The following is a 57,671-nucleotide window of genomic DNA, read 5'->3' as shown; positions in this document are numbered from 1 at the left end:
GATTGCTCCATTGCTTTTGCACTACCTGCTTTTAGAGTTGCAAAACCTTGTTTCAAGATATTAAGGCCTTGGCGGAATTGTTCAGCAGGAATGGTTAATGGATATAAGAAACGAATTACATTACCGTATTTACCACAAGTAAGAAGTAACAACCCGTTTTCCATTGCATAGTTTTGTACAACTTTTGCTTGTTCAGCTGTTTCAAGCTCTACTGCAACCATTGAACCTAAAGCACGAATATCAGTTACTACGTCGCCTGTTGCTTGTTGAATATCTTTAAGGGTAGCTACTAACTCTCCACCTAATTCATTTGCACGGTCGCATAGGTTTTCTTCTTCAATCGCATCAATCACAGCATGCGCAGCAGCAACCGCAATCGGGCTACCTGCGTAAGTACCACCTAGTCCACCTGGGTTAGGAGCGTCCATCACTTCTGCACGGCCAACAACACCTGAAATTGGGAAACCGCCGCCCAAACTTTTCGCCATCGTAATGAGATCTGCTTTAGTCTCGTAATAGTTCATTGCGAACAATTTACCAGTACGAGCAAAACCTGATTGCACTTCGTCAGCTACAAGTAAAATACCGTGCTTGTCGCAAATTGAACGTAAACGTTTTAAGAATTCAGCAGGCACCACATTGAAACCACCTTCACCCTGTACTGGCTCAAGTACGATTGCTGCAACATCATGTGGTGCAATATCTTCACTGAAAATATCTTCAATGCTTTCAATCGCCGCGTCTACTGAAATACCTTTAGCAGGTACAGGATAACGCGCATGGAACACACCCGCTGGCATTACACCGAAATCACGTTTGTAAGGTGCAGTTTTACCTGTCATTGCCATCGTCATGAATGAACGACCGTGGAAACCGTTACCGAAAGTGATAATGCCGTGACGACCTGTGTAGCAACGAGCAATCTTCACCGCATTTTCAACTGCTTCTGCACCTGTAGTGAAAAAAGCAGACTTTGCAGGACCAGCAATTGGCGCGCGTTCATTAATACGCTCAGCTAAAGCTACATAGCTTTCATATGGTGTTACTTGATAGGCAGTATGCGTAAATTTAGTAAGTTGTTCAGTCACCGCTGCAATCACTTTAGGGTGGCGATGGCCTGTATTTAAAACCGCGATACCACCAGCAAAGTCGATAAATTGGTTGCCTTCCTTGTCCCAAAGCGTAGCATTTTCAGCTTTTTCCGCATACCACTGGCACATCACGCCTACACCACGTGGAGTTGCTTGCTGTTTACGTGCGTTAAGTGCAGAATGTTGATTATCCATTTGATTCCCTCATATTTTCATCATCAGTTGCAGCTTTGGTTTCTTGCATCCTGTGCTTAATTTTCAGGGTGCTTTACAACGACTGCCTATGCATGTAATTTCGCTCGTCTGATGCCAACTGACGAGAGCCACTTTTTAACTGTAGGAGAGAGCCAATTGCGTAGTTTACTTGGAGATCATTTGCTGCAACGACTCCAACAGGACACTGAAGGGAAACTACATCAACGCCTTTTCCGTTGCCTGCGTGGTGCCATTATTGATGGAGTCATCCAGCCCAAGACTCGTCTACCTGCCTCACGCGACTTAGCCAGTGAAATTCATGTTTCAAGAAATACAGTGCTTAGTGCCTATGAACAGCTACAAGCTGAAGGCTACTTAGAAGCCCGTACGGGACACGGCACATGGGTTGCCGAAAAATTACCAGAGAGTTTTTTAAATACACAAAATAAGAAAAAAGTAGTTTCTAGCCCTAAAGTTCAAAGCTCTTATGCGCTCTCAAATCGAGGCTCAAACTTATTAGGCTATGCCGCAGCCTCGCCGCATCAATGGGGAGCTTTCGTGCCGGGAGCGCCCGATGTAACTGAGTTCCCACATCATATTTTTAGTCGCATTCAGGCCCGTTTAAGCCGCGAACCAGACATTAACCGTTTAATTTACAGTAATGCTGGTGGCTGTATTGAGCTTCGAAGTGCATTGGCAGATTACTTACGTGTTGCGCGTTCAGTCCAGTGCGATGCTGACCAAATTATTATTACCGAAGGCATTCACCAAGCGATTGATTTAGTCTCACGTGCGCTCAGTGATATGGGAGACAAAATCTGGATTGAAGATCCTGCTTATTGGGGAATGCGTAATACATTGCGTATTAATGGTCTAGATATTCAGCCGATGCCTGTCGATGCTGAAGGCATTATTCCTGAGGAAAATCCGGCCAAGCCTCCTAAACTCATTTTTGTCACGCCTTCACATCAATATCCGCTTGGCTCACATTTAAGTCTTGATCGTCGCAGACAATTGATTCAAATCGCACGTCAGCACAATAGCTGGATTGTCGAGGATGACTATGACAGTGAGTTCCGTTTCTCGGGTCAGCCTTATCCCTCTTTACAAGGTTTAGAAAATGATGCGCCTGTGCTGTACATGGGCACGTTTAGTAAAACTATTTATCCATCCTTAAGAATTGGCTATTTAGTCGTACCTAAGCCGTTATTTTCACCATTACGCATTGTAGCAGCCGAGCTTTATCGTGGTGGACACTTGCTTGAGCAAAAAGCCCTAGCTGAATTTATTCGTGAAGGCCATTATGAAGCGCATATTCGCCGTATGCGCCTACTTTATGGCAAGCGCCGCGACTACTTGGTGAGCTTAATTCAACGTTATCTTGGCCCCGAATTTATTCATGAATATGACGAAGCAGCAGGATTACATCTGGTTTTAAAACTGCCAAACTCTTGCGATGATGTCGCGATTGCAGCCACAGCGCTTGAACGTGGTGTCAAAGTTCGCCCACTTTCACAATACTACATGCAGTCGCATGCACATGCAGAGCGTGGTTTACTGATGGGCTTTGCTTGTGTAAATGAAAAAGATATGGTGATGGCTTTTGGCGTCTTGCTCCAATGCTTACGTGAAGCAGGCGTACCTACGCTAAATTAACTTCCCTCTGTTATTAAAACAAATAAAAAAGAGCCTGTTTGTAAGGCTCTTTTTCATTTAAAAATTTAAACTAACTTTTCTTCATGACTATGAGTTAAATGGGTCGCTCGACGATCTTTACCCCAACCTAGCTTTTCAGACAACAAACCGAAGAACACAATAATGCCGAACAGCGCTGTGGTGTAAATCACTTCTTTAAAGTAGGTGCCTTCAATCAACATGGTAAGAATTGCACCAATAATTGCAAAGATCACCACATAAGTTAGATAAGGGAACATCCACATTTTAAAGTCAATTTTCACGCCTTCAGCTTCAAGCTTTTTACGCATACGAAGCTGAGAATAAGCAATAGTCAGGTATACATAGAGTGTTGCCGCACCAGTGGTTAGCATGAAAAAGTCATAAACATTCATACTCTCGGTTGCAGTTAAAACTACCGCAATTACAGAGAAGAAGCATGACACAATCACGCCCACCCAAGGGCTGCTTTTACTGTTCACAGAACCAAAACTTTTCGGCGCATCACCACGTTTAGCTAAAGAGAACAACATACGTGAACACGTATAAAGTGCTGAATTAAAGCAACTACATACTGATGTTAACACCACAAAGTTAACGATATGGCGCGCCCCTGGAATACCCAGTGCAGACAGAGTCACACTATAAGTACCCCACGTGGAATCTTTCAAAAGTTCATTATTGTGAGGAATCAAACACACCGCCACAAACATTGAGCCTACATAGAATAAAATAATTCGCCAAACAACCGAGTTCGATGCTTTACGAATTTCTTTCGATGGATTTGCCGATTCTGCCGCTGCCACGGTAACAATTTCAGCGCCAATATAGGCAAACATGACTCCCAGTAGGGCTGTAATAACGGATGAGCCACCATTTGGCATAAAGCCTTGAGAAGTTAAATTACTCATACCAGAAGCAGCCGGATTACCCCAAGGCCACAAATGCATGATGGCTAAACTACCAATCACAAGGAAAATAACAATCGCGATGACTTTGATGAGCGCAAACCAGAACTCAAATTCACCATAGTTTTTCACGTTTTGTAAATTGACGACAACCAGTGCACCAATCACCACGACCATATAGACCCAGATCGGTATAAACGGGAACCAATTGTTTAGAATTTTACCTGCTACATAGGCTTCCCAACCCATGAGCATGGCCAGAGTACACCAGTACAACCAACCAATTGAAAATCCTGCCCAACGGCCAATCGCACGGTCCGCATAAGTTGAGAAAGAGCCACTATCAGGGTTTAAAACGGCCATCTCGCCTAACATACGCATGATGAACCAAACGAGTAAACCACCTATAGCGTAAGTTAGAAAAACTACAGGTCCTGTATTGTAAATAATACTGCCCGAGCCAACGAATAGAGAGCCACCAATAACCCCCGCAATCGAGATCATAGTGAGGTGGCGTGATTTGAGTCCATGTTTTAAACTTTGGGAGTGATTGGCTTCAGAACCATTTTGATGAGCTGCCATATCATTTTCCTTAATATATGGAGGATATCGGCTAGTCTCGGAAACCCTCCGAAGCCAAAAAATATCCCCTAAAAATTTAGCCGTTCTGCCCAATTCCTAAAACAGAAAATTCACTGAGCTTATCCGGCGCTTCCGTATGCATACTTCCAATGGCTTTAATTTGTCGTTTCGGCACTCAAGAAACGAGAGCCATTTTTGTAATAAAAGAGAGAGCCAATTGCAAAATTTATACGCAAAATTGGCCCTTTTTGTAGGGGAGGTTGCTAAATAGCTTTTAGTTCTTATTTTAATCAGATTGAAATTCTTTAGTTCTGTTCAGAAATTAACAATGCTTTTGTGCCTGTTTCCAATGCTCTAAATATATGTTTCTGGTCAGCTGGATAACAAATATAGTCTCCAACACCGAGCTCAACCGCTTCATCAATTAAGCCCACCAAAGCTTTACCTTCAACCACAATAATATGCTCCACAGAACCGACCGGATGGGGTTCTGAAAGTCGATCTTCGCCCGGCTCAACAATCAATAAATAAACATCTCGGCGCGCATGCGGCGGACAAGTTGCCAACAAAATTGCTTTGTAATTGGCAATCTCCGAACTCACCGTTGGCCCATCACCACAGCGAATGACTTGCACTTGATTGCTCGGTTCTTCCATCAAACGTGCAAATGGAATATTGAGTGCAACACAAAGTGCCCACAAGGTTTCAATACTTGGATTACCTTGTCCTGCCTCTAATTGTGACAGTGTAGATTTGGCAACACCTGCACGGCGCGCAACCTCTGCCAATGAAAGCCCTGCTCTTTGACGTTCACGCGTTAAACCTTTGGCAATAATTTCGATTGGCTGAGACATTCACCACATCCGTTCTATAAAAAAAACGATCGTTCGTTTTGACAAAACAATCAGACTTATTCATTATAATGGAAAATCGTTCGTTATATCACACCATGACTACCTACTCTTTGATTAAAAAACTAAGTAAAGACACTACCCGCTCGATTTTCTTTGTATGTCTAGCAACGAGCGTCGTTGGTATGTCTTTAGGTTCACTTGCTGCAAGTTATGGCTTAGCGCTGTGGATTCCACTTTGCCTATCCGTATTTGTGCTCGCAGGAACTGCTGAATTTATTTTTATTGGATTCTTGGCTGTAGGGGGTAGTCCGATTGCGGCTGCAATTGCAGGACTACTCGTCAATTTAAGACATCTGCCTTTTGGCATTGCGGTCAATGAACTAATCCGTGGCAAATATTCTCGATATTTCGGGGCTCATATCATGAACGATGAAAGCGTTTTGTTTGGTATGGCACAGCCCGATTTTGAGACGAAAAAAGCTGCTTACTGGTTATGTGGTATAGGCATTATGCTCAGTTGGCCACTGGGTGTAACAGCAGGTTATTTTATTGGAAGCGCTATTCCAGACCCTAAAACATTCGGCTTAGATGCCATTTTCCCTGCTATTTTAATTGCACTTACCTTTTCGGCTTTAAAGAATAAAACCACTAGAAAAGCTGCATTTGCCGGATCAACTTTAGCCCTGATCACCACGCCCTTTTTGGCCTCAGGACTTCCAATTCTGATTTCACTTTTTGGCTTGATATGGGGTAGAAAGAAATGAGTCAACAGTTACTCATTATTTTAGGTATAGGCTTACTAGCACTTGGAACCTATGGCATTCGCTTTGCTGGTTTTCACTTGGGTGCCAAGTTTTCGTTTTCTGAAAAATACCAAGTTTTACTGTCAAACGGTGCAACGGTCTTGCTCTGTGCGATTGCTGTGACGACGACATTTTTTGAAGGTCAACATTTCGCGGGGTTCGCACGCATATTTGGGGTGGCCCTAGCGCTTTTCTTAGTGTGGAAAAAAGTACCGCTTTTATTGGTGATTTGCTTGGCAGCCGCGGGCACGGCACTTATCCGTTTGCTTGGGATTGAGTAATAAAAAAGGCGAGATAAACTCGCCTTTTTTGAAACTTTGATTAGAACGGTAAATCGTCGTCTAAATCAGCTGGTGCAGAAGCTGGTTGTTGCGGAGCTTTAGGCGCAAAACCACCCGCTTGAGGGTTGCTTCCACCATTGCCGAAACCACCTTGGTTACCATAACCACCACTGTTTTGACCGTAGCCGCCACCTTGGTTGTTATTATTTTGATAACCATTACCACCCTGTTGAGGTGCGTTAAAACGTGGTTGATTAAAATCATTACCGCCAGCGAAACCTTGTTCACCTTGTTGACGAGCATCTAACATCTGCATCTGATCGCCACGGATTTCTGTTGTATAACGCTCTTGGCCATTTTGGTCTGTCCACTGACGTGTACGTAATGAACCTTCAATATAAACCTTAGAACCTTTACGCAAGAATTGCTGAGCAATTTCCCCTAAACGGTTATGCAATACAATACGGTGCCATTCTGTTTGTTCTTTACGTTCACCGGTATTTTTATCAGTCCAAGCTTCACTTGTCGCGATTGAAAATTGGGTCAACGAGCCCCCATTTGGAAAAGTTTTTGTTTCAGGATCACGACCCAAAGTACCAACCAAAATAACCTTATTTACACCACGCATTAGCTGTCTTCATCCTATACATTTCTATGTTTTACTTTATAAGAGTTATGCTTAAATGGCTACCTCTTTACCGAACAACTGCGTTAAATCACGTCGCGCAGCATCATCTAGAGACTGTTTATCGACTTTAATATAAGCAACTTGCTGGTCAGGCATCACCACAACTTCTTCGATACCACGAATTGCCAATAGCTGTGTGGTCCACTCATTCACCTGTTGCACTTGCGGCAATGGCAACACAATCGATGACAAATACCGCGGCTGAGCTAAACCAAAACTAATTAGCAACCATATTATAGCAATCCCTGCCAAGACACTCCATCCAATCGCAGTATTATGTAACATCAATAATTGACCACCTAGTGTGCCACCAAAAAAAGCGCCTAAAAACTGACTACTGGCATTTACGCCCATAGCAGTTGCTTTTGACTGGATTGGAGCAGACTTCGACAACCAAGAAGGTAATAAAGCCTCCATCACATTAAATGCAATAAAGAAAATACCTAAACCTGCAAGCAGAACATATTTTGATTGATAACCAAATATGAGCAGCAACAAACCTGCAATAATGCCTGTAATTGCCGTTAAGAAAATCCCGCGCATTTTGCGATATTTTTCAGCAATGATAATGCTTGGAAATGCAAAGAACAGGCTAATGACTAACAGGGGCAAATACACCAGACCATGACTTGCCAGAGGAATATGAGCGAACTCAATGAGTTGTGAAGGCACATAAATAAACATGGCTGTCAGTAATAAATGCAGTGCAAAAACCGAAACGTGTAAACGGTTTAAATCACCCATTTGAATGACTTGCTTAAGCTGTGCCATGTAGCCTTGCTGATAATTACGATGATGGCGAGTTACTTTAGGTACTAGCAATAACATCGCTATCGCAATCAAGCCCATAATAGTCGTCACAAAGAACAAACCAGAAATGCCGACAAGGCTTGTGAGCCAAGGCCCTAAACTAAAGGCCACTACAAAAGATAGCCCAATACTCATGCCCATCGCGGCCATGGCTTTAGTACGCTGCTCTTCGCGCGTCACATCGGCTAAAAGTGCCATCACAACAGCTGAAACTGCGCCAGCACCAGCGATAGCACGACCAATAATTACGCCATAAATCGTGTCAGATAAACCCGCAATTGCACCACCAATGGCAAAGAGTAATAGACCAAATACCACAAGTGGTTTACGGCTAAAACGGTCTGCTAGTAAGCTAAATGGAATTTGTAAAATCGCCTGACTTAAGCCATAGACGCCTACAGCCAAACCAATGAGTGCTGGAGTTGCATATTGATATGACTGCCCAACTACAGAAAAGACAGGAATAATCATGAACAAGCCCAACATGCGTAGTGCGAAAATACTACTTAAGGCAAAAGTTGAGCGACGTTCCAAAGCATTCATCATATCAATACACGTTATCAAACTAGGTAAATTATAAGCCGATTCGTTTCTAAAAATACGGAACACCTTATTTAAAATAACGATTTGGGCTTAAAAAAATAAAGAGGCATTTAGCCTCTTCATTCTATCGAACTTTACTGAAAATTAGCTTAAGGCGACTGTTGCTCACGCTTCGAATATTGAATTGAAGCAATGACAGCCCAAACAATAAACGCTACACCAATTAAACCAGTCACAACTTCAGGTACATGTACGCCTGTACCACTTGCAATCATAATGAATGCTAAAGCACCAATCGCATAATGCGCACCATGTTCTAAGAACACATAAGCATCTAGTGTGCCTTTTTCTACAAGGTAAACTGTCATTGAACGGACAAAAATAGCACCGATTGCAAGGCCCAGCATAATCACAACAACGTCGCTAGTAATTGCAAAAGCACCGATCACACCGTCAAAACTGAATGATGCATCTAATACTTCAAGATATAAGAAACCACCGATACCCGCTTTCACTACACCAGAAGCAGCACCTGATCCGTCTTTCATGACAGCATTGCCATCTTCATCAATTTCAGGTTCACCACCTAACATATGGCTTAATACTTCTACACCAATATAAACCACAATGCCCCAAATACCAGCCATAGTCACAACAAGGCGCTGAGATTCGTCAACGTTTGCTGCCATAATTAGCATTGCAATGAGAGCAATAAAGACAGACATTGCTGGTACGCTTGCTAAACTAGAAAGTTTAGCTTCAAGCCATCTGAACCAATGAGTTTCTTTCTCTTCATCAAAAAAGAAGTTCAAGAAAACCAATAGTAGGAATGTTCCACCAAAAGCAGAGATCTCGGCGTGGTGGGCCATTAATCGCTCAGAATACGTTTTTGGATCGTTGAGTGCCAATTTAGCCACTTCAATCATTCCCATATCTGCAGTAACGGCGACAATCGCCACTGGAAAAATTAAACGCATACCAAAAACGGCGATTAAAATACCAACCGTCAAAAAGAGCATTTTCCAGAACGGATCCCAATTACGTAGAACCGAGGCATTTACGACAGCATTGTCAAAAGATAAAGAGACCTCCATTACAGCTAAAATGGCTGTAATCGTTAAAGCTTTAAGCATGGTAGACACGCCCGCTTCAGGTCCATGGGTAAAACCCCAATACGCCGATAGTGCTAAACACACCACCGTGAAAAATATCGAAAATCGGAAATGCTTCATGGATCAGACCTATACCAAGAATAAATTTAATCTTTCTTAAAAACCGCCGCTATTATATCGATAATTCACCACAAAACGATGTCGTTTTGTGCCGTTATTACTGTTACTTTATCTATCTGTTTAATAAAGAAATTTATAATGTTTGATTAACTTGTTAATCGTGTTAAATATTTTCTTGCGATATATCTATCATTATTATTTTTGTATTTTAAAATTGATTTAAAATCTGGTTCAGCTGTCTTAAATTAAATGGAATGTTTTTATGCTTTTTTCTCAAGAACTTTGGCAACGCAATTTAAATTTATATCAAAAAATTTTAGACCTGCCTTTTAATCAGGAACTTGCTCACGGTACTTTAGATAAAGAAGCTTTTTGTCATTATGTGATTCAAGATGCTCAATACTTAGTGGCCTATGGTCGTGTGCTTGCTGTTGCAGCTGCGAAAGCTTTTGACGCTGACGATATTATGCAATTTTCAGATGCAGCTAAAATTGCGATTGTGGTTGAGCGCAGTTTGCATGATGACTTTATGAAAAACTTTGGGGTAACCAAAGAAGAATTTAAAAATACGCCGCTAACCTTGGCAGGCCACCACTACACTTCATTTTTAACAGCAACTGCTTGGTCTGAAAGCTATCCAGTTGTGCTTGCGGCCCTACTACCGTGTTTCTGGATTTATGCTGAAGTCGGTAAAGATATTGTAAATAAATCAATTCCAAATAACCCTTACCAAGCATGGATTGATACTTACGCTGGTGAAGAGTTTCATACAGCGGTTCGTAATGTGATTGCGACAGTAGATAAAGTTGCAGCACGTTGTGATGCAGATACTTTAGAAAAAATGCATGCAGCCTATACCATGGGTGCAAAACTTGAATGGTTATTTTGGGACAGTGCCTACCACAAAAGGCAATGGTTAGGTTTAGATCATATTTAAAACTTAAAAAGAATCGGTCAGATCGTTCAAGATGCTGACCGTTTTTAAAAAATGTGAGACAGATATGTATATCGGCGAATTAGCATCTTTAACTGGAGCCACTCCTAAAGCCATTCGGCATTATGAGAAATTAGGCTTACTACCAGTCGCAAAAAGAAAGGGAAATTATCGTGTTTATGAAGCACTGGATGTTCAAGCGGTTAAGATGATTCGCCTCGCGCAAGCTGTCGGATTTAGCCTTTCAGAACTGTATGACTTGTCAGCTTTAAAATATAAAAATAATCGTTTTCCTGTAGAAATTGCACAGCAGCTTATTCAAAAAAAGAATCAACAAATTATTGAGCAAAAAAAAGCGTTAAATCGTTTACAAGAAGATTTAAAGCAACTGGAAGATGAGATTATTCAGACTTATATTACCAATAAGATTTCTGCCTAAAACAGCTAGTTAAAATCTGCAAATAGCTTTCAAAATGAGTGCTTGACTCTGCCCTTAGGGACAAGGTTTATCGTAATGACTTCTTTTATTACGGACCAATAAAATGAGTGCTTATCTTTCTTTATTTAAATTTAAAAATTCAACAGCATTAATTACAGGCGCATCTTCAGGAATAGGCAAAGCCTATGCTCATAAACTTGCATCTTTAGGAATTCATTTAATTTTAACAGCACGCTCTGAGCAGAAACTAAATGATTTAGCCGATGGACTTAGAAAAACATATAACGTGAATGTTGAGGTGATCGTTTTAGATTTAGCTCAACCCAATTCAGCTCAGAGCTTATTTGATGAAGTGCAAGCTAGAAAATTATCGGTAGAGATTTTAATTAATAACGCAGGATTTGGAAAATGGACTAAATTTCTAGATCAATCTGTATCTATCTATCAAGAAATGATTACGCTAAATATCAGCAGCGTAACGTCTTTATGTTATCTATTTTTGCCCCACATGCTTACGAACAAAAAAGGCATCATGATTAATATTTCATCTACAGGTGCGTTTCAACCCCTGCCTTATATTGCTGTGTATGGGGCAACTAAATCTTATGTATTGCAATTTACTGAGGCTCTTGCAGGAGAATACGGCTCTTCAGGAGTTAAATTTCTGGCAGTTTGTCCAGGCAATACGGAAACCAATTTTACTCAGGTCGCTAATGCAAATACCAGCGGTATGAAAAGCTCTACAGTCGACGATGTTGTATCTGCAACAGTTAAAGCATTAGATAAGAATAAAGCAACGGTTGTAGTGGGTTGTAGCAATTATTTAACGTCTCAACTGCCACGAGTTCTATCTCGTAAAAAGATGATCAAATTAGTTGAAGGGATGCTCAGAACCCGCATTATCGAACCGTCATAAAGCTAGTTCAAATTAAAAGATTAAGAGATCTCTCTTAATCTTTTAATTTTGAAACAACTGCCATCCATAAATCAAACCTGCCGCGGCAACCACCCAACACAGTGTTGCCAAACCTAGACACGACCACATCGACATACGCGTTGCAAGCACATAAACGGCAACTAAATAAATAGCATAGGGAATAAGTGACCATAGACCAAACAGAGCCGTTTTTTGTAATGCCTCGGCACCTTTTTGCTGATAAACAATCACATGAGCAATCAAAGCGAATGTAGGAAAAAGCGGGACTAAACCTGCAATATAAAAGGCCTTACTTTTCGATAAAATTGAAATGATGAGGACAACCCCGGCCCCCAACATACACTTTAAAAATAACGCCCACATATTTAATCTAGATCCAACGCTTAACTATAAACTTCAATATTGTGCAGTTTGACTAAAGATACTTAAACCACAATCTGCTTGTGCTAAACGTCATCTGCAACCTGCCTATGATTATAAATGAATGTTTTTGCAAGAGAGTGGATAGATGATGTAAAACAACAGGTTTTGCCGATAACAATGGTTTTGGTTACTTTTGCCAAAACAAAAGTAACAGAATTAACTGATAGTATCTAATCTCACGGATTAAAGCTCCGTCGTGAAATTAAAAGTATTACCTAGATTTCATTTCATCATAAAAAATTAACAGCGACCAAAGCAATTAATGCTGGAACTGCCTGAATATAAATAATCTTTTTACTTGCAGTCAGACCGCCATAAACACCTGCAATCAGTACACAACCTAAAAAGAAATTGGCAATGGATGTCGCAAACGGTACATCAGCTAATAAAGACCAAAACAAGCCCGCTGCTAAAAAGCCATTATAAAGACCTTGGTTTTGTGCCATCACTTTGGTGAGTTTTGCTTTTTCGGCATTATTTCCAAAGGCTTTCATGCCATAAGGTTTGTCCCACAAAAACATTTCTAACACTAAAATATAGACATGTAGTATTGCGATAAGCGCAATTAAAATTTGTCCGATCATACAATTTTCCTTTTTATTTTAAAGATATGAAAAAAGATCAGTCTCTCGACTGATCTTTTAGTGTGTTACGGCTTTAACAATACTTTGCCTTGACGAGCACCTTGTGTTGCTCTTTGTGCGGCAGTTTTAATCTCATCAAAACTAAATACGCCTTCTACAGGCAAGATTAATTTTTTCTGAGTTGCTAACGTTAATAACTCAACAATCAGTTCCTTTTTACGAGCAGCAGGCATTTCTTTATTAACCACACTCGCCCAGAAACCTTTTACTGTCGCTTGTTTGAAAATCAAATCGCCCGATGAAATCTGCATGGTTTCACCAGTCATACTACCGAACGAAACGAACAGGCTATTTTCACTGAGTAAATTCAGCATTTCGCCACTTGCGGTTCCACCAATCGAGTCCACACCAGCAATTAAAGGCTGGTCACCGTGAATCTGTTTAACTTGCTCTTTCCAATTAGGCTGATCAGTTGCAACAACATGTTGAATGCCTAATGCTTGCATCTCGGCTATCGCGTCAGTACGACGAACTAAATTAATTACAGGTAAACCACGCGCCTGTGCAATCATCGCAACCGTTTTACCAACTGCACCATTCGCTGTGTTTTGAATGAGCCATTGACCCGTTTGAACATTTACAAAGTCGAGTAGCATGAGCGCACTAATTGGCATACCAATCAGCTGCGCTGCTGTTTCGTCATCAATTTCATTATTGAGTGGAATAATCCCTTGAGCAGGTGCAATAAAGTATTCAGCCCAACTACCATGCACAGCTGCCACTGCGATGCGCTGCCCTACTTGTACATGAGTAACGCCTTCACCCAACGCATCTACAATACCAACGGCTTCACTACCACCAATCGCAGGTAAAGTTGGCTTGTAGCCATAGCTTCCACGTACTGTCCATACATCATGATTATGCATTGGAGACATGATGGTTTTAATACGAACTTCGCCTGCTTTTGGCTCTGGCTTTGGCATATCCGCCTGCTCTAAAACGTCTACAGGCTCGCCAAAATTACGATGGATAATACTTCGCATGCTTTATTCCTCTATCGGTTTTATGAGTTGTTGAGTAGTTTCTAAGGCTAGATGGAGATGTGCTTTGTCTTGCGATAATTTTGTGAGTAAAGCAGCACCTAACCATAACTGATACATGACTTGCGCAGTTTTTAAAGGTTCAATATGTTTTGGAATTGATCCTTCTTGTTGCCCTTCTTTAAGCAGCAAAGCCAAACGTTGCGTTAGTTTGTGCACGCCATCATTAAGAATTTGGCGCATATCTTCTGACAAGTCAGAAACCTCTGCCGCTAACTTCACAATCAGACAGTTTTCAGCCCAACTACCGTTGACTGGATCATCAATCCACGCCTGCCATAGGGCTATTAAACGGGCATGAGCACTTTGCTCGCTGTCTTGCCAAAGTTGTTCCATACGAACTTTATAATCAGCCATATATTGCTCTAAGAGCGCACAGCCGAATGCCTCTTTCGAAGCAAAGTAGTGATAGAACGAACCTTTAGGTACGTCACAAGCCTTTAAGATTTCTTGTAAACCAACACCGACAAACCCTTTATGTAATACCAGCTCAAAACTGGTATCCAAAATATGTTGTCGCGTGGTTTCACTTTTATTTAATCGTTTCATGCATACATCATAAACAACTATTAGACCAGTCGTCTAGTAAAGTTATGTTGCTGGTTAAAATTTACTTAGAGTAGAAATCTGAAGTGAGGAATGTTAAAAATACAACCTGCTTATTTAAACAAATTTTGTCGATTGTCGTTTAACCGTCACAATTTGTCGCTTTAAATCATTTTGTACCACTTGAACAATTTTAAATCGTTATCATATATAGGGTCTGTTGTTTATAACCAGTCACACCTCTCTGTGACTGATCAATCAACACCTAAATTTTCATCAATACATAATTGAGATGTTTTATGAGCCAAAGTCATATCCGTATTCGAGGTGCACGTACCCATAATTTAAAAAATGTGTCTCTCGATATTCCACGCGACAAATTTGTGGTAATTACGGGGTTATCAGGTTCAGGAAAATCTTCTCTAGCCTTCGATACCCTGTATGCCGAAGGACAACGCCGTTACGTCGAATCGCTTTCAGCGTATGCCCGCCAGTTTTTATCGCAAATGGAAAAGCCTGAAGTCGACTCGATTGAAGGTTTATCACCAGCGATTGCCATTGAACAAAAATCTACCAGTCATAACCCACGTTCAACGGTTGGTACAATTACCGAAATTTATGACTATTTGCGTCTACTTTACGCACGTGTCGGTACGCCTTATTGCCCTGAACATGACTTGCCTATGGTTGCGCAAACCGTTTCTGAAATGGTCGATGCGGTAAAAACCCTTGAGGAAGGCACAGCACTCATGTTGCTTGCCCCTGTCGTTCGTGAACGTAAAGGTGAGTACAGCAATCTGTTCGAACAACTACAAGGTCAAGGTTTTGTTCGTGCCCGTGTTGATGGCGAAATCATTGATATTGATACACCACCAGAACTCGACAAAAAGAAAAAACACACCATCGAAGTTGTAGTTGACCGCTTCAAAGTACGTGAGGACTTAGGTAACCGTATTGCAGAATCATTTGAAACCGCACTACGTTTAGGTGGCGATATTGCAGTTTTATCATGGATGAATGGTGAACATCCTGATCGCGTTTTTTCTGCAAAGCACTCATGTCCTGAATGTGATCGCGCTGTCGCAGAGCTTGAACCACGTTTGTTTTCATTTAACAACCCGTTCGGTGCCTGCCCTGTTTGTGATGGTTTAGGTACACGCAGTCATTTTAGCTCTGAAAAGCTGATTCCAAATCCTGATCTTGCGATTAGTGAAGGTGCGATCCGTGGATGGGATCGCCAGCGCCCATATTATTATTCGATGCTGCAAAAAGTTGCAGATCATTTTGGTTTTCAACTTGATACGCCTTGGAACCAGCTCGATAAAGATACTCAAAAGAAATTCTTACAAGGTACAGGTAAAGAAAAAGTCGATTTAAGCTATATCGACGAACGTGGTCGTAAACACACTCGCGTACAACCTTTTGAAGGAATTTTGCCGCATCTTGAACGTCGTTACCGTGAAACTGAAAGTAACTATGTACGAGATGATTTAGCTCAATATCTCTCTAATGCCGCATGTGATGCATGTGATGGTTCACGTCTAAATGAAATTTCACGCAATGTCCGCGTAAAAGACAAAACCATTGCTGACATTACCCGTATGTCGATTGGTGATGCTGAAAGCTACTACCAAGGTTTAAATCTTGAAGGTGCTAAAGGCGAAATCGCAGATAAAATCTTTAAAGAGATTCGTGAACGTCTACACTTCCTGGTGAGCGTGGGACTTAACTATCTAAGTCTAGCTCGCTCTGCCGAAACCTTATCGGGCGGTGAAGCACAGCGTATCCGTTTAGCCTCACAAATTGGTGCAGGTTTAATGGGCGTCATGTATGTGCTCGATGAACCATCTATTGGTCTACATCAACGTGATAACGACCGTCTATTACAAACACTGATTCGCTTACGTGATTTAGGTAACACGGTATTAGTCGTTGAACACGATGAAGATGCAATCCGTGCTGCTGACCATATTATTGATATCGGTCCAGGTGCTGGGGTGCATGGTGGTGTGATTATTGCCGAAGGGACTTATGATGAATTGGCTAAACATACCGATTCTCTTACAGGACAATACCTTTCTGGCAAACTCAAAATTGAAGTACCCAAAAAACGTACTCAATCACCACGTCCAGATGAAGTCATCAAACTTTCAGGTGCAGCAGGTCATAACTTAAAAAATGTCGACTTAACGATTCCGCTTGGCATTATGACCTGCGTAACCGGGGTTTCAGGTTCGGGTAAATCGACGTTGATTAACCGCACATTACTTCCATTGGCTGCGACGCAGCTTAACGGTGCAACGACATTAACGGCTGAGAAGTTTGACTCGATTGATGGTCTTCAACATCTCGATAAAGTTGTCGATATTGACCAAAGCCCAATTGGACGCACACCACGTTCAAATCCTGCAACGTATACAGGGTTATTTACACCAATCCGTGAATTATTTGCGCAAACACCAGAGGCAAAAGCCCGTGGTTATAGTGCAGGCCGTTTCTCGTTTAACGTAAAAGGTGGACGCTGTGAAGCGTGTGAAGGCGACGGTATGATTAAAGTCGCAATGCACTTCTTACCAGATATGTATGTGCCTTGCGATGCATGTCATGGCAAACGTTATAACCGTGAAACGCTTGAAGTCGGCTATAAAGGCAAAAACATTTCTGATGTTTTAGAAATGACTGTTGAAGATGCTGCAGAGTTCTTTAGTGCAATTCCAGTGATTCATCGCCGCTTAGAAACCTTAACTCAGGTGGGCTTAGGCTATATCCGTTTAGGTCAAGCTGCTACCACTCTCTCTGGTGGTGAAGCACAACGGGTAAAACTCGCACGTGAGTTAGCAAAACGAGATACAGGCAAAACTTTATATATCTTGGATGAGCCAACAACAGGTCTACATTTCCATGATATTGCCAAGTTACTCGATATTTTGCATGAGCTACGCAATAAGGGTAATACCATTGTAGTGATTGAACATAACCTTGATGTGATTAAAACAGCGGACTGGGTTGTCGACTTAGGCCCTGAAGGTGGTTCAGGCGGTGGTATGATCATTGCCGAAGGAACACCGGAACAAGTGGCCGAGGTTGAGATTTCCCATACAGGCCGTTTCTTAAAGCCGATGTTGAAGCAATAAAATAAAAAGCCGGAAATCATTTCCGGCTTTTTTATCCCTCAACTGCATTTCGCCCTTTGGCTTTAGCTTTTAAGAGTGAGTTGTCAGCCTTCTCTAAAAGCTCAATCCAATTCGCTGCGCCTATAGCAAAACCAATACTTACAGACACATGCAATTTTTCTTCTGTACCAGATAAATCAATCTCTTCTAAAGAAATCGCCATTCGAATTTTCTCTGCTAATAGACGGACATCTACAAATTGCATCTGCTCTAGCAATATTAAAAATTCATCTCCCCCATAACGAACAATTAAATCCGAACTTCGGATATTTTGCTTTAATTGCTCGGCAATACTGACAATGACGCGGTCACCAACAATATGCCCATAGCGGTCATTCACCTGTTTAAAACGATCTATATCAATAATCATTAAGCAGGTCTGCGTAAATTTTTGAGGATAACTTTCAACGATTTTTAAATATTCAGATAAAGCCAAACGGTTAGACACACCAGTAAGTGGGTCAGTATTCGCAATATTCTTCAATTGAAATTCAAAAGCATCTCTTTGTTGCAACATACGCTGCAATCGGTCTATCGCTTCAAACAAAGAAAAAAATTCACCTTTTGTGGTGACATTCATCTCATCTTTACAATGATCTGAACTATGCGATAAATCTAAAATTAAAGTTCTCGCTTTAATTAAAGGAGAAAATACACGTCTTTGGGCATATATCAGAGTAAGTAATGCTGTAGCCAAAGAAATTAGAGAAATAAATAAAGTTAAAAAGAAATCATTTCGAGCAATTGCATTTTCTTGAGTGGCTATGACTACACTCTCATCAAGAATATAACTTTGTAAATCAACTACAGTGGTAAATTTACCTACGATTGCTTCGGTTAACTGTGTACCACTTAAAAAATATGGCTCATCCTTTTGGCTTTCTTCTAATAGCTTTTCTACAATTGGAATACCCTGATCTATAAACTCTGTTTTCACACGTGAATATAATCGACGATATTCTGGAGTTTTTGCCTGTTCAGGCTGCAAAGTATCAACCAATATCCATAAATATCTAGCTTGATGCTGAGTTTGTAGAGAACGTGCCCGATTATTACTTGGAATCTCTTCATTAAAACTTACAGGGGCAATAATATTAGATGCCATACGCCCAGCCTGATCACGCATATCAGTCAGAACAATAATCAGCGTAAAGTAATTAGAAATACGACTATCTTTACTTTTTAACTGCAACATCAATTTTTGCAATATTTCCCTACATTGATCCCACGCTCCAAACATTCCTAAAATAGCGTTATCCATTTGAACGGAAGTTCTGGCTGCATATGGAGTTTCACCATAATAATCAACTACATGTCGAGCTTGTTTGAGATTTTCCTTTAAACTGGTTTGCAACTCATTGGCTAATGAGACATAACCTGCTTGTTTTAAAATAAGAATGCTTGTATCAATTTGCTCATCGACAATTAAACGAAATTTTTTTAATTCTTGCTGATTCTTTAATAAATCGTGAGGACCACTCGACATCATTTTGTTAGCGGGAGCACGTTCCTTCGAAATTTTATAGGCAATATCAGCAACTGCTCTTAAACTTTTTATTTCGGCTAGGGCTTGTCTAGTTTTTATATAATCCTGATAGCTTCCCACAATAAGAGGTATTGCCATGAATAATAAGGACAAAATTATAACCAGCATAAAAAAGAACAGTCGATTACTAATATGCTCTGAACGTAATCCTGACATTTCTAGCTGGTACTCCGTAAATGTCCTGCCATTTTTACTACGATATAAATTAGGCTTAAATCCATCCTAGCATTTTAATAACTAGAATTTCATCAATAATCCCTTCATTTCTCTTTTAATAATTATACGATCCCCCCCATTCTCAGCTTAAATGAAAAATCAGAATCGAAAAATCAAATGATTTTTATAAAAAAACTCTATTTTACAGATTAAAGTTTTTTAGTAATGATAATAAATATATTCACTTGTCCTCTTGGATGTCTCTCCCAGCATCCACTGCCCAGCTTAAAGCTGGGTTCTTTTTGATCTATTGTTTTTAAAATAAAATTCACGTAATTCATAATGTAGTTTTTAGATTTTCTTACAGATAAAAAAAAGCTCAACCTTGGGGAAAGCTGAGCTCGTAAAATCTGATGTGACATACACATCGTATCTGGGCAAGCACTTTAAATCCTAAAAACGTTAGGTAGTGAACTTTGCCATTGAATTATGTGATTTATCTCTACTTTTGTAAAGTTGATTAAATTAATCAGAATTAAAATTTTAATCGTTTTTTTAACTTAAAATATAGATTCCTTTTACTTTATTCACTTATATAATAATTAAGAATAGTTAAATTTTTTAGTTAAACTTATCGGAATATTGTTAACTATTCCTCAAAATAAAATAAATTTGATAATAAAATGACGATTTTTTATTCACTTTGTAAACAAAGCTATACTTTTACCAATGTTAAAACCGATCAATACAATCAGTTTTTCCAATTACAATTGTAATATCTTTTTAACATTTAGTTGTTAATTCTCAATGAAATATAATTATTAGCTTATTGTAAATGTTCATTTTTTTATCAGGTTGACAATTTACTTTTCATTTGATTAATTTTTCACCATTTTTAACATAAGTGTCAAATATCTTTAACATTACCTTTTCTACATTATTGACTTCATAAATTGTTACAATACAATGGCCCCAGCTTTATCTCTTGTTAATGCTGGAAATGATTATGAAAAAACTTGGTTTAGCCACTGCTGTATTATTAGCCATGACCGGTGCTCATGCTTATCAATTTGAAGTTCAAGGTCAATCTGAATATGTTGACACAACTGCAAACGATAAAAACTTCACTGGTACTGCTCAAGGTACTTATTACTTAAAAAATGTAGATGCTTCTAAAGGTCCTTTAGCTGAAGCAGCTTTCTTAAACCAAGCATCTAACGTTTCTGTTGCTTATAACTATATCAAGTATGATGAGAAAGACACTGTAAATGTTGAATCTCATACTTATGGCGTTAAAGGTGAAGCATACCTTCCAACTCCTTACTTACCAGTTTATGCTAGCGCTTCTTACAATCACACTATCAATGATTTTAAAGATGGTGAAAGCGATGACAATGGTGACCGTTACGCATTAGAAGCTGGTGCAATGTTGCTACCTAACTTCTTAGTTGCTGTTGGTTATACAAGTGTTGCAGATCAAATTTCTTTAGATGCTTTCGGTGTAAATAAATACGGAATCGCTAAAGCAGTTGGTGAATCAGTTGCTATTGATGAAAAACAAGATGCTGTAACTGCTCGTACTAAATATGTTGGCAACATCGATGGCACTAACATGGCTATTGGTTTTGAAGCATTTGGTGTATTTGCTGAAGACAATGCTTACGGTATGAAAACTGATCTTTACGTAACTCCTAAGTTAAGTGTTGGTGCATCTTTTGCTGATGTAGCTGCATTTAATTCTGGTTACGACCATGTTTGGGGTGGTCACACTCAATACTTCATCACTCCTGCTGTAGCAGTTGGTGCTGACTTCGTTAAAGCAAATGCGAAAGATGGCAACCAACGTGATACACAAACTATCGGCTTAAATGCTAAATTCCGTTTCTAATTTAAATTAGAAATTGAATGTAAAAAAAGGACTCATTTGAGTCCTTTTTTTACGGCTAAATATTAACTTCGTACAATATTTAAGAAATATAAATGACGTTCATATTGATCAATAATGTCTTGAATTAAATCTTCTTGAGTCCAATCCATTACATCATAGTTCTGTCCACCTTCTCTTAAAAAAACTTCAGCTTGGAAATATTGCCCATCTTCAGCTTCAGTACGCCCAATTAAAAAACTTGGTGGTACTGTTTCACGTGAAACAACTTTATAAATAAAATTAATTTCATTGTGATGATCGACTCGAAGTTGCATTCCATCCTCAAGCTGAGTAATTGAAACTTCTAAGTGACGGCGCCTAAATTCATGTTTGATATTTTCAAATGCACGACTTACTTGCTTTTCAATATATTCTCTTACTTCTTGTTCACTATGAGGATAGTGCATGATTAATCCAAGACGCTGTTGCCAGCTTCGTGGATTATGAATGGCACGTGGTGTAATACGAGCTTCCTGAATGGCTGTCATTTTGGTGACATCAAGATGTAATGCTTTTATTAATCCCCAACTCATTAAAAGCATGACCACAGTAAACGGCAATGCACTCATAATGATTGAAGACTGTAATGCGGCCAAACCACCGACTAGCAATAAGATAATGGCAAGCACAGCCATTAGCACGGTCCAGAACAAACGCTGCCAAGTTGGTGAATTTTCAGTTTTTGCAGTTAAGTAGTCTGTTACTAGTGCTCCAGAGTCAGCAGAAGTCACAAAGAATAAAACGACTAAAATAGTAGCCAAAATATTCATGACACCTGACCATGGCAAGTGACCTAAGAATTCAAACAGTGCAACTGACGAGTCTTGCTGAACAGCCTGAATGAGAGTGGTTTGATGTTCATGAATAATGCTAAATAACGCAGCATTTCCTAAAAAGCCCATCCAGATAATCGTAAAACCTGTCGGAATGAGCAGAACACCAACAATAAACTCTCGAATGGTACGACCACGTGAAACCCTCGCGATAAACATACCCACAAATGGTGACCATGAAATCCACCAGGCCCAATATAAAATTGTCCAACCACCAATCCATCCATTCGGCTGATAAGCATATAAATTGAATGTCATGGTAAAAAGATTAGAGATATATTGCCCAGTGTTTTGAATAGTAGTCTGGAGTAAATAAATACTAGGACCAGCGATAAACACAAATATTAGTAATATTAAGGCTAAGACTAAGTTTAGCTCTGATAAGCGTTTAACCCCTTTATCTAGACCTAAGAACACAGATAAGGAAGCTAAAATGCTCACAAAAATAATCAGTAAAACTTGAATATGGGTGCTTTGTTCAACGCCAAATAAATAATGTAAACCAGAGTTAATTTGGGTAACACCAAACCCCAGAGAAGTTGCTACACCAAATACTGTACCAATAGTCGCGAAGATATCGATGCTATCGCCCCATGGTCCATAAATCTTTTTACCAATGAGCGGATATAGGGCTGAACGGGTCTTTAGTGGTAAATTATGTCGATAAGCAAAATAAGCTAATGCTAACCCAACTACTGCATAAATTGCCCACGCATGCAAACCCCAGTGGAAGAAGGTTACTCTAAGTGCTTGCTGCGCTGCATCAATGGTCTGGGCATCTCCACTTGGTGGATTAACATAATGCATGACCGGTTCGGCAACCCCGAAAAACATCAGGCCGATCCCCATCCCTGCTGTAAATAGCATGGCGAACCAAGACCCATTATTATATTCAGGCTGGCTATGATCAGGCCCTAATTTAATCCGTCCTATTGATGAGCAGGCGATATAAATCAACAAGATAAGAAAGAAAGCAACAGATAAAACATAAAACCAGCTAAATGAATCGGTGATCCATTGTTTTAATTGCTGCGTTAGAAGTTCAAAGGAACTCGGGGCGATCACCACAACTGCTAAAAATAAGGCAATGATAATGACCGTACCAAAAAATACGTTAGGATTAACGTTTGCGAACCAACCTGGTTGTTTGGAAGGCATAACTCCTCCATGTTATTTTAATGAAAAGTGACAGGCATTAAGCCAATAGAGATATTCACGGAATGAACAAAGTTAAATCTTTCAATAGAGAAAGCCGATAATACTCTAAATAAACTTAAATAATATTGCAGTTACAAAGGTGTAAACAAATTGAAACACCTTCTCCTTTATTTGCCAGAATCCTTCCTTGTGGGGTGAGCAATGTACTGCAAAGCAATTAAACGGGTAACAATCAAGGCCAGATACATCACTCCGCAGAACATCTGTAGCATGGCTAAAACGCGTGCTGGGGGACTAAGCGGCATTAAATCCGATAAGCCTGTCGCGGACTGTAAACTAAAGCTCAGGAAGAGTAGGTCTAACCAAGTCTGTAAATGATGAACATTATTTGGGTTTTGGAAGCTAGCAGGAATTAATAGCTGACAAATGTTGTAGAGGAATGCAAAGCCCCAAGCAATCAGGGTAAAGACTGCTGCTGCCGCAAATAGTTCATCTCTTGTTAAATATCGGTCAGCGAACATATAACGGAATAAACCATAAGCAGCCGAGAAGTAAGCTAGCGCTTCACAGCTATGGGCAAATATCTGGATCGTTAAATTGCTATAGCCTAATAAGATAAAGGCCGAAGATATAATCGCTCCACTGACAAAGCTTAAACCCAAAAAAGTAAACATTGGAGTTTGGCGAATAACCTTGGCAATAATGAGTAAGGCAAGTACTCCTAACGCCCAAGTGAGGGTTCTATAAGACGCATCGTGAAAAGTCAGCATAGCTAAGATCAATAAAATAAACTGAACGAGTAAGAGCCACGCAGAAGGTAGCAGTCGAAAGCTCGCCCAGAAATCTATGATAGATCGCATTTAATTATTTTCCTTTTTCGTTATATTTTGAATTATAGAAAATCATACTGTACAAAAAATAGGATAAACAAGTTGTTCTTTATTAAAAAATTCTTTCATCTCGCTATACAAAATAAACAAAAAAAGCCCCTAAGGGCTTTTAATGAGGGATGTACTAAATTTTGATTTTAGTGGTCTGAAGCACCTGAAGCACCAATACCTGTCATTGAGCGAACGTATTGGGCATCGAATGCAGCACGCTCTTTTTTTGCACGTGCAGAGTTGTCAGTCACCGAGAACAACCAACAGCAAAGGAATGATAATGGCATCGCAAATAATGCAGGACCATTAAACGGGTTAATTGGTGTATCAGAGATTTTTAAAGTATCCACCCAAACTGCTTTAGACAGAACAATAAGCACTACCGCTGTTACAAGACCAACCAAACCACCGATAACAGCACCACGAGTCGTTAAACCTTTCCAGAACATTGAAAGAACAAGGATCGGGAAGTTTGCACAACATGCCACAGAGAACGCCAAGCCCACCATAAATGCTACGTTTTGTTTTTCAAACAAGATACCCAAAATCATCGCAAAGATTGCTAAACCAAGTGTCGCAATTTTTGACATACGAAGTTCTGAAGCTGGAGTCGTTTGACCTTTCTTAAATACGTTAGCGTACAAGTCATGTGAAATTGCAGATGCACCTGAAAGTGTTAAACCTGCAACAACCGCAAGAATTGTTGCGAATGCTACTGCTGAAATGAAGCCCATGAATAAGTCACCGCCTAAAGCGTCACTTAAATGCACGGCTGCCATGTTGTTACCACCAACAAGCTCAAGCTTGCCTGATACTGCCATTTTGGCAACATCAAGGAATTGAGGGTTGTTTGATACGAAAAGGATCGCACCGAAACCAATAATAAAAGTTAAAAGATAGAAATAACCAATGAAACCTGTCGCAACCACAACCGATTTACGTGCTTCTTTTGCATCTTTTACTGTGAAGAAACGCATAAGAATATGTGGAAGACCTGCTGTACCAAACATGAGTGCTAAGCCAAGAGACAATGCATCAATCGGATTTGCGGCAAGTTTACCCGGACCCATAATTTTCGCAGCTTCTTCAAAGCTTACGCTGTGAACTTTACTGAATACTTCAATTGATTGAGTGAACATATTGCTGAAGCTAAAACCAACCGCTTTCATCACCATGAATGCCATGAAAGTCGCACCACTGAGCAACATGACTGCTTTAATGATCTGTACCCATGTCGTTGCCAACATGCCACCAAAGATGACGTATGCCATCATTAATAAACCAACGATGACAACAGCGATGTTGTAGTTCAAACCAAATAGTAATTTGATGAGCTGACCCGCTCCTACCATTTGAGCGATCAAGTAGAATGCGACAACAACCAGCGAGCTCAAGGCAGCTAAGGTACGGACCGGTTTTTCTTCGAGACGGAATGACACTACGTCTGAAAGGTTGTATTTACCCAGGTTACGTAAACGTTCTGCAATCAAGAATAAAACGATTGGCCAACCTACCATAAACCCAAGAGAATAAAGTAAGCCATCAAAACCCGAGCTAAATACCATTGCGGAAATACCGAGGAAAGATGCAGCTGACATATAGTCACCGGCAATTGCCAATCCGTTCTGGAAACCGCTGATTCCGCCCCCTGCGGTATAGAAATCTTGTGCTGATTGGGTTTGTTTTGCAGCCCACTTGGTAATAAACAAAGTGAAACCAACAAAAATCAAAAACATGATGATGGCATGCCAGTTCGTCGCCTGTTGCTCAGCTTCTCCCAAATCTGGACCAGCCATAGCAACAGTTGAATATAGCGATGCTGCTGCCAATAAGGCTTTCGCTTTTAATGAATTCCATTTCATATTAGTGTAATCCTTTCTCATGCGTGATGGCTTCAACTTCCTTCAACGCTTCTTCACTCAACTGGTCAAGGGTATTGTTTGCGATATAGGAATACACGCCACACAGTAGGAAAGATAAAACAATAATTCCTAAGCCTAGTGGAATACCCCATGTCGTTACACCACCACTAAATGAACTCATCAAAAATTCTTTGTTGTAGCCAACAAGTAGCATAAAGCCCACATAAAGCACTAACATAATGATTGTGAGCGTCCAGCTTAATGCACTTTTTTTCTTGACCATTTTCTGAAACTTTGGATTGTGTAGAATCTTTTCTACTTGGCTTTGATCCATAACCAAACTCCTTGCCCTGTGCCCAACCTTGGCCACTTTTTTAATAGTAGTTTCTCATTATTCAAATTAGCAAAATTACGTGTAATTCGTAACTTAGACTTTGGTCGTTAAAATTTAATCAATTTATTGCTTTGTTTCTGCTTGCGGTATGATAGGCGCAAGGTTTTAATCATGTAGGTCATATGAACAGCTGGCTGATTATTGGGGTACTCACTCTTTATATAGCACTCTTATTCGTTTGTGCTTTTTTTGGTGAAAAGCATGCCAGCCGTCTGAGTACCCGTGGCCGCATGTTCTTGTTTAGTTTGACCTTAGGGGTTTACTGTTCATCTTGGACTTTTTATGGCGCAACCGGAGCGGCGGTCCGAGAAGGCGTTATTTTCTTACCTATTTATTTAGGTCCACTGTTATTTGTCTGGTTCGGTTATGACATCTGGCGCCGTTTAGGCCGAGTACGTCAGCACCACGCGATTTCATCAATTGCCGACTTTGTTGCTGCACGTTATGGAAAAAGTGGCGTATTAGCTTCGCTGGTTACAATCTTGGCAGTGATTGCGATTATTCCCTATCTCGCCTTACAGTTACGTGCAATTGCCTTAAGTACATCAGTCATCTTAGAGCAGAATGCTCATATTCATACGACCACCAACAGCGTTTTGCTTTTAACCAGTGTCCTTGCGATCTTGGCCATGATTTTTGGTACCAGACAAATTGCAAACACCGAGCAACATGGCGGCCTCATGTTAGCTGTGGCATTTGAATCTTTTGTGAAATTATTCGCGCTGATTTGTGTCGCTTTATTTTTTATTTTTGAAGCACCCGCCAACTTAGTACAAGTCTCAGCCGACGTAAACCAAACCTTTCAGGAAGTCCAATTGTTTGGGGTACCTGAAACTTTCTGGATTCAGACATTATTGGCAGGTCTAGCAATTATATGTTTACCCCGCCAATTTCATGTGGCTGTTGTTGAATTACGTGATGAAAAGCATATCCGCGGTGCACGTAAATGGTTTGCGGCTTATCTTATTTTAACGATTTTAGCGATTATCCCGATTGCAAGCTGGGCCTTGCATGCAGCTCCGAAGTTCCTCACTGTGCCCGATGTTGCAGTACTCTCATTACCACTGAGTTATAACCAAGAGTGGTTAGCCCTACTGGCCTTTTTAGGCGGGTTCTCTGCATCAACAGGCATGTTACTGGTGTCATCTGTTGCCTTGTCTATCATGCTCAGTAATGACTTGATTATGCCCGCACTTTGGCGTTTTAAGTTGCTTTCACGCCATGATAAACATCTACCAAAAGTTCTTAAATTTAGTCGACGTATTAGTATTGTCGCGGTAATGCTACTTGGCTTTTTATTCTTCCATTTCTTTAATGATATTAACCAACTTTCAGTTTTTGGTTTATTAGCATTTAGTGCTGTTGCCCAGTTCGCACCTGCATTGATTGGGGGATTGTATTGGCGAGGTGGAAGTCGCCAAGGTGTCTACGCTGGTCTCATCGTTGGATTTTTAATGTGGAGTTATACATTACTATTTCCAACCATCTTACGTAGTTTGCCGGAAGCCTATCAAGAAACAGCCCAAAGTATTTTGCTTTTTGGTCCTTTTGGAATAAATGCCTTACGTCCAGAGTCACTTTTTGGTTTTGAGTCATTTGCACCTTTAACGCACGGCGTCATTTGGTCACTCGGTTTAAATATTCTTTTATATATCTGGATTTCTAAACTTTACCGCCCAAGTGTGGCTGAACAAATACAGGCAGAAAGCTTTTTTTATTATGAAACTAAGCCTTTGCCATCACCCCATACTTCTACCGATTTGACCTATTTACCACACGATGCCGCGCGCTTAAAAGTAGGTGATCTGTTCGCACTTGCTAAAAGAATTACGGGTGAGCAACCCACAACTCAAGCATTCGAGAACTTTTGCGAGCAAAATCATCTCACGCTCAACCCGAATAGTATCGCCAACGGCATGTGGTGGCGATTCACCGAGCAATATCTTGCAGGTATTATCGGGGCCGCTTCTGCACGTACGTTGCTCACTACAGCAATGATTAACAATGGTTTGGCATTAGGACAAGTCGCTAATATTTTAGACCAAGCCTCACAATGGCAACGTTTTAATCAAAACTTGCTGATGACCATGATTGACCACATGACTCAAGGGGTAAGTGTGGTCGATAAAAATATGTGTTTGGTCGCGTGGAACAACCAATATTTAAAATTATTTGGCTACCCAAAAGATTTAGTCTATGTAGGTTGTCCAATTGCCGACTTGATTCGTTATAACGCTGAACGCGGCGAATGCGGACCCGGTTCAGTCGAAGAACATGTTCGTAAACGCTTACACTGGATGAAAGTCGGAAGTGCGCATGAGTTTGAACGAATCCGTAAAGACGGACGCGTTATTCAAATGCGTGGTAATCCTATTTCAGGGGGAGGCTTTGTGACTACGTTCGCTGACATTACTGCTTTCCGTGCGAATGAGGCAATACTCGAAGCCCGCGTAAAAGACAGAACCCAACAACTTGCAGATGCTTTAACCGAGCAACAGCTTGCACGCGAACAAGCTGATATGGCCAATATGTCAAAAAGCCGATTTATTGCAGCCGCCAGTCATGACTTATTACAACCTATGCATGCCGCCCGTTTGTTTAGTACGGTTCTTGAACAAAGCATCGCAACTGAAGAAGACCGTCAAACTTTGCAGCAACTTGACCGTGCTTTGTATGGCGCAGAAAGTATGCTCTCTGCCCTACTCGATATTGCACGTTTGGAAGGCGGCACCATACAACCAAAAAGACAGCCTTATCCTTTACATGATTTATTAAGCGATCTTGAACTCCAGTTCAAATCAATTGCTGCACAGCGAAATATTTCCCTGAAAGTTCACGATGTATCGTTCTGGATCGATACAGATCCACAGTGGATTCGACGCATTATTCAAAACTTTGTAAGTAATGCTTTGCGCTATACAGCCAAAGGCCGAGTGATTGTTGGCGTATTACGTTCTGCTCAAAAATCTGGTCATATTCGAATTGGTGTTTGGGATACAGGCCCCGGAATTGCCGAAGAGCAACGTATTAAACTATTTCAAGAATTCGAACGTTGTGGACATTTATCCCCTTGGGGCGAGCAAGGTTTAGGTTTAGGACTTGCTATTGTGCAGCGTATGACGGGTTTGTTGAATTATCCAGTCCATGTCTACTCACAACTCAATAAAGGCTCTTGCTTTATGATTGAGGTTCCTATCGTAGAAGCTCCAAAAGTGATAACCCCAACCGTACAGGCAGTACCTTTAAAAACCAAAGCCTACCGAATTTTATGTCTAGACAATGATGAAACTATTCTTGAGGGCATGAGTAGCTTATTAGGTCGATGGGGTTATGAAGTTTTTAAAGCCACTGAACCAGAACAAGCACTTGAGATTATTCAAAAAGAGAATATTCAGGTCTGGCTTATCGATCAGCATTTAAACAACAACCAACTCGGTGTCGATTTTATTTTGCAAAATCGTCAGGATGACGTTCCAGTGGCTTTAATTACCGCAGACTCTCATCCTGAGCTACCTCAACAATTGAAAGAACTGAATATTGTTTTACTCAAAAAACCACTTAAGCCAGCTTCTCTAAGAGCATGGTTATCGGGACTTAAAATTGCCAGTGAGGTAGATTAAATATTTTCTCTCCCAAACCTTTTAATAAGTTTGGGAGAGATGGTTGGCAAAAATTATGGGTTTAATTTAAGCCAATAGGCAAAACTGCTCAAAAAGTCTACTTTTGTTTATTAAGTAATTGGCCAAACTTTCCATTAGCTCTTTTTCTATGGCAAAGCTCACCTTTTTTGTAAGTGAACACTTGTATACTTAGTTACAATTTCATAAGCCACTGTTTTTTAAAATTATAATTAGTCAAAAACAACCATATACGACTTTAGTCGTATTCTACTTGCATTCTTCATGACACATAAATATTCAAAACCTATTTTTTAAATGTACAGCTATTTTTATATAAACCTATTTCTATATTAAGCACCCCTGCTCACGAATTAATGCAAAGGACAATTGCCATGAATATTTCTGATAACAGCCCACAAGGCCAACTTTCGTCTCAACAGTTTTATCGTCAATACAGTGCCAATGCTTTACTTCCTGAACTAGATTGGCAAAGTATTTTCCCCCATAGCAAACTCAACGAAGCAAATATCAAAGCGTTAAATACAATTTATCAATGTGCAGTCCCGCTGGCACTTAATGTATTTCATGATCTAAATTTTGATGTATTTGCACCTGCGGCTTATCATCCGCAAGGTTTAGGCTTATTTGATAAATTGGCTCAACAAGAAGAAAACTTTTTAAAAGTTCTTAGCGCTGAAAGTGAAAATCTTGACCACGACACACGTCATCAAATATGGAGCATGCTACTCCGTGGCGGTGCTGTACTGGTTTTCAAAGCTTGGCTTGGTCATGTCAAACTCGGCGAAAATCAGTTAGATATGACTCAGTTTGATGAACTCTCTGACTTACTGTTTATTAAAACGCATCCAGATCAACTTGCTGAACGACTCCATGTTGATGAAAAAGCAAAACTCGACCATATCTTCTTGATGTATGGCAATGATATTTTCCTTGATCGCTTCAACAGCCTAGAAACAGCTGCACTTTTTGTAGATTTAGGCGTTTATGATGCAGCCTTCTTAAGCTTACGTGACGACCGCGTGGCTGAATATTTAAAAATGAAAGGTTATGTGACTCAAGATCAAATTGATGATTTGCAATGTGCGCTTAACCCATTGTACTGCGACAGCCTAACGCCAAAGCAAGATTGCCTTGCTTAAGTGGCACCCATAAAAAAGACCTCAATTGAGGTCTTTTTTCTTTTTTAGATTTTCTTATCTTCAATATTGAGTGCACTAATCGCCAACACGGCTTGTGTACGGTTTTGCACACCTAATTTTCTAAAAATAGCGGTCACATGCGCTTTAATTGTTGCTTCTGAAACATCAAGCTCGTATGCGATCTGCTTATTTAACAAACCTTCCGCAACCATCATCAAAACACGGAATTGCTGAGGTGTTAACGATTGAATACGTTCAGCTAAAGCAGTTTCATCTGCTGCTCTTGGGTCAAGGTTAAGATTAGATGGTAAGTTAGGCGGCAACCAGATATCACCTTCTAAGACTTGTCGAATCGCTTCACCAATATGGCTTGGATGAGCCGACTTAGGAATATAGCCCATCGCACCATGTGCAATTGCACGCTGAATGATTGAAGTTTCTTCATGTGCAGAAACCACAATAATCGGAATAGATGGATACTGTGCTCTTACATAAACCAGAGCCGAAAAGCCTGAAGCACCCGGTAAATTTAAATCGAGTAATACTAAATCAGGTTCTGCCCCATTTTCCAAACGCTCATAAAACTCATCAACCGAAGCTGTTTCATGAATTTGTGCCTGTGGCAGGCTATAACGTACTGCTTGAATTAAAGCATGACGAAACAAAGGATGATCATCAACGATTAAAATATTCATAAGCGATTAAAGTAATCTTGAGCATAAGTATGGCCTATTGTAACCCTACTATTTAGATGAAAGATACGTTCATCTTATCCATTTTTATGCAAAATGTTGATAAATGCAGAACTTAGCCAAGATTTTCAGATGTTTTTTAACTTTTAATCAAAATTAATCTGTTTTTTATATAAGCTTCTTTTTTATTATAAAAAATATATCACCTATAATTATATAAAATAAAAACAGCAACTTAATAGAAAGCCAAAGTATAAAAATCCACTATTTATCTTTTATATTTAAAACTGATAAGGTTGACCAATTTCGTTATTTTACAGTTTACCGTCGTTGTTGATTAATAAGTCTAATCTCTTGTTTTAGGCTTAGGAACCAAATTATGACTGGTATCACATCACCAAAACCTTTAAATATTGTTGCTGTTTCTGGTGGCTTAAATACCCCATCTAAAACGGAAAGTCTGGTTCAAGCCATTCTTGATGAATTATCAGAAGCAACCGACATTAAAGTTCATTTTATTAAATTAAGCGAAATTGGGCCTTTATTAGGCGGTGCATTTTATCGCAACCAACTTCCACAGCGCGTACAAGATGATCTTGCAGCAGTTGAAGCAGCAGATGCTTTAATTGTAGGTACACCAGTTTACCGCGCATCTTTTACGGGTCTTTTCAAACATTTCTTCGATTTTGTTGAACAAACTGCATTGGTCGATGTGCCTGTACTATTAGCAGCATCAGGCGGTAGTGATCGTCATGCACTCGTACTAGAACATCAACTTCGTCCGTTGTTTAGTTTCTTCCAAGCACAAACTTTACCAATTGGTGTATATGCGACCGATCGTGACTTTACTCCTGAATATACGGTGAAAAGCGAGCAATTATCAGATCGTATTACGTTAGCGGTAGCACGTGCATTGCCTATTTTAGAATGGGCGCCAGCGAAAGGTAAACGTGCTGAAGTGATTAAATCTAAATCACAGCAGGCAAATCAAGAACTTGGTATTAACAAGCAAATTGAGCAAGAAGAAGTATTACCTTCAGCAGCTGTACCAGATCTTGATGCGGCAGAGTCCCGTTTACATCACAAGTCTGGCAAATCATTAACGCATGTTGCCTAAATGCAACATAGCTAAATAAAAATAACGAATGGGGAGAGCGAACCATGACGCAATTACAACAACCAATTAAATTTGCTTATTGGGTACCAAACGTAAGCGGTGGCCTTGTAGTAAGTAACATCGAACAGCGTACAGACTGGAGTTATGACTACAATGTTCGACTTGCACAGGCTGCCGAAAACAATGGTTTTGAATATGCGCTCACCCAAATTCGTTTTACGGCGGGGTACGGGGCAGAAAACCAACATGAATCTGTAAGTTTCAGTCATGCATTACTGGCAAAAACTGAAAAACTTAAAGTCATTGCGGCGATTCTGCCCGGCCCCTGGAAACCGGCACTGGCAGCCAAACAACTTGCAACGATTGATTATCTAACCGAAGGCCGTATTGCCATTAATGTGGTGAGTGGTTGGTTTAGAGGAGAGTTTGACGCGATTGGTGAAGAGTGGCCTGAGCATGACGAACGCTACGTTCGCTCTGAAGAATTTATTCGTACACTAAAAGGAATCTGGACCACAGATAACTACAGTTTTGATGGTAAATACTATCAGTTCAAAAACTACACACTTAAACCAAAACCTCTACAAAAGCCTTATATCGAAGTTTTTCAAGGCGGTAGCTCACGTGCCGCACGCGACATGGCGTCTCGTGTATCTGATTGGTATTTTACTAATGGTAATACTGTCGAAGAAATTCAAAAACAAGTTGAAGACATTCGCACCAAAGCAAAAGCCAATAATCATCATGTCAAAATTGGGGTAAACGCTTTCATTATTGCTAGAGATACCGAAGAAGAAGCAAAAGCGGTACTTCAAGAAATTATTGATAAAGCCAACACTGAAGCCGTAAATGCGTTTGGCAATGCAACACGTGAAGCAGGTGCGGCTTCCCCAGAGCAACAAGGTAACTGGGCAAAATCAAGTTTTGAAGATTTAGTGCAATATAACGATGGCTTTAAAACCAATTTAATTGGTACACCGCAGCAAATTGCAGAGCGTATTGTGGCGCTTAAAAATGTAGGTGTAGATTTGATTCTTTCTGGATTTTTACATTTCATTGAAGAAGTAGAATATTTTGGAGAAAAAGTTCTACCACTCGTTCGCCAGTTAGAACTTCAACAGGAAAAGGAGGTAGAAATTCAAGCTAAATCAGCCTAAAACCCCAGTTAAAACAGCGCAAAATAATAAAAACAATAAATTAAAAATAAAGAATTTATTGGCTCCAAGACTCGGCTTGGAGCCTTTATTTTTTAAGACTTCTCTACTTCTCGAATCACAGTTTCAACTGAGTAACGGCACCATTTTGAAAGTTTTTCGATAAATTCATTTAATGCTGCGGGTTCAAAATGGCCAACGATCATATAGCAAGCATTGCCCATGACTTTAAAGCACTCATCGATTTGTTCATATTGCTTGACCAAATTTTCAATTTCTTCAAATGCGCGTTGTTCATTTAAATGCAAATGAATAAATTGTTTATAGCTATATTGCAAAGCAATCGTGTAATTTTTGATGACACCAGCATCCATTAACTGAGCAATTCGAGCACCCACCGCCTGTCCTGTCCGGTGCACGCGCTGCCCAATTTCTTTATTGGTTAGTCGGGAATCTTGTTTAAGCAATGCAATAATTTTTAGATCGATCGGGTCTAATTCAATATTCATTTTTCATGGCGAAAGAAAACGGGCGGTAATGCTTTCATCTGACTATAGCCGATTTTTTAAGCAGAGAATAATCTTGTTTTATCTCATATCAACAAGAGTAATCTCATGAAACAAGCACTATTAATTATCGATGTACAAAATGATTATTTTAAAAATGGCAAAATGGAATTGGTTGGGCCAGAGCAAGCGCTAGAAAAAATAAAACAACTTGAACAATATTTTAGCGAGAAAAACTTGCCAATCATTTATGTGCAACATATTAACCCGCCACAAGCGAGTTTCTTCCAAGAAAATACGGATGGGGTTTTACTTCATCCCGAACTCAGTGCGGGCAGTGATTCTTTAATAGTGACAAAGCATTATCCAAACAGTTTTTTAGAAACCAATTTAGATGAACTTTTAAAAGCACATCAAATTGAGCAGCTCGTGATTACAGGCATGATGACGCATATGTGTATTGATTCAGGTACACGTGCAGCCAAAGAACTTGGCTACCAACCAATCTTAATTGCAGATGCAACCGCAACTCGTGATTTAAGTTATGCTGGGAAGACTGTAAAAGCTGAAGACGTACAAACTGCTTTTTTAACTGCGCTGAGTACGTTTGCAAATGTACAAAATACTGCTGACTTTTTAGCAAGCTCTTAATAGAACTCAATAAAAAAGCCCCAGATGGGGCTTTCTTAGAATTAATTTTGCTTATCAGGATAAACCGTTGCAATCAACTGCTCTACCACTGCTGGTTCAGCCAAGGTCGAAGTGTCACCTAAGCTATCTAATTCATTCGCTGCAATTTTTCTTAAAATACGGCGCATGATTTTACCCGAACGAGTTTTAGGTAATGCTGGTGCCCAATGTAATGCATCAGGTGAAGCCACAGGCCCAAGCACTTTACGTACCCAGTTAATTAACTCTTTACGCAGCTCTTCCGACTCTGGAACACCTGCCTGTAAAGTCACGAAAGTACAAATACCTTGCCCTTTAATATCATGAGGCATGCCCACCACTGCTGCTTCTGCAACAGATTCATGCGAAACCAAAGCACTTTCAATTTCAGCAGTGCCCAGACGGTGACCTGAAACGTTTAAGACATCGTCAACACGACCTGTGATCCAGTAATAGCCATCTTCATCACGGCGAGCACCATCCCCCGTAAAATAAGTATTTTTGAAGGTCGAAAAATACGCCTCAATAAAGCGGTCTGGGTCACCCCAAATAGTACGCATCTGGCCCGGCCATGAATCTTTAATCACAAGGTTACCTTCAACCGCACCTTCTAGTTCATTGCCTTCACCATCTACAATGGCAGGTTGGATGCCAAACAACGGACGTGTTGCCGAACCCGGTTTTAAAGCTGTTGCACCTGGCAAAGGAGCAATCAAAATACCGCCTGTTTCGGTTTGCCACCATGTATCAACAATCGGGCAGCGGCCTTCACCAACAACGTTGTAGTACCAATTCCAAGCTTCAGGATTAATAGGCTCACCGACCGAACCAAGTAAACGCAGGCTGCTACGGTTACTTTCACGTACAAACGAATCACCTTCTCGCATCATGGCGCGAATCGCAGTTGGCGCTGTATACAAAATAGAAACTTTATGCTTATCGACCACATGACCAAGACGTGCCCATGTTGGATATTGAGGCACACCCTCAAACATTAGGGTCGTGGTGCCATTTGCCAGTGGACCATAAATGAGATAACTGTGGCCTGTAATCCAACCGATATCGGCTGTACACCAGTAAACATCATCTTGTTTTAAATCAAATACCTCTTTAAAGGTACTGGTTACATAAACTAAATAACCGCCTGTCGTATGCAATACACCTTTCGGTTTACCTGTTGAGCCCGACGTATAAAGAATAAATAAGGGGTCTTCTGCCTTCATCGGTTCTGGAGGACAGTTAGCATCCACTTCCATAATAACAAGGTGATACCACAAATCACGACCTGGCTTCATTTCAATTGGGTTTGCATTACGATAAACCACAATCACATTTTCAACGCACTCTGTGCCCGGCAATGCTAAAGCCAAATCAACATTTTCTTTGAGCGGTAATAGTTTTCCGGCACGTAGACTTGAGTCTGCGGTAATCACCAGTTTAGCTTGGCTGTCTTCAATACGACTTGCCAAAGAATCTGGCGAGAACCCACCAAATACCACGCAGTGAACTGCACCAATACGAGCACAGGCTAACATCGCAATTGCAGCCTCAGTCACCATCGGCATATACAGCACAACACGGTCGCCTTTACCAATGCCATATTTCTTTAAAACGTTAGCAAAACGGCAGACTTCGTCATGTAATTCTTTATAAGAGACAATTTTATGACGGGAAGGATGGTCACCTTCCCAAATGATGGCAGGTTTATGTGGATGTTCTTTAAGATGCCTGTCTAGGCAGTTTGCTGACACGTTCAGCTCGCCATCAGCAAACCATTCAATTTTGAAATTGTCTTTGTCAAAACTGGTATTTTTAACTTGGGTAAATGGTTTTATCCAATCGACAATTTTAGCTTGCTCTGCCCAGAATTCATCTGGGTTCTCGATAGAGTGTTGATAACGTTTAAAGTAGTCTGCTTCAACAGTACGAGCAGTTTTTTTAAATTCCTCTGGTACTGGATAGATCTCATTCATACGCAACTTCCTTGATCTTGTGCATCCCATCTCGAGACTGTGGCTATTATTTTACTGGATCTTATTTGCATGCCTTTGCAGTATGATGACTCTTTCAAAGTCTAGACAATGCGACTTTGGTCATATATTAAACACTTACTCAAGCATACGAAATTATGAACATTTTTATAAAATTAAGTTGATTTAAAACATTTGTCTATAGCTTTTACTTTTATAATTTTTTCAAGATTTGATGGTTTTGATCATCAACAAAGATTATTTTGTCTCTCATATGCAACTCAGGAATAAAATAATATGTTTGCCCAAACTAGCTCTTCACGCCCACCACAGCTCCCTTTAAAAGATAGTCCGTTTTCAATTCATGGGCGCTTTAATCGCATGAGCTATTTAGGTGGTTATGGACTGATTTATTTAATCACTCTCGTGGGCTATTTCATTTTGGCCTCATTTCTTGGAAGTTTTCAGCTTTCAAGCAATCTATTTAATTTTGAGTTTTATAGCTCTCTTTCTGGTCTTAGTGCCTTGATCGTCTGGGCTTTTTGGATATTTCTGATTTACTTAAATATTGTTCTCGTTGTTCGACGTTTGCATGATTTAAATAAAAGTGGCTGGATGGGCTTGCTGTTATTTATTCCAGTTGTTCAGTTCTTTTTTATGATTTATTTACTGCTTGCCTCAGGTACAGCAGGTCCAAACGAATATGGCCCAGCTCGACCATCAACCTTTATAGAAAAACTCATGGCTTGGTTTATTTTATTCGTCATTTTAATTAGCCTTATTTCTACCGCAGGCTTTTTTTACTACTTCTCTGGTACCGATACTATAGAAACTCCGTCACAAATCTTACAAAAAGGAACTGAATACTTTTAATTAAAAAACACTTTATTATTTAGATGAACTCATTATAGTAGGCGCACATTTTATCTCCTACTATCATGAAAGCCGATCATCGCTTTCATCATTTTTTTTAAATAGAGACTTGTCGTGGCTGATGAACAAAAATCCTTAACGGATGTTGCAAAAAATACAGGTGAACTTTTGCAAGAAGCAGGTACTAAAACCACTCAAACTGTTTTAGCTCATACTGAAAAGTATCATGATGCCTATACCACTATTGATAAAATCGTGGATAGTTTCTGGGAACGTGTGCCTTATATTTGTATTGCGATTATCGTTTTCATTATTTTTTGGCTACTCACCAAATTATTTAAGCTTTTTGTTCGTAAAACTTTAGAAAACCGTTCTTACACGCGCCAAAACCTAGTTTTGGTATTAAACCGTGTAGGAAGCACGACAATTTTATTTTTTGGTTTCTTAATTGCACTGGTCATCATGATTCCAGGGTTTACCCCAGGACAACTCATGAGTGCGTTAGGGATTGGTTCGGTTGCAATTGGTTTCGCATTTAAAGATATTTTTCAAAACCTGCTCTCAGGTATTTTGATTTTATTAAGTGAACCATTCCGTATTGGCGATTCGATCGTGGTGAATTCACTTGAAGGAACTGTTGAAGATATTCAAATTCGTGCAACATTCTTACGCTCACCAGATGGACGCCGTATCGTTATTCCAAACGCAACTGTTTATACGAGTGCTTTAACTGTAAATACGGCTTATCAACAACGACGCTGTGAGTTTGTAGTTGGAATTGGATATGACGACGATGAACAAAAAGCTAAACAGATTATTTTAGATATTCTTAATAATGACCGAAATGTACTTAGTCAGCCGGCTTTCTCGGTTAACGTTACAGCTTTAGCTGATTTCTCGGTTAACCTGACTGTACGTTGGTGGGTTGATACCACTGAAACAGATATGTCGTCATCTATCAGTACAATTCAAGCTCAAGTAAAACAAGCTTTCAATGACAACGGTATTAATATTCCATACCCAATTCAGGAATTAAAAATGGCTGCAAACCAGCCACCATTAAACCCTGAAGCATCAACTAAAGAGACGACCTAAAATATAAGAAATAGACGTTTCAGTTCTTAAAATACGGTTGCCTAAGCTCACAGCTTGGCAGCCGTTTTTTGTGAGCAAATCAACTTCATAGGGAATAAACCCACCTTCGGGTCCAACGACTACACTACACGCATGCGGAATATTAATTGGCATGCTTTGCTCTGCATAAGGATGAGCCACATAAGCGGGACTTTCCTTTGAAATTAGGCTTGGTAGCACATCTTCAACAAAAGGTTTAAAGCGTTTGTATAATTGAATTTCAGGAACAATGGTGTCACCTGCTTGCTCAAGACCTAAAGTCACATAGTTATCAAGTTGTTGTAAAAATGGAGTTTGCCAATAGCTTTTATCAACACGATAGCTATGAATCAAACTAATCTTTTCAACCCCTAAAGTCACACTATCCATAATTAAACGGCGTAAAACTTTAGGCCTTGGTAAAGCTACAATTAAATGTACTGGAAGTTTTGCAGGTACAGTTTCTTCAGTGATAGGACGTATACAAACTTCATGCTCGTTAATTGAGACAATTTCAGTGATATAACGTGCCCCATTACGAATACCAACTTTTAGATTTTGGCTGACCGTAATATCAAGATGTTCATGTAAATGCTGTAGTTGGCGCTTTGAACGGATTGACCATAACTCTGACTGAACGTCTTCAGGTTCTAGCAAAACGATATTCATGATTTTTCGGCCAAATACCGATTAATTACGCCAATATGTTTCTGTAATGAACCTTGGTTACGCTGTAAGACTTTATGCGCCTGCTCAACCACCTGCTTTGCTTCTTCAGGCTCGGCTAAACATGCCATCCAGATTGCCACAACTTGCTCAGCGTCTTGGGCAATGAGCACCCCATTTTCATCAATGAATTCATCAACAATAGTTTGGAAATTAAAGTAACGAGGTCCAATTACGGTCGGCACATTTAAAACCATAGGCTCTAAAATATTATGCCCACCGCCTGGTTCATTAAGTGATCCACCCACGAAACACACCTGACTTAAGGCATACCATAACCAAAGTTCACCCATGCTATCCGCCAGATAAACCTGTGTACTGGCATGAATACTATGATTCATACTTCTACGATGAGTGACTAGACCTAAGTTGTGGGAAATTTCAAATACTTCATCGAAACGTTCAGGATGTCGAGGTACGACAATACAAACTAAATCAGGTTCTGACTTTAGATAAGGTGCAAGCGCTTCTAAAATTTGTTGTTCTTCGGGTGCATGTGTACTGGCAATTGTCAGGACTTTACGCTGTCCCAAATACCATTGTTGTTGTAATTGCTCAGCCTGATTTATAAAAGTCTGAGGTGCATGAATATCAAATTTAATATTTCCAACCACCTGACTTTTTTGTTGATCTAAGCCAAGTTCGACATAACGTTGGCGAGTCGCAGCGTCTTGTGCCAATACCCAGTCAATTTGTTTCAGCATTCCTGCCGTTAGACCTGAAACCCGGCTATAACCTTTTGCTGATTTTTCTGATAATCGCGCATTTAATAATAAACAAGGAACCTGTTGTAGTTTGGCTTGATCAATTAAATTTGGCCAAAGCTCAGTTTCAACCAATGCTAAAAGTTTTGGCTGATACAACTCAAAAAATTGTTTTAAAAGATGCTTTTGATCAACAGGCAAATAAACTGCTTGAAATAAATCTAAATAAGGTGCTTTTAAAAATAATGATTTGGCACGCGCCTGCCCAGTCTTCGTTGTATTAGTAACTAATACAGGTTGACCGAGTTTAAGATAATGCTCGATTAAAGGCTGCGCAGCATTGGTTTCTCCAACCGAAACAGCATGGAACCAAATTGCTTTGACATTTTTCGGAGATTCAAACGGCCCAAATCTTTCCAGACATTCCTGATGATATAATTCCTGGCTTTCTGCACGTTTTTTTATCCGCCAGTGGTAAAAAGGTTTTAATAAATGGAGTGCGGTGTTGTACCAAAAAGGGGTCGCCAAGCGGTTTGCCTCAAATCATCAAAGTTTAAAACTGGGGAAAATATAACATAGATAGAAAAAATGGCAGAGTTTCGATACCTAAACTCTACCATTACGAGAAAAATGATTTACTGAGTTCAGAAACAAACGAAGACAGCAAATCATCATTTCAAAGAATTTTATGAAGCTTCTAGTGTTGGATAGTCTGTATAACCTTCAGCACCTTTCGCATATAAAGTTGTTGGTTGAAGTTCGTTTAGTGGCAAATCTTGCTCTAAACGCTGTAAAAGATCTGGGTTAGCAATATATGCTTTACCAAAAGATACGGCATCTGCCTGACCTTCACGCAAGATACGTTTTGCTGACTCTGGTGTTAGGTTCTCATTGGCAATCCATACACCATTAAATTTTTCGCGAAGTTTAGGACTAATACTGTCAGCAGCTTCATATTCACGAGAGAAAATGAAAGCTACATTACGTTGGTTAAGCTGTTCAACTACATAACCAAAAGTTGCTAATGGATTTTCATCACCCATATCGTGTGAATCACCACGCGGTGCGATATGAACACCAACTCGGCCAGCGCCCCACACTTCAATAAATGCATCAACGACCTCTAATAATAAACGTGCACGGTTTTCAATAGGACCACCGTATTCGTCATCACGTTGGTTGGTATTACTTTGAAGGAACTGGTCAATTAAATAACCATTCGCTGCGTGTAATTCAACACCATCAAAACCAGCTGCTTTAGCCAGTTCTGCCGAATGTTTATATTGAGCGACCACCTCTTTCACTTCTTCTAATGAAAGCGCACGGGGTTTAACATACGGACGTTTAGGACGTAATAAACTCACTTCACCCGCAGGTTGAATTGCACTTGGTGCAACAGGAATATCACCATCTAAAAGCTCAGGATGTGAAATACGACCTACATGCCAAAGTTGCACTACAATTTTTGAACCTTGAGCATGAACTGCCTCAATAATTTTATTCCAAGCTTGTGCCTGCTCTTCTGACCATAACCCTGGGGTATCTGCATAACCCACAGTTTTTGAACCAATCACTGTTGCTTCAGTCAAAATGAGACCAGCATTTGCACGTTGTTGATAGTATTCAACCATTAAATCATTAGGCACTCGGCTTTCACCACTACGCGCACGCGTTAATGGAGCCATGACCAATCGATTTTTGATTTCAAAATCACCAACCGTTAAAGGAGTATTGAGTTCAGCCATAATCGCCTCGACTTACACTTTTAATAATTTAAAGTGTTTGTTTTAAATGTTCGATATATTGCTGAATCAAAGCTTCGTTACGTGAAAAATAAGACCATTGACCATATTTTTGGACCTGAATAAGCCCCGCCTGTTGTAACACAGACAAATGATTAGACATCGTAGACTGAGCTACTTTACCCAAACGTTCAATATGACCTGCACAAACACCCTTCTCAAAACTACCACCACATTCTTCCACCGGTAAATAATGTGCAGGTTCTTTTAACCATTGCAAAATTTGCCGACGCAGAGGGTTGGAAAGGGCTTTGCTAATTGCATCAATATCCATAGGCTCAACACGTCTTTTAAACGAACAAAGCTTTGTTCAGCATTTCAAAAACATAATATCGTATTTCTTCGATATTCATATCTATTTTTCTCGATATTAATATCGTATTTTTCCGATTAACATTTGAAGACTGAACTGCTTTGCCGTTTTAATCGCTAAAAATCCAAGAGTTCTACATATTCATAGATGAACTGTATTTAAACTAAAAGTTCAGCAGATTCTTATAAACCTTGTTTTAAGCTCGCCTCAATAAAGCGATCAAGGTCACCATCAAGAACAGCACCTGTATTAGAGTTTTCAACACCCGTACGTAAATCTTTAATACGGGAATCATCTAATACATATGAACGAATTTGGCTTCCCCAACCAATATCAGACTTCGAGTCTTCTAGCGCTTGAGCTGCTTCATTACGTTTTTGCATTTCCAATTCATACAAACGCGCACGTAGCTGTTTCCATGCATGGTCACGGTTAGCGTGTTGCGAACGCTGGTTCTGACATGCCACCACAATACCTGTTGGAATGTGAGTCAAACGCACAGCTGAGTCGGTTTTGTTAATATGCTGACCACCTGCACCAGATGCACGGTACGTATCGGTACGAACATCAGAAGGGTTAATATCAATTTCAATATTGTCATCAACTTCTGGTGAAATAAATACCGCAGAGAATGAAGTGTGACGACGGTTACCACTGTCAAATGGTGATTTACGAACTAAACGGTGTACACCTGACTCTGTGCGTAACCAACCGTAAGCATATTCACCTTCAACACGAATTGTTGCTGATTTAATACCAGCCACATCGCCATCAGATACTTCCATAAGTTCTGCTTTAAAGCCATGGCGTTCAATCCAGCGCATATACATACGTAATAGCATAGATGCCCAGTCTTGTGCTTCTGTACCACCTGAACCTGATTGAATCTCTACATAGCAAGGATTCGGGTCCATTGGGTTACTAAACATACGACGGAATTCAAGTTTAGCCAGTTCATCTTCGGCAGCATTAAGCTCTGATTGAACATCTTCAAGCAAGCTTTCATCGTCAGCTTCTACAGCCAAATCTAACATCGCTTTTGCATCTTCAAGCTGTGTAGATAAGCCATCCAATACATTAATAACGTTTTCTAGTTCGCCCTTTTCTTTCGCCATTGCCTGAGCGCGGCTTTGATCATTCCAAATCGCAGGGTCTTCTAACTCACGTAAAACTTCTTCTAAACGTTCTTTTTTCAGATCGTAGTCAAAGATACCCCCGTAGTGTTTGGCTACGATCAGTTAAATCTTTCAATTGGTTTAGATAAGGATTAATTTCCACGCGAGTGTTCCCATAAGAGCAGATAAACAGTCAATTATTTTAGCATAGCTTGCCATACTCAAACAAAAGCCCTCAAACATATTGATTTGCAATATCTTATTAATGAAAAATAAATATAATATTATTGATTTACCCATTAAAAATGCATTAAAATTAACAACTTAAATCTTAATAACTTTATAACATATATTACTCTAGAGTTAGATCCATGAAAAAATCAAAATTTTTGTTTGCACTCGTCACAGCTGCATGTGCTTTCAACGCAAATGCCTATCAAACTGAAGTTGGTACAATGTACGAATTTACAGATATGGATGGTGGAGAAAATAATAGCTTCGGGATTAATGGTAGATATTATTTTAATCCTGTAGAAGCAAAGACTTTCCCTTTAGCTGAAGCTGCTTTTTTAAATAAATCTTCAAATATTGGACTAGGATATGCATATAGCAAACTAGAAGATGATGAAGACTATGGAAAACTCGAATTTAGTTCTGTAGGCATTACAGGTGAATACTTTATTCCAAATACCTCACTCTATTTATCAGGAGCATTTAACCGTACAAAAACCGAAGTCACTGCAAATGATTTTGGTTCGGTTGATGATAGTGGGAACGGCTATGCTGTAGAGGTCGGTTTCCTACCAACCGATGGCTTGTTATTGGCTGCTGGTGTAACAGACTTGTCTGAAAGTTTTGATCCAATGCAAGCGGCTAAATATGGCTTCACCACTTCGGTTTCAAATGCCGTAGCCGTAACTGGTGAAGATGACGATACCGCCGTAACTCTACGAGCGAAGTATGTTACTCAAATTTCTGGCTTCTATACTAATTTTGAAGGACAAACCTATATTGGTGATGAAACCACTTATCGTTTAGGTGCAGATCTTTATCTTGATCCTACTTTAAGTATTGGAGCAGCTTTTGCGGATTCAACAGCAGAAGATTCAGATACAATCTTCAGTGTTCGCGCACAGAAATTCTTTACACCTCAAGTAGCAGTAGGCTTAACTTACACAACTGTTGATGATGCTGACTCTTTTGGTATTAATGGAACATTCCGCTTCTAATCTATAAGAATTTATTATTAGAAATATGGACGCTCAAGGGAACTTTTCCCTTGGGCGTTTTTCATTTTATTTAAAGTTTAATTGGTAACATCCTCATACAAAACTGGGTACTTTTACAGCATTTTTTATGATCTACACAAAATATCCTCAATTTTAATAAAATAAAACATTATGAATTTATATTTAAAAATCAAACTCTTATATTAATTCAATTTACATAAATATCACATGGTTACAGTCCGGTTACTCGCGCAAGATTGACGACAAAGCTTTTTCGTCTAGACTAAAAGTTGTAACAAAACATTTATAAAATCGCTTTTTAGAGGGGAGAGATTCCATGAAAAAACTAGCAATTGCATCAGCTCTTTTATCTGCACTCGCAGTGAGTGGCGCAGCAAACGCTTACCAAGCTGAAGTTGGTGGTTCTTACAATTATCTTGATCCAGACAACGGTAGCAGCGTAAGTAAATTCGGTGTTGACGGGACTTATTACTTTAATCCTGTTCAAACTCGTAACGCTCCACTTGCTGAAGCAGCTTTCTTAAGCCGTGCAAGTAACGTTAACGCCCTAATCAACTATGGCGATAACAGCGGTACAAAAGATACTCAATATGGCGTGGGTGTTGAATACTACGTTCCTAACTCAGATTTCTACCTTAGCGGTGATGTAGGTCGAAATGAGCGTGAAGTCGACAACACTAATATTGACAGCAAAGTAACTACTTATGCAGCTGAAGTAGGTTATTTACCAGCTCCTGGTTTATTACTTGCATTAGGTGTTAAAGGTTACGACGAGAAAGACGGTAAAGACGGCGCTGATCCAACAGTACGTGCTAAATACGTAACTCAAGTAGGTCAACATGACGTAAACCTTGAAGCGTTCGGTGCATTTGGTGACCTAGACGAATATAAAGTTCGTGGTGACTACTACATCGACAAAACTTTAAGTGTTGGTGCTGATTACTACAACAACGACTTAACTGATAAAGATGAATTTGGTATCAATGCTAAAAAATTCTTGAATCAACAAGTAAGTGTTGAAGGCCGTGTTGGATTTGGTGATAACGACAACACTTATGGTGTTCGTGCAGCATACCGCTTCTAATCAAACCTAAAGTCATAAAAAATCCGCTCAATTGAGCGGATTTTTTTATTGGCTTAAATGCACAATACGCAATTGCAAATTTACATTACCATTAAATGCATTACGATCTATTTCATAGACCAAATGTACATGATCACGCATTGGATCAAACTCAAAACGGCCCGCCGCATTAAAAGCAATTGCATCAAAACTGTATTGGTCTAGTGCTAATTTAAGCTTCAAATGCGTTTCTTTAAGCCAGCGATAATCAACAACTTTAAAATACCCCTCAAACTGTGGGAAAGGGAATTTTTGTCCCCACGGTCCCAACTGTTCTATCCAGTCCAAGGTATTTAGTTGCAGAGCCGAAGTAGGAAGTTCTCCATCCGTCCAGAGAATTGCTTGAAACAAAGATTCTTCCATTTCTGCAATGCAATTGGTAAAGGCTGTTTTAAAAGCCTCAAAGTTTTCTTTACGTATGGTTAAACCAGCTGCTGCTGCATGACCTCCAAAATGGCTCACCAATTCTGAATGTTGTTCAGCAACCTGTTCAATCGAATCTCGAATATGTATCCCATCAATTGAACGAGCAGATCCTTTTATATGAATACCATCTTCATCAGGTGCAAACACAATAGTGGGACGATGAAACTGTTCTTTTAAGCGTCCTGCGACAATCCCAATCACGCCCTGATGCCAGTTTTCTTCAAAAAGTACAAGAGCTGGAGGAATGTCTTCTTTTGAGAGCTGCAAGTTATCTAAAGCAGATAAGGCTTGTTGCTTCATCTCCCCTTCGATTTGACGGCGCTCTATATTTAATTGATTTAATTGTCTCGCAATCGGATAGGCCGTTTCCATAGAGTCTGCTAACAAGCACTCGATCCCGATGCGCATGCTCTCCATACGCCCTGCTGCATTAATACGTGGCCCAAGCACAAATCCTAAATCTTGCGCACGTAAAGATGATGCCTCTCGACCAGCAATATCTAACAGTGCCAATATTCCAACTCGGCATTGATGTTGCTGAATGCGTTTTACACCTGCATCGACCAAAATACGGTTGTTATAATCTAAGATAGCAACATCGGCATAAGTTCCCAAAGCAACCAAATCTAGATATTGAGTGACTTTACTCGTACTTTTACCTTGCTTACTACGTAAACTTGCTAAATTGGCTAGCACATAAAATGCAACTCCAACCCCTGCAAGCGCTTTACTTGGGAACTCACAACCTAACTGATTAGGATTTACCACTGCTTCTGCCAGAGGCGTTTCTTTAGTTGTTAAATGGTGATCTGTAATAACCACTTGCATGCCCAGTGCATGTGCCGCATCAACACCAGCATGGCTGGAAATCCCATTATCGACAGTAATTAATAAATTGGGTTGATAAGTTTGATGTGCAAGCTCTGCAATTGCTGGGGTAAGTCCATAACCGTATTTAAATCGGTCTGGAACCAAATAGTCAACTTGTGCCCCCATATCGCGAAGCACCAATACCATTAACGCTGTACTGGTTGCTCCATCGGCATCGTAGTCGCCAACAATAACAATTTTTTTCTGCTCATCAATAGCCTGATCTATTAATGCCACAGCAGTTTCTAATCCCTTGAGCTGTGGAGCTAATAAATTCTTAAGCTTTAATTCTAATTCCTGTTCAGATTGTACCCCACGCCTTGCCAAAATTTCGGCAATAAACGGAGGCACGCCCTGAAACTGTTCAGGGCGTGTCAATAAAGGTCTTTGTTTGATTTGTATTTTTGTCATTTAAGGCATCAGTCGGTGCAACGTCCATTGACCGTCGATTTTTTCATAACTCAAGCGGTCATGTAAACGATTTGGTCGCCCTTGCCAGAATTCATAGTAATCTGGCTGCAGACGATAACCTCCCCAGAACTCTGGCTTATCAAGCACTTCACGACTTGTAACTTGCTGTTGTAAGTCTTGAAAACGTTGCTGTAACAGCTCTCGGCTTTCAATCTTACCACTTTGCGGCGTACTGATATGCGCTGCAATCTGGCTATCACGTGGTCGTTTACGATAGTAATCTGTAGACTCTTGCTCAGCAATTTTAACTACATGACCACCAACTCGCACCTGACGCTCTAGACTTGGCCAGTAAAATAATAATTCGGCATATGGGTTTTCCGCCAAATCGATACCTTTTTGACTATCGTAATTAGTATAAAAATCATACCCAGCTTCTGTAGCCCCACGTAACAAAACTGTTCGAACATGAGGTCTGCCATTCGCACTTGCTGTCGCTAATGACATTGCATAGGGTTCATGCAAATTAGCTGCTAGAGCATGGTTAAACCAACCAAGAAACTGCTGATGAGGACTAGATTCAACTTGCCCCTCATGCAATTCTCCTTGCTCGTAGCTTAAGCGTAATTCACTTAAATCTTTAATGACATCACTCATGTCATGCACCTTATGCGACTTGTGCTTGTGAACGAACTGAATCTGCTAAATGCTGAGCTAAAGCATTCACTTCTTGCTCATCATCACCTTCGACCATAACTCGGATCACAGGCTCTGTACCTGACTTACGAATCAAGATTCGTCCACGTCCTTTGAGCTGTGCTTCTGCTTTATCAAATTCAGTAACCAATGCCGGAATAGAGTACGGATCAAGCATTTGTTCTAACCGTACATTCACAAGAATTTGTGGGAATAGTTTAAAGTCTTGAACCAGTTCATGAAGAGCCTTATTTTGCTCGACCATCACGGTTAAAACTTGAAGTGCTGCAATAATCGCATCACCTGTCGTACTCTTGTCTAAAGTTAGAATATGGCCAGATGGTTCCCCACCAGTAACCCAACCATTTTCTTCTAGGGCTTGTAATACATAACGGTCACCAACCTTAGCACGTACAAAACCAACATTCGCTTTTTCAAGTGCGACTTCGAGTGCCATGTTACTCATGACAGTACCCACTACGCCTGCTGGCTTATTTTGAGCCTGAGTCGCTAAAATATATAAGATATGGTCACCATCAATTAAGTTACCAAACTTATCGACCATCACGACACGGTCAGCATCACCATCAAAGGCAATCCCTAAATCTGCTTCGTGCTCAACTACAGCTTTTTGTAGTTTTTCAGGATGTGTTGAACCACAACCTTCATTAATATTTAAACCATCTGGCTCATTATATAAAGCAACAACTTTTGCCCCTAACTCACGGAAAACCGAAGGACCAACGCTATACGCCGCACCATGAGCACAGTCCAACACAATCTTTAAATTATTTAAGTCAAAGTGGTAAGGGAAAGTAGATTTACAAAATTCGATATAGCGACCATTCGCATCATTTACACGAACACTTTTACCTAAGTTTGCCGTGTCCTCAATAAACAAATCTTTTTCTAATTCGAGGTTAATTTCTTCTTGTAGAGCATCTGGTAATTTTTTACCTTCGCTTGAGAAAAATTTAATACCATTATCAAAATATGGGTTATGTGATGCAGAAATCACGATACCTGCATGCGCATGTAAAGCACGAGTAAGGTGCGCAATTGCTGGGGTCGGTAATGGGCCAAGCAAATGAACATATACGCCAGCAGCGTTTAACCCCGCCTGTAAAGCAGATTCTAAAATATAACCAGATAAACGAGTGTCTTTTCCTAATACAACAAGTGGCTTATTTTTTGGACTCGTTCGTTTTAATACCTTCCCTGCAGCAAAACCGAGTTTTAAAGCAAACTCTGGAGTAATAGGCATTTGCCCAAATTTTCCACGAATACCATCCGTTCCAAAATAACTCATAGCTTATCTCATTTTTACGCCACTTCAGCCGTGGCTTACTTCATATATGGCAATTCCGCCATATCTCTTTTCGTCAGATTTACTTTACACCAAAAACAAAAAGCCGTCAGTGTAATGACGGCTTTCTTCATTGTTTTGGTTACGAAAATCTAACCAACACGATAGTTTGGAGCTTCTTTAGTAATCGTTACATCATGAACATGTGACTCAGACATGCCTGCTGAAGTAATTTTCACAAATTTCGCATTTTGGCGAAGATCTTCAATCACAGCTGAACCTGTATAACCCATCGATGAACGTAAACCACCCATCATTTGATGAACGATGTTACCCATTGGGCCTTTATATGGAACACGGCCTTCGATTCCTTCTGGTACTAACTTCTCAGCACCCGCTTTTGAATCTTGGAAATAACGGTCAGCAGAACCAGTTGCTCCCGCCATTGCACCTAATGAACCCATACCACGATATGCTTTGTAGTAACGACCTTGGAAAAACTCAACTTCGCCCGGCGCTTCTTCAGTACCCGCAAGTAATGAACCAACCATGATCGTACTTGCACCCGCACCGATCGCTTTTGCCATATCGCCAGAGAAGCGGATACCGCCATCTGCAATTAAAGGAATTTGATCTTTTAGTGCACTAGCAACGCTGTCAATCGCAGAAATTTGTGGCATACCGATACCAGCCACAATACGTGTTGTACAGATAGAACCAGGGCCAATACCTACTTTTACAGCATCTGCACCTGCATCTAATAATGCTAATGCAGCATCACCAGTTGCAATGTTGCCACCAATCACTTGTACTTGAGGGAAGTTTTGTTTCACCCAACGTACACGTTCAATTACACCAGCAGAGTGGCCATGCGCTGTATCAACAACAATTACGTCAACACCAGCTTCAACCAATGCTTCCACACGACTTGGTGTATCAGCACCAGTACCTACCGCAGCACCAACACGTAAACGACCAAGATCATCTTTACAACTGTTTGGATAGCTCTCAGCTTTGCGGAAGTCAGTTACTGTAATTAAGCCTTTAAGTTCGTTGCTCTCACCAACGACTAAGACTTTTTCAATACGGTGTTTTTGCAATAATGCTTGAATATTTTCTTTAGACTCGCCTTCACGTACAGTTACTAAACGATCTTGGCCTGTCATGATGTTGCTAACAGGTTGTTCTAAATTGGTTTCAAAACGCGTATCACGGCCTGTCACAATACCAACAACCTTGCCGTCTTTAACAACAGGTACACCGCTAATGTTATTAGCGCTGGTAATTGCGATGAGTTCACGTACTGTAGTTTCAGGCGTTACAGTGATAGGATCTTTCACCATACCCGCTTCGAATTTTTTCACACGGCGTACTTCTGCAGCTTGAGCAGCAATATCCATGTTTTTGTGCAAAATCCCGATACCACCATTTTGTGACATAGCAATCGCCATACGTGACTCAGTCACTGTATCCATTGCAGCTGAAACTAATGGGATATTTAAATGAATGCCGCGAGTTAAACGTGTCTTTAAAGAGACATCTTTTGGGAGAACAGTAGAGTAGGCAGGAAGTAATAAGACATCATCGAAGGTTAGCGCTTCTTGAACGATGGTCAGCATAACAATCTCACTGGTAAATTCCGTGAGCTATTATAAACAAATTTCAATGCAATTTTCATATTATCTTTGCCTTTTTCAGCAATAGATATCGGCCTGTACTAAATAATTCCCGCTTAATTATACTTTTAGCTCTATTTTTAGCTTTTATCTTTTTATAACCCAGAACTTCATCTGGGTTAATTATTAGAAATAATATTTAGATTTATGCAGGACAACTAAAAACTTGTTCTGTCATTAAATCTACGCCGCATGGCAATGTCTCAATCCAGTCTAAAAACTGATTGACCATTTCTTTCCCCATAAATGGACTACCATGCTGTGGAACGATCATTTCGATATCCATCTGCCGAACCATGTTGACCCACAAACGGATAACCTTATTGGAACACATATAGCGTTGGTGAAAAGCCTTCATTTTCATGATATGCGTATCGAAATCTTTTAAAGGCTGATTAGCATCTTCAACAATTGAGGCACCCATATCGCCAGAAAATAAAATCTTAGCAACTGGATCATAAAACTGAAAATTACCCACCGAATGTAAGAAGTGAGCGGGAACTACCACAAGCTTGGATTCTCCTAGAGTAATCACTTGGCCGCGGTCAGGTAATTCAATAAGACGGTCCTCCCAATTACCTTTCATTCGATCACTCATAAACGAGGAATTTAGATGTGGTAGAAAACGTGCCCATAATTTTGACGCCACGACTTTAGCATCGGTATAGACCAGCCAGCGTGGCATTGAAGTAATAATGTCTGGATCCTGATGCGAGGCCATCACATAGTCCAGATTTTTCAAACGAGTATATTTATTTAATTCCATTGTTAATGGAACATAAGTCAAATCGCCACCTGGATCGATTACAGCAGCACGCTCATGATCAATAATTAAAAATTGATTAGCTTGAATGCCCTCCCCTTTGACCAAACTGGTAAAACTTATACATTTATGTACACCATTATCAAATAATATCTGCGATGTAGTTTTTTCAAACCCCATATAATTCCCCAAAAAACTTTAAATATTAGATATTTTTATATCCATAATAAAATAATGGGATTCAGCAACTCTTACAATGAATTATTTGATTTTTCTCATAATATTTTAAAATGGATTTTGCTTTTCTTATTTTATAAATGAATCATAATGTTATTTAAAATTAACCCACAATAAATTAAAATAATTCTCATTATCAAATTTACTTTTTGTGCTGCTTAGGCCTCCCATGAATCAACCCTTCCGTTTTTCAACTTCAAAAACATTGTTAGCAGTTGCTATTTTTACTTCGATGACAGTAAGTCATGCTGAAGAAATAACAGAACAACAGAATTCGAACAATGTTCTACCCACAATTTCTGTTCAAGCGCAAAAAGAAAGCTCTTCACCCTATGTCGCAACGAAAGCTACCTCTGTTTTAAAATCAGATGCTCCTTTATTTAAAACTGCTCAATCAGTTTCGGTGGTGACCCGCGAGCAACTTGATCAGAAACAAGCAAAGACACTTGCAGATGCAATTGAAGGCGTGGCAGGTGTAGGAGCTGGAAAACTTGGTCGTCGTGGTTGGGATGATTTCATTATCCGAGGACAAACTTCTTCTGATCAAATTTTTATAGATGGTTTACGTCAAGCTCAACAAAACACCTTTGTTGCAGCAGAAATATCGGGCATGGATCAAGTACAAATTTTAAAAGGCCCCGCTTCAGTTAATTTTGGACTGGTACAACCAGGTGGTATGGTCAATTTAGTGACTAAACGCCCTCAAGCTGAAAGCTTTGCTCGGGCCACTATGACTTATGGCAGCTACAATCTTAAAGAAGGGACATTCGATTTAAACTATAGTCCTAATAATAGTGAAAAAGGGGCTTTTCGTTTAAATGGACGTATCTCTGATCAAGATGATCCGACAGATTATGTCTATTTTAAAAATTATTATATCTCCCCTTCTTATAATTTTGACTTAGGAGATAACACCGACCTTTCTGTCATCGCAAGTTATCAGCACCGCGAATATATTCGTCAGCAAGGCTTACCTGTTATTGGAACATTAAAAGACAATCCTAATGGAAGTTTGCCAAAAGACTTATTTATTGGTGAACCGAGTTACGGAGCTTATGATGCCGATGTATTCCGTACAGGTTATAATTTTAGACATGCTTTTAATAATGGTTGGGAATTTAAGCAAAACTTTGCAATTCAAAAAACAGAAATGATTGGCCCTGCTGTATTTTATAATGGCTGGACCGATAAAAACTATACGACCCTTAAACGTCAAGCCCGCTATCAAGATGTTAGTAACCTAAGTTTCTCAATCGACAATAGTGTCCAAAAGACCTTCCAGTTTGCAGATATGGCACATCAAATAACGATTGGATTAGATGGTCTGCAAGACAAAAATGATTATCTAAATAATCGCTGTTCTGCCACAAATTTAAATCTCTATTCACCAGAATACGGCACTACAGTCACTTGTCCAGAAAAAGTCACAAACCACGATATTAACCGCCTAAAGTATATGGGGTTATATTTACGTGACCGCATTCAGATTAATGACCAGCTCGTTTTAAATCTTGCGGGTCGCCAAGATTGGGCGCAAACCCAAACTGTAGATTTAGTTAAAAATACCAATACTAAAAAATCAGAAGAAGCTTTTACAGGTAACGCCTCATTGTTATATACAATTAATGATGTAGTTGCGCCTTATGTAAGCTATGCAACCTCTTTCTTCCCGACAAGTGGGTCAGACTCTGCCGGAAATACCTTTGATCCTGAAAAAGGTAAACAGATTGAAGTCGGAATGAAATTGCAAAGTCCTGATCAGCGGATACAAGGTAGCGTTGCTTGGTATGATTTAAAACGTCAAAATGTATTAGTCAACGACCCTACAGACACGACTTTCAAAGTACAACGTGGCGAGCAATTAACTCGTGGTATTGAGACAGAATTAAATGCAGATGTATTAGATGGTTTAAAACTTACGGCGACCTATACTTACACCGCAGATGCTGAAATTAGTAAAGATGCAAACACAAGTAATGTTGGAAAGCCTCTCGATAATATTCCTGAACACGCTTATAGCTTGTCGGCTCGTTATAAATTTGACCCTGCCTCAAAAATTGGTTGGTATGTTGGCGGTGGATTCCGAGGCGAAACATATAAAACTATGGATAAACTAGATGTCCATATTCCAGGCTATACAGTCTTTGACACTGAAGCTGGCTATGACGCTGGACATTGGGGCGCTCAACTTGCGATCCGTAATCTATTCGATAAAGATTATTATGCAGGCGCCTTAAACGAAAATATGGTGACTTTAGGCAATCCACGTCAAATTAACTTTACCGTAAAATTTAACTATTAAAATTACCTATAAAAAACGCACTCGTTATGAGTGCGTTTTTTTGTACGATTTAAAAAATTACTTAGAAGAAATAATGTTGTACCAAAGTAGAGACACCTACAATTAAGAAAATAGCCGCACCAATTTTATGAATGAGTGAGATAGACAAACGTTCAGCCAATTTATTACCAATAAATACAGCTGGCGCATTGGCAATCATCATGCCTAAGGTTGTACCTAGCATCACCCAGAAAATACTATCGTAACGTGCAGCTAAGGCTACTGTTGCTATTTGGGTTTTATCGCCAATTTCAGCCAAGAAAAATAAGATAAAAGTTGCACCAAAAACACCAAATTTTTGCCATTTATTAATACTTGCCGTTTCATCATCTAGCTCATCTGGGATAAGCATCCAGAACGCCATGCCAATGAAGCCAGCGGCAAGTACCCAAACTAAAATTTCGGGACTCAGGACGGTTGTAATCCACTGGCCAAGCACAGCAGAAATACCATGGTTAATTAGAGTTGCTAAAAGAATCGCAATAAGAATAGGGATTGGCTTACGGAAACGGGCAGACAGTAAAAGGGCCAAAAGTTGCGTTTTATCGCCCATTTCAGCGAGGGCAACAATCGAAGTAGAAATCAGAAATTCTTGCATGTCGTTTCTCTGGCTAGCATAAATGCCCATGACCTACCCCTCCTGCTAGCCAAATATCTGCAGAGTGGTAAATCAAAGGTCTTGCCAACTCGGAAACGATGAGACGTTTAAGCTATGATGACCATGTTCTGTTGAACAATTATGTTGATCATCACCTATTCATGTAGAAATGAATAGCGGCTACTCCCCAATGAAGTATGCGTTTATTATATTCAAGCAATTCTATTTTTCAAACAAAAAATTTTATCCATGCCCAAACTAACAATCGTCCTAAGCCCAATAGTAAAGCTAAACAAATACTTAAGTTAATAAATCCTAAATTATTAATACCAGCTACGTGCTGTGATTGAAATTCAAACGGCAAAATAAGCATTGCTACAAATACTTCCAAGCCCATTGCAACGTAGGTCACCCACTCCCAAGGAAAGTGTAAAACACTCACCCATACTCCCATCAATAAAAATACAATCAATAGGATGGGCACCATTATTTTTAAAAATCCTACCATTTATTATTTCTCCTTTACTAATAACGAGAAATTTCTCCACTCTCGACACTTCTTTTTCGTCTTTAGATTAACCTAAAACCAAATAAATTAAATATCAAAATAAAACCCCGCCGAAGCGAGGTTTTAATGATTCATTTCAAAATATTAGATTAATAAAGTACGAATATCTTTAAGAAGTTTCGTAAGTTTATTGGTAAAGCGGGCTGCATCTGCACCATTAATTACACGGTGGTCATAAGACAATGACAATGGCAACATCAAGCGTGGATCAAAGTCTTTACCATTCCAAACAGGCTGCATCGTTGCAGGTGAAATACCCAAAATCGCAACTTGCGGCCAGTTCACAAGTGGTGTAAATGCTGTACCACCAATTGCGCCCAAACTTGAAATGGTGAAATTCGCACCTTGTAAGTCTTTCGGTGTTAATTTCTTATCACGTGCTTTTTGACCTAACACACCCAATTCAACTGCAATTTGCTTAATTGATTTTTGGTCTGGGTTACGAAGTACTGGCACAGTTAAACCATCAGGTGTTGCTACCGCAATTCCCATATGGATTTCATTGCGCAAGAGCACTGATTTACCGTCATCAGATAGATGGCCTGCGAACTCACGCTCTTCTTTCAACAAATGCGCAACCGCTTTGATAATGAATGCCATAATCGTCAGGCTAATACCTTCTTTTTTGAAGTTGCCTTTTAGCTCATTACGCCAATCTTCTAACTCAGTAATATCAGCAAGGTCAAACTGAGTTACCTGTGGAATAAAGTTATTCAACGACAATTGCGGAATTGATACTTGCTGCAAACGCGTCAGTACTTTTTCTTCTACACCACCAAACGCAGTAAAGTCAGGAAGCTTTGGTAAGCCCGAAACCGCTGGGGCAGCCGCAGCAACTGGTGCAGCTTGTGGCGCAGTTAAACGAGTCTTCACATACGCAAAGATATCTTCTTTAACAACACGGCCATGTTCACCAGAAGTTTTAACTTGAGATAAAACTACACCAAGTTCACGAGCAAGCTTACGCACAGCAGGTCCTGCATAAACTTTAGCGTTTTCGGCTTCTTGTTCTTTGGTTAATTTATCATTACCAGAAGAAGCGGGAGCAGCTACAGCCTGAGTCTGAGCAGGAGTTGCCGCTTTAGGCGCTGCTGCCTGTGGAGCGGGAGCTACCTCTGCTTTTGCCGCTGGTGCAGCAGCAGGTGCTTGGCCTTCAGCTTCAATTGTTGCAAGCAATACACCTTGTGAAACCTGTTGACCTGCCTGTAAGTGAATTGCTTTCACAACACCCGCAACAGTACTTGGAACTTCCACAGTTGCTTTATCTGACTCAACGACAACAAGGCTTTGATCTACATCAACCTTGTCACCAACCTGA

At 40.0% G+C, this 57,671-nt stretch carries 49 protein-coding genes and 1 riboswitch (2 of these 50 running past the window's edge); of the genes, 18 read left to right on the top strand and 31 right to left on the bottom strand.

The genetic code is table 11. The annotated features are described in order from the left end of the window. Positions 1 to 1,286, bottom strand: the 5' portion of a protein-coding gene (gabT, locus tag HLV59_RS01025; RefSeq protein WP_171429133.1) for a 4-aminobutyrate--2-oxoglutarate transaminase. Its footprint begins 7 nt before the window's first position; 1,286 of the gene's 1,293 nt are visible here — the first part of the coding sequence; its start codon is at positions 1,284 to 1,286; the stop codon falls past the left edge of the window. A 156-nt stretch (positions 1,287 to 1,442) separates the two neighbouring features. On the opposite strand from gabT, the gene pdxR reads away from it, so the two are divergent. After that, complete coding sequence (gene pdxR, locus HLV59_RS01020) at positions 1,443 to 2,942, top strand: MocR-like pyridoxine biosynthesis transcription factor PdxR (RefSeq protein WP_216606750.1); 1,500 nt, start codon at positions 1,443 to 1,445, stop codon at positions 2,940 to 2,942. Positions 2,943 to 3,007: 65 nt separating this feature from the next. Here the strand turns inward: pdxR and HLV59_RS01015 are convergent, their stop codons facing one another. Both HLV59_RS01015 and HLV59_RS01010 read right to left on the bottom strand, forming a co-directional pair. Continuing rightward, complete coding sequence (locus HLV59_RS01015) at positions 3,008 to 4,450, bottom strand: amino acid permease (protein WP_171429131.1); 1,443 nt, start codon at positions 4,448 to 4,450, stop codon at positions 3,008 to 3,010. Positions 4,451 to 4,755: 305 nt separating this feature from the next. After that, a complete protein-coding gene (locus tag HLV59_RS01010) occupies positions 4,756 to 5,304 on the bottom strand; it encodes a helix-turn-helix domain-containing protein (RefSeq protein WP_002117406.1) in 549 nt (182 codons plus the stop codon). Positions 5,305 to 5,372: 68 nt separating this feature from the next. Here HLV59_RS01010 and HLV59_RS01005 point away from each other — a divergent pair, with 68 nt between their 5' ends. Beyond that, positions 5,373 to 6,068, top strand: coding sequence for an AzlC family ABC transporter permease (locus HLV59_RS01005; protein WP_171429129.1), 696 nt, complete (start codon positions 5,373 to 5,375; stop codon positions 6,066 to 6,068). Then, on the top strand, positions 6,065 to 6,388 hold the full coding sequence (locus tag HLV59_RS01000) for an AzlD domain-containing protein (RefSeq protein ID WP_032057180.1): 324 nt from the start codon (positions 6,065 to 6,067) through the stop codon (positions 6,386 to 6,388). Before HLV59_RS01005 ends, HLV59_RS01000 begins: the two co-directional genes overlap by 4 nt. Before the next feature lie 40 nt (positions 6,389 to 6,428). On the opposite strand, the gene ssb is transcribed toward HLV59_RS01000, so the two are convergent. The 3 genes from ssb to HLV59_RS00985 all read right to left on the bottom strand — a co-directional run bounded on the left by ssb (position 6,429) and on the right by HLV59_RS00985 (position 9,661). Continuing rightward, a complete protein-coding gene (ssb, locus tag HLV59_RS00995) occupies positions 6,429 to 7,016 on the bottom strand; it encodes a single-stranded DNA-binding protein (RefSeq protein WP_005066890.1) in 588 nt (195 codons plus the stop codon). A 51-nt stretch (positions 7,017 to 7,067) separates the two neighbouring features. Continuing rightward, on the bottom strand, positions 7,068 to 8,432 hold the full coding sequence (locus HLV59_RS00990) for an MFS transporter (protein WP_005078603.1): 1,365 nt from the start codon (positions 8,430 to 8,432) through the stop codon (positions 7,068 to 7,070). A gap of 146 nt (positions 8,433 to 8,578) precedes the next feature. After that, on the bottom strand, positions 8,579 to 9,661 hold the full coding sequence (locus HLV59_RS00985) for a DUF475 domain-containing protein (protein WP_031949587.1): 1,083 nt from the start codon (positions 9,659 to 9,661) through the stop codon (positions 8,579 to 8,581). Positions 9,662 to 9,923: 262 nt separating this feature from the next. On the opposite strand from HLV59_RS00985, the gene tenA reads away from it, so the two are divergent. The 3 genes from tenA (at position 9,924) to HLV59_RS00970 (ending at position 11,950) form a co-directional block, all read left to right on the top strand. Continuing rightward, the gene (gene tenA / locus HLV59_RS00980) at positions 9,924 to 10,598 is read left to right on the top strand and encodes a thiaminase II (protein WP_057106279.1); all 675 of its coding nucleotides are present in this window, start codon (positions 9,924 to 9,926) and stop codon (positions 10,596 to 10,598) included. Between the two features lie 64 nt (positions 10,599 to 10,662). Further along, positions 10,663 to 11,034, top strand: a complete 372-nt coding sequence (locus HLV59_RS00975) for a MerR family transcriptional regulator (RefSeq protein WP_016143748.1) — start codon at positions 10,663 to 10,665, stop codon at positions 11,032 to 11,034. A 103-nt stretch (positions 11,035 to 11,137) separates the two neighbouring features. Then, a complete protein-coding gene (locus HLV59_RS00970) occupies positions 11,138 to 11,950 on the top strand; it encodes an SDR family NAD(P)-dependent oxidoreductase (RefSeq protein ID WP_171429127.1) in 813 nt (270 codons plus the stop codon). 42 nt (positions 11,951 to 11,992) lie between these two features. On the opposite strand, the gene HLV59_RS00965 is transcribed toward HLV59_RS00970, so the two are convergent. From HLV59_RS00965 to HLV59_RS00950, 4 genes are all read right to left on the bottom strand, one after another. Beyond that, positions 11,993 to 12,334: a GlpM family protein gene (locus HLV59_RS00965; RefSeq protein ID WP_016143750.1), complete on the bottom strand. Its 342-nt coding sequence runs from the start codon at positions 12,332 to 12,334 to the stop codon at positions 11,993 to 11,995. 290 nt (positions 12,335 to 12,624) lie between these two features. Further along, positions 12,625 to 12,978 (bottom strand): DUF1304 domain-containing protein, encoded by a 354-nt coding sequence (locus HLV59_RS00960; RefSeq protein WP_057106277.1) that lies wholly within the window; start codon positions 12,976 to 12,978, stop codon positions 12,625 to 12,627. Between the two features lie 65 nt (positions 12,979 to 13,043). Then, positions 13,044 to 14,021: a zinc-binding dehydrogenase gene (locus tag HLV59_RS00955; RefSeq protein WP_171429125.1), complete on the bottom strand. Its 978-nt coding sequence runs from the start codon at positions 14,019 to 14,021 to the stop codon at positions 13,044 to 13,046. Positions 14,022 to 14,024: 3 nt separating this feature from the next. After that, a complete protein-coding gene (locus tag HLV59_RS00950; RefSeq protein WP_171429123.1) occupies positions 14,025 to 14,627 on the bottom strand; it encodes a TetR/AcrR family transcriptional regulator in 603 nt (200 codons plus the stop codon). 296 nt (positions 14,628 to 14,923) lie between these two features. On the opposite strand from HLV59_RS00950, the gene uvrA reads away from it, so the two are divergent. Further along, entirely contained in the window at positions 14,924 to 17,758 is a 2,835-nt protein-coding gene (uvrA, locus tag HLV59_RS00945; protein ID WP_061874399.1) for an excinuclease ABC subunit UvrA, read from the top strand. Between the two features lie 31 nt (positions 17,759 to 17,789). Here the strand turns inward: uvrA and HLV59_RS00940 are convergent, their stop codons facing one another. Beyond that, on the bottom strand, positions 17,790 to 19,499 hold the full coding sequence (locus HLV59_RS00940; RefSeq protein ID WP_031949595.1) for a GGDEF domain-containing protein: 1,710 nt from the start codon (positions 19,497 to 19,499) through the stop codon (positions 17,790 to 17,792). A gap of 1,006 nt (positions 19,500 to 20,505) precedes the next feature. Here HLV59_RS00940 and omp33-36 point away from each other — a divergent pair. Then, entirely contained in the window at positions 20,506 to 21,387 is an 882-nt protein-coding gene (gene omp33-36, locus HLV59_RS00935; RefSeq protein WP_031949596.1) for a porin Omp33-36, read from the top strand. Between the two features lie 62 nt (positions 21,388 to 21,449). Here omp33-36 and HLV59_RS00930 read toward each other — a convergent pair whose 3' ends face one another. From HLV59_RS00930 to HLV59_RS00915, 4 genes are all read right to left on the bottom strand, one after another. Beyond that, positions 21,450 to 23,417 carry a BCCT family transporter gene (locus HLV59_RS00930; RefSeq protein ID WP_081172566.1) on the bottom strand — a complete coding sequence of 656 codons (1,968 nt, stop codon included), beginning with the start codon at positions 23,415 to 23,417 and terminating at the stop codon, positions 21,450 to 21,452. Between the two features lie 167 nt (positions 23,418 to 23,584). After that, complete coding sequence (locus tag HLV59_RS00925) at positions 23,585 to 24,277, bottom strand: ion channel (protein ID WP_216606749.1); 693 nt, start codon at positions 24,275 to 24,277, stop codon at positions 23,585 to 23,587. A 167-nt stretch (positions 24,278 to 24,444) separates the two neighbouring features. Continuing rightward, on the bottom strand, positions 24,445 to 26,160 hold the full coding sequence (locus tag HLV59_RS00920; RefSeq protein ID WP_016143758.1) for a cation acetate symporter: 1,716 nt from the start codon (positions 26,158 to 26,160) through the stop codon (positions 24,445 to 24,447). A gap of 1 nt (position 26,161) precedes the next feature. Beyond that, positions 26,162 to 26,494, bottom strand: a complete 333-nt coding sequence (locus HLV59_RS00915; protein ID WP_016142785.1) for a DUF485 domain-containing protein — start codon at positions 26,492 to 26,494, stop codon at positions 26,162 to 26,164. A gap of 182 nt (positions 26,495 to 26,676) precedes the next feature. On the opposite strand from HLV59_RS00915, the gene HLV59_RS00910 reads away from it, so the two are divergent. Beyond that, a complete protein-coding gene (locus HLV59_RS00910) occupies positions 26,677 to 30,174 on the top strand; it encodes a hybrid sensor histidine kinase/response regulator (protein WP_016143759.1) in 3,498 nt (1,165 codons plus the stop codon). A gap of 392 nt (positions 30,175 to 30,566) precedes the next feature. After that, positions 30,567 to 31,334, top strand: a complete 768-nt coding sequence (locus tag HLV59_RS00905; protein WP_017387555.1) for a hypothetical protein — start codon at positions 30,567 to 30,569, stop codon at positions 31,332 to 31,334. A gap of 44 nt (positions 31,335 to 31,378) precedes the next feature. Here the strand turns inward: HLV59_RS00905 and HLV59_RS00900 are convergent, their stop codons facing one another. After that, on the bottom strand, positions 31,379 to 32,029 hold the full coding sequence (locus tag HLV59_RS00900; protein WP_002122041.1) for a response regulator: 651 nt from the start codon (positions 32,027 to 32,029) through the stop codon (positions 31,379 to 31,381). Between the two features lie 376 nt (positions 32,030 to 32,405). Here HLV59_RS00900 and msuE point away from each other — a divergent pair, with 376 nt between their 5' ends. Beyond that, a complete protein-coding gene (gene msuE / locus HLV59_RS00895; protein ID WP_163118795.1) occupies positions 32,406 to 33,143 on the top strand; it encodes an FMN reductase in 738 nt (245 codons plus the stop codon). Positions 33,144 to 33,187: 44 nt separating this feature from the next. Further along, positions 33,188 to 34,300 (top strand): dimethylsulfone monooxygenase SfnG, encoded by a 1,113-nt coding sequence (gene sfnG, locus HLV59_RS00890; RefSeq protein WP_171429121.1) that lies wholly within the window; start codon positions 33,188 to 33,190, stop codon positions 34,298 to 34,300. A 92-nt stretch (positions 34,301 to 34,392) separates the two neighbouring features. Here the strand turns inward: sfnG and HLV59_RS00885 are convergent, their stop codons facing one another. Further along, a complete protein-coding gene (locus tag HLV59_RS00885; RefSeq protein WP_171429119.1) occupies positions 34,393 to 34,806 on the bottom strand; it encodes an Lrp/AsnC family transcriptional regulator in 414 nt (137 codons plus the stop codon). Positions 34,807 to 34,911: 105 nt separating this feature from the next. Here HLV59_RS00885 and HLV59_RS00880 point away from each other — a divergent pair, with 105 nt between their 5' ends. Continuing rightward, positions 34,912 to 35,454, top strand: a complete 543-nt coding sequence (locus HLV59_RS00880; protein ID WP_171429117.1) for a cysteine hydrolase family protein — start codon at positions 34,912 to 34,914, stop codon at positions 35,452 to 35,454. A gap of 41 nt (positions 35,455 to 35,495) precedes the next feature. Here the strand turns inward: HLV59_RS00880 and acs are convergent, their stop codons facing one another. Next, the gene (acs, locus tag HLV59_RS00875) at positions 35,496 to 37,445 is read right to left on the bottom strand and encodes an acetate--CoA ligase (protein WP_031949600.1); all 1,950 of its coding nucleotides are present in this window, start codon (positions 37,443 to 37,445) and stop codon (positions 35,496 to 35,498) included. A gap of 294 nt (positions 37,446 to 37,739) precedes the next feature. Between acs and HLV59_RS00870 the strand changes: the two genes are divergently transcribed. Further along, on the top strand, positions 37,740 to 38,315 hold the full coding sequence (locus tag HLV59_RS00870) for a DUF805 domain-containing protein (protein ID WP_016143765.1): 576 nt from the start codon (positions 37,740 to 37,742) through the stop codon (positions 38,313 to 38,315). 114 nt (positions 38,316 to 38,429) lie between these two features. Next, entirely contained in the window at positions 38,430 to 39,410 is a 981-nt protein-coding gene (locus tag HLV59_RS00865; protein WP_016143766.1) for a mechanosensitive ion channel family protein, read from the top strand. Here HLV59_RS00865 and HLV59_RS00860 read toward each other — a convergent pair. From HLV59_RS00860 to prfB, 5 genes are all read right to left on the bottom strand, one after another. Continuing rightward, on the bottom strand, positions 39,390 to 40,097 hold the full coding sequence (locus HLV59_RS00860; RefSeq protein WP_171429115.1) for a 16S rRNA (uracil(1498)-N(3))-methyltransferase: 708 nt from the start codon (positions 40,095 to 40,097) through the stop codon (positions 39,390 to 39,392). The genes HLV59_RS00865 and HLV59_RS00860 overlap by 21 nt on opposite strands. Beyond that, a complete protein-coding gene (locus HLV59_RS00855) occupies positions 40,094 to 41,386 on the bottom strand; it encodes a 3-deoxy-D-manno-octulosonic acid transferase (RefSeq protein ID WP_171429113.1) in 1,293 nt (430 codons plus the stop codon). Before HLV59_RS00855 ends, HLV59_RS00860 begins: the two co-directional genes overlap by 4 nt. 158 nt (positions 41,387 to 41,544) lie before the next feature. Then, entirely contained in the window at positions 41,545 to 42,603 is a 1,059-nt protein-coding gene (locus tag HLV59_RS00850; protein ID WP_171429111.1) for an alkene reductase, read from the bottom strand. A gap of 28 nt (positions 42,604 to 42,631) precedes the next feature. Then, the gene (locus tag HLV59_RS00845; RefSeq protein WP_002121891.1) at positions 42,632 to 42,934 is read right to left on the bottom strand and encodes an ArsR/SmtB family transcription factor; all 303 of its coding nucleotides are present in this window, start codon (positions 42,932 to 42,934) and stop codon (positions 42,632 to 42,634) included. Between the two features lie 221 nt (positions 42,935 to 43,155). Then, positions 43,156 to 44,251 (bottom strand): peptide chain release factor 2 gene (gene prfB / locus HLV59_RS00840; RefSeq protein WP_099910007.1). Its coding sequence is split into 2 segments (ribosomal slippage): positions 43,156 to 44,178 and positions 44,180 to 44,251, totalling 1,095 coding nucleotides; the frame shifts between segments, so codons are not numbered across the junction. A 208-nt stretch (positions 44,252 to 44,459) separates the two neighbouring features. Between prfB and HLV59_RS00835 the strand changes: the two genes are divergently transcribed. Together HLV59_RS00835 and HLV59_RS00830 are read left to right on the top strand one after the other, a co-directional pair. Beyond that, the gene (locus HLV59_RS00835) at positions 44,460 to 45,317 is read left to right on the top strand and encodes a putative porin (protein WP_081172552.1); all 858 of its coding nucleotides are present in this window, start codon (positions 44,460 to 44,462) and stop codon (positions 45,315 to 45,317) included. A gap of 337 nt (positions 45,318 to 45,654) precedes the next feature. Continuing rightward, positions 45,655 to 46,422 (top strand): putative porin, encoded by a 768-nt coding sequence (locus HLV59_RS00830; protein ID WP_005078653.1) that lies wholly within the window; start codon positions 45,655 to 45,657, stop codon positions 46,420 to 46,422. A 45-nt stretch (positions 46,423 to 46,467) separates the two neighbouring features. On the opposite strand, the gene recJ is transcribed toward HLV59_RS00830, so the two are convergent. From recJ to HLV59_RS00805, 5 genes are all read right to left on the bottom strand, one after another. After that, complete coding sequence (gene recJ / locus HLV59_RS00825; protein WP_171429109.1) at positions 46,468 to 48,168, bottom strand: single-stranded-DNA-specific exonuclease RecJ; 1,701 nt, start codon at positions 48,166 to 48,168, stop codon at positions 46,468 to 46,470. Continuing rightward, positions 48,169 to 48,825 carry a pyridoxamine 5'-phosphate oxidase gene (gene pdxH / locus HLV59_RS00820; RefSeq protein WP_032004988.1) on the bottom strand — a complete coding sequence of 219 codons (657 nt, stop codon included), beginning with the start codon at positions 48,823 to 48,825 and terminating at the stop codon, positions 48,169 to 48,171. A 10-nt stretch (positions 48,826 to 48,835) separates the two neighbouring features. Next, positions 48,836 to 50,173: a phosphoglucosamine mutase gene (gene glmM, locus HLV59_RS00815; protein ID WP_014207925.1), complete on the bottom strand. Its 1,338-nt coding sequence runs from the start codon at positions 50,171 to 50,173 to the stop codon at positions 48,836 to 48,838. 149 nt (positions 50,174 to 50,322) lie between these two features. After that, positions 50,323 to 51,789, bottom strand: a complete 1,467-nt coding sequence (guaB, locus tag HLV59_RS00810) for an IMP dehydrogenase (RefSeq protein ID WP_002121951.1) — start codon at positions 51,787 to 51,789, stop codon at positions 50,323 to 50,325. Between the two features lie 202 nt (positions 51,790 to 51,991). Further along, positions 51,992 to 52,789 (bottom strand): oxygen-binding di-iron domain-containing protein, encoded by a 798-nt coding sequence (locus tag HLV59_RS00805; protein ID WP_171429107.1) that lies wholly within the window; start codon positions 52,787 to 52,789, stop codon positions 51,992 to 51,994. A gap of 226 nt (positions 52,790 to 53,015) precedes the next feature. On the opposite strand from HLV59_RS00805, the gene HLV59_RS00800 reads away from it, so the two are divergent. Further along, complete coding sequence (locus HLV59_RS00800) at positions 53,016 to 55,148, top strand: TonB-dependent siderophore receptor (protein ID WP_171429105.1); 2,133 nt, start codon at positions 53,016 to 53,018, stop codon at positions 55,146 to 55,148. A 61-nt stretch (positions 55,149 to 55,209) separates the two neighbouring features. On the opposite strand, the gene HLV59_RS00795 is transcribed toward HLV59_RS00800, so the two are convergent. From HLV59_RS00795 to HLV59_RS00785, 3 genes are all read right to left on the bottom strand, one after another. Beyond that, positions 55,210 to 55,785, bottom strand: coding sequence for a TMEM165/GDT1 family protein (locus tag HLV59_RS00795; protein ID WP_062850360.1), 576 nt, complete (start codon positions 55,783 to 55,785; stop codon positions 55,210 to 55,212). A gap of 15 nt (positions 55,786 to 55,800) precedes the next feature. After that, positions 55,801 to 55,986: riboswitch (yybP-ykoY riboswitch) on the bottom strand. A gap of 28 nt (positions 55,987 to 56,014) precedes the next feature. Further along, the gene (locus HLV59_RS00790; protein ID WP_125739507.1) at positions 56,015 to 56,293 is read right to left on the bottom strand and encodes a hypothetical protein; all 279 of its coding nucleotides are present in this window, start codon (positions 56,291 to 56,293) and stop codon (positions 56,015 to 56,017) included. Positions 56,294 to 56,437: 144 nt separating this feature from the next. Continuing rightward, positions 56,438 to 57,671, bottom strand: the 3' portion of a protein-coding gene (locus HLV59_RS00785) for a 2-oxo acid dehydrogenase subunit E2 (RefSeq protein ID WP_087089745.1). It continues 752 nt past the right edge of the window; only the last 1,234 of its 1,986 coding nucleotides appear in the window; its start codon lies off the right edge, out of view; the stop codon is at positions 56,438 to 56,440.

This window comes from Acinetobacter lactucae, from assembly GCF_013122135.1.
In the GTDB taxonomy this organism is placed as follows: domain Bacteria; phylum Pseudomonadota; class Gammaproteobacteria; order Pseudomonadales; family Moraxellaceae; genus Acinetobacter; species Acinetobacter lactucae.
The sequence above is the reverse complement of the archived record's forward strand: the minus strand, read 5'-3'. Positions and strand labels throughout refer to the sequence as shown.

What these genes read in the sequence shown, in the direction of transcription:
- HLV59_RS00800 (WP_171429105.1), top strand. Translation starts at nt 53,016, where the DNA reads ATGAATCAACCCTTCCGTTTTTCAACTTCAAAAACATTGTTAGCAGTT.
- HLV59_RS00915 (WP_016142785.1), bottom strand. Translation starts at nt 26,494, where the DNA reads ATGGATCAAAGCCAAGTAGAAAAGATTCTACACAATCCAAAGTTTCAG.
- HLV59_RS01005 (WP_171429129.1), top strand. Translation starts at nt 5,373, where the DNA reads ATGGAAAATCGTTCGTTATATCACACCATGACTACCTACTCTTTGATT.
- HLV59_RS00870 (WP_016143765.1), top strand. Translation starts at nt 37,740, where the DNA reads ATGTTTGCCCAAACTAGCTCTTCACGCCCACCACAGCTCCCTTTAAAA.
- HLV59_RS00845 (WP_002121891.1), bottom strand. Translation starts at nt 42,934, where the DNA reads ATGGATATTGATGCAATTAGCAAAGCCCTTTCCAACCCTCTGCGTCGG.
- HLV59_RS00985 (WP_031949587.1), bottom strand. Translation starts at nt 9,661, where the DNA reads ATGAAGCATTTCCGATTTTCGATATTTTTCACGGTGGTGTGTTTAGCA.
- HLV59_RS00920 (WP_016143758.1), bottom strand. Translation starts at nt 26,160, where the DNA reads ATGAAATGGAATTCATTAAAAGCGAAAGCCTTATTGGCAGCAGCATCG.
- HLV59_RS00905 (WP_017387555.1), top strand. Translation starts at nt 30,567, where the DNA reads ATGAATATTTCTGATAACAGCCCACAAGGCCAACTTTCGTCTCAACAG.
- guaB (WP_002121951.1), bottom strand. Translation starts at nt 51,789, where the DNA reads ATGCTGACCATCGTTCAAGAAGCGCTAACCTTCGATGATGTCTTATTA.
- omp33-36 (WP_031949596.1), top strand. Translation starts at nt 20,506, where the DNA reads ATGAAAAAACTTGGTTTAGCCACTGCTGTATTATTAGCCATGACCGGT.
- HLV59_RS00805 (WP_171429107.1), bottom strand. Translation starts at nt 52,789, where the DNA reads ATGGGGTTTGAAAAAACTACATCGCAGATATTATTTGATAATGGTGTA.
- uvrA (WP_061874399.1), top strand. Translation starts at nt 14,924, where the DNA reads ATGAGCCAAAGTCATATCCGTATTCGAGGTGCACGTACCCATAATTTA.
- recJ (WP_171429109.1), bottom strand. Translation starts at nt 48,168, where the DNA reads ATGACAAAAATACAAATCAAACAAAGACCTTTATTGACACGCCCTGAA.
- HLV59_RS00880 (WP_171429117.1), top strand. Translation starts at nt 34,912, where the DNA reads ATGAAACAAGCACTATTAATTATCGATGTACAAAATGATTATTTTAAA.
- HLV59_RS00830 (WP_005078653.1), top strand. Translation starts at nt 45,655, where the DNA reads ATGAAAAAACTAGCAATTGCATCAGCTCTTTTATCTGCACTCGCAGTG.
- HLV59_RS00990 (WP_005078603.1), bottom strand. Translation starts at nt 8,432, where the DNA reads ATGATGAATGCTTTGGAACGTCGCTCAACTTTTGCCTTAAGTAGTATT.
- tenA (WP_057106279.1), top strand. Translation starts at nt 9,924, where the DNA reads ATGCTTTTTTCTCAAGAACTTTGGCAACGCAATTTAAATTTATATCAA.
- HLV59_RS00955 (WP_171429125.1), bottom strand. Translation starts at nt 14,021, where the DNA reads ATGCGAAGTATTATCCATCGTAATTTTGGCGAGCCTGTAGACGTTTTA.
- HLV59_RS00940 (WP_031949595.1), bottom strand. Translation starts at nt 19,499, where the DNA reads ATGTCAGGATTACGTTCAGAGCATATTAGTAATCGACTGTTCTTTTTT.
- HLV59_RS00930 (WP_081172566.1), bottom strand. Translation starts at nt 23,417, where the DNA reads ATGCCTTCCAAACAACCAGGTTGGTTCGCAAACGTTAATCCTAACGTA.
- HLV59_RS00970 (WP_171429127.1), top strand. Translation starts at nt 11,138, where the DNA reads ATGAGTGCTTATCTTTCTTTATTTAAATTTAAAAATTCAACAGCATTA.
- HLV59_RS00965 (WP_016143750.1), bottom strand. Translation starts at nt 12,334, where the DNA reads ATGTGGGCGTTATTTTTAAAGTGTATGTTGGGGGCCGGGGTTGTCCTC.
- HLV59_RS00860 (WP_171429115.1), bottom strand. Translation starts at nt 40,097, where the DNA reads ATGAATATCGTTTTGCTAGAACCTGAAGACGTTCAGTCAGAGTTATGG.
- ssb (WP_005066890.1), bottom strand. Translation starts at nt 7,016, where the DNA reads ATGCGTGGTGTAAATAAGGTTATTTTGGTTGGTACTTTGGGTCGTGAT.
- HLV59_RS00950 (WP_171429123.1), bottom strand. Translation starts at nt 14,627, where the DNA reads ATGAAACGATTAAATAAAAGTGAAACCACGCGACAACATATTTTGGAT.
- HLV59_RS01010 (WP_002117406.1), bottom strand. Translation starts at nt 5,304, where the DNA reads ATGTCTCAGCCAATCGAAATTATTGCCAAAGGTTTAACGCGTGAACGT.
- HLV59_RS00795 (WP_062850360.1), bottom strand. Translation starts at nt 55,785, where the DNA reads ATGCAAGAATTTCTGATTTCTACTTCGATTGTTGCCCTCGCTGAAATG.
- HLV59_RS00835 (WP_081172552.1), top strand. Translation starts at nt 44,460, where the DNA reads ATGAAAAAATCAAAATTTTTGTTTGCACTCGTCACAGCTGCATGTGCT.
- HLV59_RS01015 (WP_171429131.1), bottom strand. Translation starts at nt 4,450, where the DNA reads ATGGCAGCTCATCAAAATGGTTCTGAAGCCAATCACTCCCAAAGTTTA.
- HLV59_RS00925 (WP_216606749.1), bottom strand. Translation starts at nt 24,277, where the DNA reads ATGCGATCTATCATAGATTTCTGGGCGAGCTTTCGACTGCTACCTTCT.
- sfnG (WP_171429121.1), top strand. Translation starts at nt 33,188, where the DNA reads ATGACGCAATTACAACAACCAATTAAATTTGCTTATTGGGTACCAAAC.
- HLV59_RS00900 (WP_002122041.1), bottom strand. Translation starts at nt 32,029, where the DNA reads ATGAATATTTTAATCGTTGATGATCATCCTTTGTTTCGTCATGCTTTA.
- HLV59_RS00885 (WP_171429119.1), bottom strand. Translation starts at nt 34,806, where the DNA reads ATGAATATTGAATTAGACCCGATCGATCTAAAAATTATTGCATTGCTT.
- HLV59_RS00960 (WP_057106277.1), bottom strand. Translation starts at nt 12,978, where the DNA reads ATGATCGGACAAATTTTAATTGCGCTTATCGCAATACTACATGTCTAT.
- glmM (WP_014207925.1), bottom strand. Translation starts at nt 50,173, where the DNA reads ATGAGTTATTTTGGAACGGATGGTATTCGTGGAAAATTTGGGCAAATG.
- HLV59_RS01000 (WP_032057180.1), top strand. Translation starts at nt 6,065, where the DNA reads ATGAGTCAACAGTTACTCATTATTTTAGGTATAGGCTTACTAGCACTT.
- HLV59_RS00790 (WP_125739507.1), bottom strand. Translation starts at nt 56,293, where the DNA reads ATGGTAGGATTTTTAAAAATAATGGTGCCCATCCTATTGATTGTATTT.
- pdxH (WP_032004988.1), bottom strand. Translation starts at nt 48,825, where the DNA reads ATGAGTGATGTCATTAAAGATTTAAGTGAATTACGCTTAAGCTACGAG.
- acs (WP_031949600.1), bottom strand. Translation starts at nt 37,445, where the DNA reads ATGAATGAGATCTATCCAGTACCAGAGGAATTTAAAAAAACTGCTCGT.
- msuE (WP_163118795.1), top strand. Translation starts at nt 32,406, where the DNA reads ATGACTGGTATCACATCACCAAAACCTTTAAATATTGTTGCTGTTTCT.
- HLV59_RS00910 (WP_016143759.1), top strand. Translation starts at nt 26,677, where the DNA reads ATGAACAGCTGGCTGATTATTGGGGTACTCACTCTTTATATAGCACTC.
- HLV59_RS00850 (WP_171429111.1), bottom strand. Translation starts at nt 42,603, where the DNA reads ATGGCTGAACTCAATACTCCTTTAACGGTTGGTGATTTTGAAATCAAA.
- HLV59_RS00975 (WP_016143748.1), top strand. Translation starts at nt 10,663, where the DNA reads ATGTATATCGGCGAATTAGCATCTTTAACTGGAGCCACTCCTAAAGCC.